The sequence below is a fragment of the Phenylobacterium sp. genome, assembly GCF_016124325.1.
GTDB lineage: Bacteria > Pseudomonadota > Alphaproteobacteria > Caulobacterales > Caulobacteraceae > Phenylobacterium.
Genome location: NZ_WGNY01000028.1, coordinates 1 through 57,230 on the forward strand (window position 1 = coordinate 1; position 57,230 = coordinate 57,230).

At 69.3% G+C, this 57,230-nt stretch carries 50 protein-coding genes (1 of these 50 running past the window's edge); 40 read left to right on the forward strand and 10 right to left on the reverse strand.

What is annotated here, in order from left to right:
- The coding region (locus GC203_RS15660; RefSeq protein WP_293451803.1) for an aldehyde dehydrogenase family protein at positions 1 to 322 on the forward strand (322 nt) is incomplete at its 5' end.
- 414 nt (positions 323 to 736) lie between these two features.
- Here GC203_RS15660 and GC203_RS15665 read toward each other — a convergent pair.
- Genes GC203_RS15665 through GC203_RS15680 form a run of 4 tightly spaced genes read right to left on the reverse strand, consistent with a single transcriptional unit; the run spans position 737 to position 4,841 of the window.
- Positions 737 to 1,825 carry a C45 family peptidase gene (locus GC203_RS15665; protein WP_293456774.1) on the reverse strand — a complete coding sequence of 363 codons (1,089 nt, stop codon included), beginning with the start codon at positions 1,823 to 1,825 and terminating at the stop codon, positions 737 to 739.
- Positions 1,826 to 1,842: 17 nt separating this feature from the next.
- Positions 1,843 to 3,147: an aminotransferase class III-fold pyridoxal phosphate-dependent enzyme gene (locus GC203_RS15670; protein WP_293456360.1), complete on the reverse strand. Its 1,305-nt coding sequence runs from the start codon at positions 3,145 to 3,147 to the stop codon at positions 1,843 to 1,845.
- Positions 3,144 to 4,190, reverse strand: a complete 1,047-nt coding sequence (locus GC203_RS15675; protein ID WP_293456363.1) for a phosphotransferase — start codon at positions 4,188 to 4,190, stop codon at positions 3,144 to 3,146. The genes GC203_RS15670 and GC203_RS15675 overlap by 4 nt, the downstream gene beginning before the upstream one ends.
- Before the next feature lie 15 nt (positions 4,191 to 4,205).
- Entirely contained in the window at positions 4,206 to 4,841 is a 636-nt protein-coding gene (locus GC203_RS15680) for a TetR/AcrR family transcriptional regulator (RefSeq protein ID WP_293456366.1), read from the reverse strand.
- A gap of 160 nt (positions 4,842 to 5,001) precedes the next feature.
- On the opposite strand from GC203_RS15680, the gene GC203_RS15685 reads away from it, so the two are divergent.
- From GC203_RS15685 to GC203_RS15745, 13 genes are all read left to right on the forward strand, one after another.
- On the forward strand, positions 5,002 to 5,580 hold the full coding sequence (locus GC203_RS15685; protein ID WP_293456777.1) for a sigma-70 family RNA polymerase sigma factor: 579 nt from the start codon (positions 5,002 to 5,004) through the stop codon (positions 5,578 to 5,580).
- 20 nt (positions 5,581 to 5,600) lie between these two features.
- Positions 5,601 to 7,235 (forward strand): fatty acid--CoA ligase, encoded by a 1,635-nt coding sequence (locus GC203_RS15690; protein ID WP_293456369.1) that lies wholly within the window; start codon positions 5,601 to 5,603, stop codon positions 7,233 to 7,235.
- A 1-nt stretch (position 7,236) separates the two neighbouring features.
- A complete protein-coding gene (locus GC203_RS15695) occupies positions 7,237 to 7,680 on the forward strand; it encodes a nuclear transport factor 2 family protein (RefSeq protein ID WP_293456372.1) in 444 nt (147 codons plus the stop codon).
- A gap of 96 nt (positions 7,681 to 7,776) precedes the next feature.
- Entirely contained in the window at positions 7,777 to 8,676 is a 900-nt protein-coding gene (locus GC203_RS15700) for a phytanoyl-CoA dioxygenase family protein (protein WP_293456375.1), read from the forward strand.
- Positions 8,677 to 8,683: 7 nt separating this feature from the next.
- Entirely contained in the window at positions 8,684 to 9,106 is a 423-nt protein-coding gene (locus tag GC203_RS15705) for a hypothetical protein (RefSeq protein ID WP_293456378.1), read from the forward strand.
- Positions 9,107 to 9,123: 17 nt separating this feature from the next.
- Complete coding sequence (locus GC203_RS15710; RefSeq protein WP_293456381.1) at positions 9,124 to 10,008, forward strand: enoyl-CoA hydratase; 885 nt, start codon at positions 9,124 to 9,126, stop codon at positions 10,006 to 10,008.
- A 193-nt stretch (positions 10,009 to 10,201) separates the two neighbouring features.
- Complete coding sequence (locus GC203_RS15715) at positions 10,202 to 12,406, forward strand: TonB-dependent receptor (RefSeq protein ID WP_293456382.1); 2,205 nt, start codon at positions 10,202 to 10,204, stop codon at positions 12,404 to 12,406.
- Between the two features lie 56 nt (positions 12,407 to 12,462).
- On the forward strand, positions 12,463 to 13,605 hold the full coding sequence (locus GC203_RS15720) for an acyl-CoA dehydrogenase family protein (protein WP_293456385.1): 1,143 nt from the start codon (positions 12,463 to 12,465) through the stop codon (positions 13,603 to 13,605).
- Complete coding sequence (locus GC203_RS15725; protein ID WP_293456386.1) at positions 13,602 to 14,765, forward strand: acyl-CoA dehydrogenase family protein; 1,164 nt, start codon at positions 13,602 to 13,604, stop codon at positions 14,763 to 14,765. The genes GC203_RS15720 and GC203_RS15725 overlap by 4 nt, the downstream gene beginning before the upstream one ends.
- A gap of 2 nt (positions 14,766 to 14,767) precedes the next feature.
- On the forward strand, positions 14,768 to 15,574 hold the full coding sequence (locus tag GC203_RS15730; RefSeq protein WP_293456388.1) for an enoyl-CoA hydratase-related protein: 807 nt from the start codon (positions 14,768 to 14,770) through the stop codon (positions 15,572 to 15,574).
- Positions 15,575 to 15,590: 16 nt separating this feature from the next.
- On the forward strand, positions 15,591 to 16,985 hold the full coding sequence (locus tag GC203_RS15735) for an MFS transporter (RefSeq protein WP_293456391.1): 1,395 nt from the start codon (positions 15,591 to 15,593) through the stop codon (positions 16,983 to 16,985).
- Entirely contained in the window at positions 16,982 to 18,403 is a 1,422-nt protein-coding gene (locus GC203_RS15740) for an amidase (protein ID WP_293456393.1), read from the forward strand. The genes GC203_RS15735 and GC203_RS15740 overlap by 4 nt, the downstream gene beginning before the upstream one ends.
- On the forward strand, positions 18,400 to 19,593 hold the full coding sequence (locus tag GC203_RS15745; protein WP_293456395.1) for a lipid-transfer protein: 1,194 nt from the start codon (positions 18,400 to 18,402) through the stop codon (positions 19,591 to 19,593). Before GC203_RS15740 ends, GC203_RS15745 begins: the two co-directional genes overlap by 4 nt.
- On the opposite strand, the gene GC203_RS15750 is transcribed toward GC203_RS15745, so the two are convergent.
- A complete protein-coding gene (locus GC203_RS15750) occupies positions 19,563 to 20,651 on the reverse strand; it encodes an AraC family transcriptional regulator (RefSeq protein ID WP_293456397.1) in 1,089 nt (362 codons plus the stop codon). The genes GC203_RS15745 and GC203_RS15750 overlap by 31 nt on opposite strands.
- Positions 20,652 to 20,867: 216 nt before the next feature.
- Between GC203_RS15750 and GC203_RS15755 the strand changes: the two genes are divergently transcribed.
- The 9 genes from GC203_RS15755 to GC203_RS15795 all read left to right on the forward strand — a co-directional run bounded on the left by GC203_RS15755 (position 20,868) and on the right by GC203_RS15795 (position 35,026).
- The gene (locus tag GC203_RS15755; protein WP_293456399.1) at positions 20,868 to 21,914 is read left to right on the forward strand and encodes an AraC family transcriptional regulator; all 1,047 of its coding nucleotides are present in this window, start codon (positions 20,868 to 20,870) and stop codon (positions 21,912 to 21,914) included.
- A 142-nt stretch (positions 21,915 to 22,056) separates the two neighbouring features.
- Positions 22,057 to 24,324, forward strand: coding sequence for a TonB-dependent receptor (locus GC203_RS15760; RefSeq protein ID WP_293456401.1), 2,268 nt, complete (start codon positions 22,057 to 22,059; stop codon positions 24,322 to 24,324).
- Between the two features lie 121 nt (positions 24,325 to 24,445).
- The gene (locus GC203_RS15765; protein WP_293456404.1) at positions 24,446 to 26,506 is read left to right on the forward strand and encodes an acetoacetate--CoA ligase; all 2,061 of its coding nucleotides are present in this window, start codon (positions 24,446 to 24,448) and stop codon (positions 26,504 to 26,506) included.
- Entirely contained in the window at positions 26,503 to 27,813 is a 1,311-nt protein-coding gene (locus GC203_RS15770; protein WP_293456406.1) for an MFS transporter, read from the forward strand. Before GC203_RS15765 ends, GC203_RS15770 begins: the two co-directional genes overlap by 4 nt.
- 10 nt (positions 27,814 to 27,823) lie before the next feature.
- Positions 27,824 to 29,458, forward strand: coding sequence for a tannase/feruloyl esterase family alpha/beta hydrolase (locus tag GC203_RS15775; protein ID WP_293456409.1), 1,635 nt, complete (start codon positions 27,824 to 27,826; stop codon positions 29,456 to 29,458).
- A gap of 301 nt (positions 29,459 to 29,759) precedes the next feature.
- The gene (locus GC203_RS15780; RefSeq protein ID WP_293456411.1) at positions 29,760 to 31,100 is read left to right on the forward strand and encodes an MFS transporter; all 1,341 of its coding nucleotides are present in this window, start codon (positions 29,760 to 29,762) and stop codon (positions 31,098 to 31,100) included.
- A 67-nt stretch (positions 31,101 to 31,167) separates the two neighbouring features.
- Entirely contained in the window at positions 31,168 to 32,406 is a 1,239-nt protein-coding gene (locus GC203_RS15785) for a DUF3089 domain-containing protein (protein WP_293456414.1), read from the forward strand.
- A gap of 20 nt (positions 32,407 to 32,426) precedes the next feature.
- Positions 32,427 to 34,001: a hypothetical protein gene (locus GC203_RS15790; RefSeq protein WP_293456416.1), complete on the forward strand. Its 1,575-nt coding sequence runs from the start codon at positions 32,427 to 32,429 to the stop codon at positions 33,999 to 34,001.
- A 131-nt stretch (positions 34,002 to 34,132) separates the two neighbouring features.
- Positions 34,133 to 35,026, forward strand: a complete 894-nt coding sequence (locus tag GC203_RS15795; RefSeq protein WP_293456780.1) for an SDR family NAD(P)-dependent oxidoreductase — start codon at positions 34,133 to 34,135, stop codon at positions 35,024 to 35,026.
- 63 nt (positions 35,027 to 35,089) lie between these two features.
- Here the strand turns inward: GC203_RS15795 and GC203_RS15800 are convergent, their stop codons facing one another.
- Positions 35,090 to 38,137 carry a TonB-dependent receptor gene (locus GC203_RS15800; RefSeq protein WP_293456417.1) on the reverse strand — a complete coding sequence of 1,016 codons (3,048 nt, stop codon included), beginning with the start codon at positions 38,135 to 38,137 and terminating at the stop codon, positions 35,090 to 35,092.
- A 382-nt stretch (positions 38,138 to 38,519) separates the two neighbouring features.
- Between GC203_RS15800 and GC203_RS15805 the strand changes: the two genes are divergently transcribed.
- From GC203_RS15805 to GC203_RS15825, 5 genes are all read left to right on the forward strand, one after another.
- Positions 38,520 to 40,118 carry a long-chain-fatty-acid--CoA ligase gene (locus GC203_RS15805; RefSeq protein ID WP_293456419.1) on the forward strand — a complete coding sequence of 533 codons (1,599 nt, stop codon included), beginning with the start codon at positions 38,520 to 38,522 and terminating at the stop codon, positions 40,116 to 40,118.
- Positions 40,119 to 40,165: 47 nt separating this feature from the next.
- Positions 40,166 to 40,873 carry a TetR/AcrR family transcriptional regulator gene (locus GC203_RS15810; RefSeq protein WP_293456422.1) on the forward strand — a complete coding sequence of 236 codons (708 nt, stop codon included), beginning with the start codon at positions 40,166 to 40,168 and terminating at the stop codon, positions 40,871 to 40,873.
- A gap of 206 nt (positions 40,874 to 41,079) precedes the next feature.
- Positions 41,080 to 41,487 (forward strand): GntR family transcriptional regulator, encoded by a 408-nt coding sequence (locus tag GC203_RS15815; RefSeq protein ID WP_293456424.1) that lies wholly within the window; start codon positions 41,080 to 41,082, stop codon positions 41,485 to 41,487.
- On the forward strand, positions 41,484 to 42,425 hold the full coding sequence (locus GC203_RS15820) for a slipin family protein (RefSeq protein ID WP_293456426.1): 942 nt from the start codon (positions 41,484 to 41,486) through the stop codon (positions 42,423 to 42,425). Before GC203_RS15815 ends, GC203_RS15820 begins: the two co-directional genes overlap by 4 nt.
- Before the next feature lie 10 nt (positions 42,426 to 42,435).
- Positions 42,436 to 43,833 carry an alpha/beta fold hydrolase gene (locus GC203_RS15825; protein ID WP_293456427.1) on the forward strand — a complete coding sequence of 466 codons (1,398 nt, stop codon included), beginning with the start codon at positions 42,436 to 42,438 and terminating at the stop codon, positions 43,831 to 43,833.
- On the opposite strand, the gene GC203_RS15830 is transcribed toward GC203_RS15825, so the two are convergent.
- Positions 43,830 to 44,480, reverse strand: a complete 651-nt coding sequence (locus GC203_RS15830; RefSeq protein ID WP_293456429.1) for a J domain-containing protein — start codon at positions 44,478 to 44,480, stop codon at positions 43,830 to 43,832. The genes GC203_RS15825 and GC203_RS15830 overlap by 4 nt on opposite strands.
- Positions 44,481 to 44,532: 52 nt before the next feature.
- On the opposite strand from GC203_RS15830, the gene GC203_RS15835 reads away from it, so the two are divergent.
- The 4 genes from GC203_RS15835 (at position 44,533) to GC203_RS15850 (ending at position 48,675) form a co-directional block, all read left to right on the forward strand.
- Entirely contained in the window at positions 44,533 to 44,805 is a 273-nt protein-coding gene (locus tag GC203_RS15835) for a BolA family protein (RefSeq protein ID WP_293456431.1), read from the forward strand.
- Positions 44,806 to 44,963: 158 nt separating this feature from the next.
- Entirely contained in the window at positions 44,964 to 45,470 is a 507-nt protein-coding gene (locus tag GC203_RS15840) for a 2Fe-2S iron-sulfur cluster-binding protein (protein ID WP_293456434.1), read from the forward strand.
- Entirely contained in the window at positions 45,467 to 46,414 is a 948-nt protein-coding gene (locus GC203_RS15845) for a xanthine dehydrogenase family protein subunit M (protein ID WP_293456436.1), read from the forward strand. Before GC203_RS15840 ends, GC203_RS15845 begins: the two co-directional genes overlap by 4 nt.
- Positions 46,411 to 48,675: a xanthine dehydrogenase family protein molybdopterin-binding subunit gene (locus GC203_RS15850; RefSeq protein ID WP_293456437.1), complete on the forward strand. Its 2,265-nt coding sequence runs from the start codon at positions 46,411 to 46,413 to the stop codon at positions 48,673 to 48,675. Before GC203_RS15845 ends, GC203_RS15850 begins: the two co-directional genes overlap by 4 nt.
- A 219-nt stretch (positions 48,676 to 48,894) precedes the next feature.
- Here GC203_RS15850 and GC203_RS15855 read toward each other — a convergent pair whose 3' ends face one another.
- On the reverse strand, positions 48,895 to 49,269 hold the full coding sequence (locus GC203_RS15855) for a response regulator (protein ID WP_293456438.1): 375 nt from the start codon (positions 49,267 to 49,269) through the stop codon (positions 48,895 to 48,897).
- Between the two features lie 267 nt (positions 49,270 to 49,536).
- Between GC203_RS15855 and GC203_RS15860 the strand changes: the two genes are divergently transcribed.
- Together GC203_RS15860 and GC203_RS15865 are read left to right on the forward strand one after the other, a co-directional pair.
- The gene (locus GC203_RS15860; protein WP_293456439.1) at positions 49,537 to 49,746 is read left to right on the forward strand and encodes a hypothetical protein; all 210 of its coding nucleotides are present in this window, start codon (positions 49,537 to 49,539) and stop codon (positions 49,744 to 49,746) included.
- Between the two features lie 159 nt (positions 49,747 to 49,905).
- Positions 49,906 to 50,223 carry a UrcA family protein gene (locus GC203_RS15865; RefSeq protein WP_293456442.1) on the forward strand — a complete coding sequence of 106 codons (318 nt, stop codon included), beginning with the start codon at positions 49,906 to 49,908 and terminating at the stop codon, positions 50,221 to 50,223.
- A gap of 79 nt (positions 50,224 to 50,302) precedes the next feature.
- On the opposite strand, the gene GC203_RS15870 is transcribed toward GC203_RS15865, so the two are convergent.
- A complete protein-coding gene (locus GC203_RS15870; RefSeq protein WP_293456445.1) occupies positions 50,303 to 51,001 on the reverse strand; it encodes a pirin family protein in 699 nt (232 codons plus the stop codon).
- A gap of 205 nt (positions 51,002 to 51,206) precedes the next feature.
- Here GC203_RS15870 and GC203_RS15875 point away from each other — a divergent pair, with 205 nt between their 5' ends.
- The 4 genes from GC203_RS15875 to GC203_RS15890 all read left to right on the forward strand — a co-directional run bounded on the left by GC203_RS15875 (position 51,207) and on the right by GC203_RS15890 (position 54,264).
- Positions 51,207 to 51,809: a beta/gamma crystallin-related protein gene (locus GC203_RS15875; protein ID WP_293456448.1), complete on the forward strand. Its 603-nt coding sequence runs from the start codon at positions 51,207 to 51,209 to the stop codon at positions 51,807 to 51,809.
- A gap of 53 nt (positions 51,810 to 51,862) precedes the next feature.
- Complete coding sequence (locus tag GC203_RS15880; RefSeq protein ID WP_293456451.1) at positions 51,863 to 52,672, forward strand: peptidylprolyl isomerase; 810 nt, start codon at positions 51,863 to 51,865, stop codon at positions 52,670 to 52,672.
- Positions 52,673 to 52,757: 85 nt separating this feature from the next.
- Complete coding sequence (locus tag GC203_RS15885) at positions 52,758 to 52,934, forward strand: hypothetical protein (RefSeq protein ID WP_293456454.1); 177 nt, start codon at positions 52,758 to 52,760, stop codon at positions 52,932 to 52,934.
- Positions 52,935 to 53,001: 67 nt separating this feature from the next.
- Positions 53,002 to 54,264, forward strand: a complete 1,263-nt coding sequence (locus GC203_RS15890; protein WP_293456457.1) for a cation:dicarboxylase symporter family transporter — start codon at positions 53,002 to 53,004, stop codon at positions 54,262 to 54,264.
- On the opposite strand, the gene GC203_RS15895 is transcribed toward GC203_RS15890, so the two are convergent.
- The gene (locus GC203_RS15895) at positions 54,249 to 54,776 is read right to left on the reverse strand and encodes a PEPxxWA-CTERM sorting domain-containing protein (RefSeq protein WP_293456460.1); all 528 of its coding nucleotides are present in this window, start codon (positions 54,774 to 54,776) and stop codon (positions 54,249 to 54,251) included. The two genes, GC203_RS15890 and GC203_RS15895, sit on opposite strands and share 16 nt — an antisense overlap.
- A gap of 227 nt (positions 54,777 to 55,003) precedes the next feature.
- On the opposite strand from GC203_RS15895, the gene GC203_RS15900 reads away from it, so the two are divergent.
- Together GC203_RS15900 and GC203_RS15905 are read left to right on the forward strand one after the other, a co-directional pair.
- The gene (locus GC203_RS15900; protein WP_293456463.1) at positions 55,004 to 56,611 is read left to right on the forward strand and encodes a winged helix-turn-helix domain-containing protein; all 1,608 of its coding nucleotides are present in this window, start codon (positions 55,004 to 55,006) and stop codon (positions 56,609 to 56,611) included.
- A 47-nt stretch (positions 56,612 to 56,658) separates the two neighbouring features.
- Positions 56,659 to 57,230, forward strand: the 5' portion of a protein-coding gene (locus GC203_RS15905) for an acyl-CoA thioesterase domain-containing protein (protein ID WP_293456465.1). 205 nt of this gene lie beyond the right edge of the window; 572 of the gene's 777 nt are visible here — the first part of the coding sequence; its start codon is at positions 56,659 to 56,661; the stop codon falls past the right edge of the window.

Sequence of the window (57,230 nt, forward strand, 5' to 3'; positions counted from 1 at the left end):
CCGCTCGGAGAGCTTCGAGGAGGCCGTCGCCCTGCCGTCCGCCCACCAGTACGGCAACGGCGTGGCGATCTTCACCCGCAACGGCCGCGCGGCCAGGGAGTTCGCCCAGCAGGTCAACGTCGGCATGGTGGGCATCAACGTGCCGATCCCCGTGCCGGTGGCCTACCACTCCTTCGGCGGCTGGAAGCGCTCGGCTTTCGGCGACGCCAACCAGCACGGCATGGAGGGCGTCCGCTTCTGGACCAAGGTCAAGACCGTCACCGCCCGCTGGCCCGAGGGCGCCGTCGAGGACTCCGCTTTCGTCATCCCGACGATGAAGTGATCGCCATGCCGAAGGCCTATGGTCTGATCACGGAGCGGTTGCTTCAGCTGCGCGTGGGCTGCTCCTGCGTTGTGAATACTCAGCGCCGCATCGACTACACGACGGCTCGGAAGCATGCGCCGGAACGTGAATGGGTGGCAGAGGCTCGAGAGGGCGGCTGGGTGGTGACGCGGACGCGATAGAGGCCAACATGTCGGCGAGTGGCGCCATCGCCGTTCAAGGTGACTGTCGGCTTCGACCGCGACGCTGAATGTCGCCTGCCGACCCCAAGGCGACGTTCGGAACGTCCGCCAGTTGGCGCCGGGTCCAGCGGCCTCCGCCACAGCCGTAGCCGTCATCGTCGCCATCCGGGAGCAGGAATAGCGTCGATGGCGCGATGCTGCTTGAGGGGCGCATCAAGGGCTGTCGGGACCCTCAGGTCAGGGTCATTTCGACGCGCTGGTAGCCTCCACGGCTCGGCGGACCCGCGCTGACCCAAGATTCGATGCCCGACCGGAGGGGCCGCAGCAGGGAGATCATGGACCCGGTCGTGAAATTGATGAGCCCGTCGGCGCGCCGCTCACGGCAGACCGGGTGGCGCGGGTCATCGAACGCCGCAAACGCCGCCTGCAGGTCGGCCAGGTTCGGGCGGCCCGAGGCGAGACGGCGCGTCAGCGAGGCCAGGCGCGCCGCCGAATTCTCCCGAGCGGATTCGCTCTCGGGGACGCCCTGCTCGTCGGTGAGCGGGTGGTTCGTGTGCAACACGCGATCCGCTTGCGGCGGGTGAAATTCCGTGACGCCGGCCGCGGAGGCCTCGAACGACCGGACCGCGCCGGCCTCGGCGATCAGGTAGTGCTGGTTCGTGGCGTGCGGGAGGAGCTGCACGAGCTGCACGGCCTCGGCGAGGCTGCTCGCCTGCAACAGACGGCGGACCATGAACGCGACCGGCACGCCGACCGCCGCCGACGGCAGCTGCGGCAAGGAATTGACGCAAACAGCGACCCCAACGGCGTTGACGCCCATCAGTCCGATCATTCCGGCCGTCGAGAAGACCAGCGCCCCGGGACGGCCCTGGTCGGGCGCAATGCGCAGCAGCACCTGGTGTCCGTCGGTGTAGCCGCCCAGGTCCATGTTCTGCCCGATCCAGGTCGAACCGTCCGGGTTCACCACCGCAGCGCTGCTGCACTTCTGGAGCTGGTTGGCCAGGCTCCGCCTGCGCGCGCGATAGGCCCACTCCTCGTCCAGCAGCTGGAGGGCGAACATCAGCGGTCTCGGCTGGTCCGCGCCATCCGCGATCCCGTCCGCCTCCGCCACGAGGTCGGGCATGTGCTCGCGGACCGCACCATGGAAGTCGGTGTCGCGCAGCATGTCGGCGACATAGGTCCGCGCGTCGCCCAGGCCCGCTCCTTCGAGGCTGGACAGCCAAGCGTCCACATGGCCGGCGATACGGGCCGCCAGGGCGCGGCCGAGGGCCAGGCCGCGATCATGCGCGGATCCGGCGATGTCGATTGCGTCGATGATCATCACCGTCGTCCCTGTCGTCAGACCCCGTCGAGGGCCGATTCCAGGGCCTCCATCAGCAGGTTGACATGCTCCGACGCGAACACGAGCGGCGGACGTATCTTCAGCACGTTGCCGGCGGGTCCGGTGGCGCTGATCAGCACGCCCGAGTCGCGAAGGCGGTTGACCAGAGCAACCGCGGCGCCAGCCGCGGGCGCGCCATCCGAACTGACCACGTCGACGCCAACGAAGAGCCCGGCGCCGCGGACTTCGCCCAGCTGTGGCCGCCGCTCGGCCAGCGCCCGGATCCGGTCGCGCAACAGGCGGCCCATGGTTTCGCTGTTGGAGGCCAGCCGCTCGCGCCGGATCACGTCCCAGACGGCCTGCGCCGCTGCGACCGCCACCGGACTTCCGCCGAACGTATTGAAATATCGAACCTTCTTTCCGAAGGCTTCCAAGTGTTCGGGACGAGCCACGACGCCCGCGACGGGATAGCCGTTGCCCATCGGCTTGCCCATCGTCACGAGGTCCGGGGCGACGCCGTGTCGCGCGAAACCCCAGATGGATTCGCCGGTGCGTCCGAATCCGGCCTGCACCTCATCGGCGATGAACAGGCCGCCCGCCGCCCGCACCTGCGCGATCGCCGCGGCCAGGAAACCGGCCGGTTCGGCCAGCACCCCGTCGCTGGAGAAGATCGTGTCCACCAGGAGCGCGGCGGGTCGAACGCCCCTTCGCTTCATGTCGGCCAGGGCGGCCTCGACTCCGGCGGCGAAGGCTGGGCCGATCTCGCCCTGCGCCGAAGCGCCGGCCGGCGCCGGCACGGCCCAGACATTCGGGCCGAGCGGATTGTCAGGTCCAAGCGACGGCGAGGCCGCGGCGATCGCGGCGGTCACGCCATGATAGGCCGTCGCGGTGACGATCAGCCCGACGCCTCCGGTGGCGGCCTGGGCGATACGCAGAGCCAGGTCGTTGGCCTCACTGCCCGTGCAGGTGAACATCAGGCAGCCCAACTCCCGCGGAAAGCTCTGCAGCAGCGCCTCGGCGTAGGCGACCGGCGCCTCGTGCAGGTAGCGGGTGTGGGTGTTGAGCAGGGCGGACTGGGCGGAGATCGCCTCGACGACCTCGCGGCGGCAATGCCCGACCGAGGCCACGTTGTTGTAGGCGTCCAGATAGCGGCGGCCGTCGCGGTCCCAGAGCCAGACGCCTTCGCCGCGGACGATGTGCAAGGGGGTCTCGTAGAACAGCCTGTAGGCCGGGCCCAGCACCTTCTCGCGCCGGGCCAGCAACGTCCGGTCGTCCGCCGAAAGCCCCGCCTGGCCGCCCGCGAATGCATTGATCATGGTCATGAGCCGGGGTCCTCGAGCGCCGCCCACAGCCGCTCGGCGATCATGTCGTCGGCGAGAGGGAGAAGTCGCCGCAGGCCAAGCACAGCGGCGGGAAGGTTGCGCAGGATGTATGTGCGGTTGTCCGGATGCCTGCGAGCCCGCCAGGTGCTGATCGTGGCGCTCATCGCGAGACGGCCCAGGATCAGAGGGCCCATCACCTCGATCTCCTGCTCGGTCAGCGGAAGGACACGATGATAGCCGCGCATGAGATGCGCCACCCGGCACAGCGGGTCGTCGCTCAGATCGACGTGGTAGGCCGCGGCCACCGCCAGGTCGTCGACCAGGGGCGCGCGCACCGCGTCGCCCAGATCCAGCACGCCTGTAATCGACGGTGTTCCGTTCTCGGCCACCAGCACGTTGTGCGGGTTCAGGTCGTTGTGGATGAACTGCGCGCGCAGACCCGGCAGCCGCGGCGCAGCCTTCTCGGCGAACGCCGCGAGGCCGGCGATCGCCAACCGCTGCACGTCTGGATCATCGATTTCGGAGGTCAGCGGCCGTAACCGGCCGGCATGCTGCACGTCCCACAGCAGGTCGTGGTTCTCGGCCGGGTGACGGAAGTCGCGCAGCGCGAGGTCCACCCGCGCAAGCGCGCCGCCGAGCGCCGTCAGCAGGTCCGGCGAGACCGCGGCCCTGTAGAGCGGCGCGCCCTGCAGATAGCTGAAGAGGCGCACCACGGAACGCCGCCCGTCGGCTCCGGTCCATGAATGCTGCGGCTCCCCGTTGCGCGCGGGCTGCAGCCGCGGCGTCGGCAGATCCGGGTCGACCGCGTGCATATGCAGGAGCGCCCGCGTCTGCAGATCGGTGACCGCCGGGGGTTCCGCCGAGTTGCTGATCTTCAGCAGATAGTCGACGCCGTCGCTCGTCCGCAGCCTGAAGTTCTGGTCGCGTTCGCCCGCCAGGCGCTGGACGCGACCCAGCAGCCCGAAGCCTTCCTCGGCGAGACGTTCGGCCTCGCGGGGCGCGAGCCGCACATCGATCTGTTCGAGGACGTCGTCCTGCGCCATGCCTCGCCCTTGAAGCTACTGCGGCGCGGACAGCAGGGCGCGGTCCACGAACGCCACCAGCCGCACGCTCAGCGTGTCGACGTTGATCTCGCCCTCGCGATGGAACCAGTGCGGGATCCAGTTCATCGCCCCGAAGATGAACATCGAGGTCAGCATGATGTCGTCGCAGACGATGGTCCCGTCGCGGGCGCCCTCCTCGAGGATGCCGCGCAGCATGCCGTCGATCTGCCGGCGGCCGCCCACCACCTCGGCGCGGTTCTCGGGACCCAGCGCATTGGCGCCCGTCATCACCAGGCAAGTCCCGAAATCGTCGACCACCATCCGGACATAGCGCCTCAGGAACTCATGGAGCCGCTCGCGCGCCGTGCCTTCGCCCGGCGGCGGCATCGGCGTCTCGCCGTCGGTGATGGCCTCGATGCCCAGCCGGTGGCACTCGAAGAGGATCTCGTCCTTGCTCCTGAAGTAGTAGTAGAGCGTCGGCTTGGAGATGTTCAGAGCTTCGGCGATGTCGGTGAGCGTCGTCTCGTGGAACCCGCGCTGGGTGTAGATGCGCGCGGCTGTCCGAAGAACCACCTGACGCTTCAGTTCGTACTGTTCGCCGCGGTCCTGGATGCCCTCGCCCCACGGCCGCTTCGGCGTCGCCTTCGCCATCCCCGCTCCCAAATCCGCAGCGCCTCCGGGCGCCATCGCCAGATAATACCCATTGACAGCCGTTCGACTAGAGGGATGACATATCGACCCTGAGGTTGGTTGTTCGACCCGTGGGTCGAATCGCGATAGTCGCAGCGCGAGGGAGGCGCTCTTGGGGACGGTGGCGGGTGACTTCGGGCGGGGCGCGGCGAGCGGGTCGCAGCGGCTTCTCGCCGAGCTTTATCGAAACGAGATCGACGGGTTGCGTGGCTATCTAACCCGGCTTCTCAAGACGCCCGCGGACGCGGAGGATGTCGCGCAGGAGGCTTTCATGCGCCTGTGCCGGCGGCACGACCTGGCGGCCTACGAGCACCCTCGCGCTGTGCTCTTCAAGACCGCCTACCGGCTCGCCCTCAACCGCCTGCGGAGCCGCCGTTCGAACGCCATAGACCGCGCCCATCCCCTCTTCGCCGAGACGCCGCTGCCGGCCGCGGACGCGCCGTCGGCCGAGGAGGTCCTGATCTCCCGCGAGCAGGAGCGCGCCTATGCGGACGCGCTCGCCAGCCTCCCGCCACGCTGCCGGGAGGTGATCGAACTGCGCACCGTGCAGGAGCTGTCCTACAAGCAGATGTCCGATAGCCTCGGGATATCGGTGAGCACGCTCGAGAAGCACCTGGTGCGGGGCAAGCGTGTCTGCGCCGAAGCCTTGGCCGGGTGGGCGTCGGGCCGCAGCTTCACGCCCGACGCCGTCGCGGCCTGACCGATCGTGGAGGAACGGCGATGACAGATGCGCTGCAGGCGGCCAAGACCCCGCCGATCGCCTGGTTTCCGGAGATCCGCACCCTGGGCGATGCGCCGCGCTTCCATGGCCGCACGCGGGGCCGGGCGCCGGCGTTCTACTTCGAAGGCGAGAGCCTCACCTACGCCGAGTTCGACCGGCGCACGGCGAGGGTGGCCAACGGCCTGCTGGCCGAAGGCGTGCGCCACGGTTCGCGCATCGCCTATCTGGGCAAGAATTCCACCGGCTACTTCGAGCTGCTGTTCGGGGCGGCGCGGATCGGCGTCGTGCTGACGCCGGTCAACTGGCGGCTGGCCGAGCCCGAGGTCGTCTACATCACACGCGACGCCGACGCCGAACTGCTGTTCGCGGACGGGTCCTGCATGGCGCTGGCGGCGCAGGCCGCGGCCCAGGCGCCCGCGATCCGCAAGGTCATCGCCATGGAAGACGATGCGCCCGGATGTGAAGGTTTCGCCGCGTGGCGTGACCGCCAGGACGACGGCGACCAGCAGGCGCAGGTCGCTCCCGACGACGTAGCGATCCAGCTCTATACCTCCGGGACGACCGGCCGGCCCAAGGGCGTCCAGCTCTCCCACCGCGCGTTCTTCGCGTTCAACGCCTATGCCGGCGACAACCCCGGAGCATTCGGGGACGACATGGATTGGAACAGGTGGAACGCCGAGGACGTGAGCCTCGTGGCGATGCCGGTGTTCCACATCAGCGGTTCCGGCTGGGGCGTCGTGGGCGTCTACGCAGGCGCCTTCACGGTCGTGCTGCGCGAGTTCGACAATTCGGCGGTGATCGAGGCCATTCGCAGCTTCCGCGTCTCCAAGACCGTGCTGGTGCCGACCACGATCCAGATGATGCTGGATCATCCGGGCGTGAGCCGCGCGGACTTCGCGTCGATGACCGACTTCCTCTACGGGGCCTCGCCGATCCCGCTGGACCTGCTGCAGCGGGCCGTGGAGGCCTTCGGCTGCGGCTTCATCCAGCTCTACGGCATGACCGAGACCTGTGGCGCCGTCACGTATCTTCCGGCGGCGGACCACAGGGCCGGGAACCCGCGTATGCGCTCGGCCGGAAAGCCGATCCCGGGCGCCGAGATTCGGATCCTGGATCCCGAGAGCGACGCGGAGCGTCCGACCGGCGAGGTGGGTGAGATCTGCATCCGCGCGCCCACGACCATGCGCGGCTACTGGAAGCAGTCAGAGGAGACCGCGCGGGTCATCCGCGACGGAGGCTGGGTGCGCAGCGGCGACGCCGGCTACCTGGACGCCGACGGCTACCTCTTCATCCGCGATCGCGTGAAGGACATGATCGTGTCCGGCGGCGAGAACGTCTATCCGGCGGAGGTGGAGAACGCCATCTATGGCCATCCCGCCGTGGCCGAGGTCGCGGTGATCGGGGTGCCCGATCCGAAATGGGGCGAGGCGGTGAAGGCCGTCGTGGCGCTCAAGCCCGGGCAGACCGCCGACCCGGGCGGAATCATCGGCTGGGCGCGCGAGCGGATCGCCGGCTACAAGGTCCCGAAGAGCGTCGACTTCGTCGCGGCGCTGCCGCGCAACGCCTCGGGGAAGGTGCTGAAGCGTGACCTGCGCGAGCCCTATTGGGCCGGCCACGAGCGCCGGGTGAACTGAGATGACCGAGCTGGAGCGCATGCTGATCGAGCACGCCTGCCAGAAGCTGCAGATGCTCTATGCCGTTCACGCTGACCGCAGCGAGGTCGAGGCTTTCACCCAGCTGTTCGCACCGGACGGCTCGGTCGAAGTGCCCGAAGCGCCCGCTTTCGTGGGCCATGAGGCGATCCGGGCTTCGATGCAGGCCCTGGCCGACCAGGGCGTCACCATGCGCCACGTGATGACCAATCCGGTGGTGCATGCGATCGACGCCGATCGCGCCGCCGGTTCCTGCTACCTCACGGTCTACAACAGCGCCGCCGAGCCCGACGCGGCCGGCGTCCGCCCTGTCGCGCCGCCCGCCACGGTGGGAGAATATGCCGACACGTTCCGGCGGACGCCCGACGGCTGGCGGTTCCAGTCACGCGTGCTGACCCGCGTCTTCCGGCCGCGTCCGGCGCCGTGATCGCCGCCGCCGCCGGCCCGCGCTGGCGGATCGGGCGCGTCGGCGTGTCCTTACGATGAGAGAGGCGCGGGCGCGCCTCCGGGAGGTGGAGCTGCGATGGAAATCCGGGACTGGAAGTCGATGGCCGGCATGGCCGAGACCTATCGCCAGGCGCGCGAACTCGGGATCGAGACCAACATCGCCGAGCTGGAGACGTTCGGCTTTACGGTGATCGAGCCCGAAAAGACCGGGGCGGCGCCCGACTTTGCCGAGCGGTTGTTCGAGAAGGTCATGCAGATCGCCCGCGAAGAGGATGACCAGGCGGTCGAGCTGAACAAGCACGCCGACGCCGAGAAGCCGGCCTTCGGACGCCAGCTCTTCCACCTGCTCGAGCGTGACCCGGTGTTCGTCGAGGCGGTCATGAACCCCGCCGTCCAGACGATGGGCCGCTATCTGATGGGCCTGAGCTACCGCCTGTTCAGCATGGTGGCCTTCGTCAAGGAGGGCTCGGCGCGCTCCACCCCCATGCACTGCGACTCGGTCGGGGTGCCGACGCCGCTGCCGGCCTACGGCTCGGTCTGCAACGTCAGCTGGATTCTGACCGACTACACCGAGGAGAACGGGACCTTGGGCATGGTGCCCGGCAGCCACCGCTACTGCCGCCATCCCACCGAATACGAACAGCCGCGCTTCATCGGCGGGCCGATGGACGACGCGATGGTGACGCCCGTCAACGCCCGCCCCGGCTCGTTGGCCGTGTTCACCGGCAACACTTGGCACTGCACCTATCCGAAGACCTCCGCGGGCGTGCGGGCCCACATCGCCACCGCGTTCTGCCGCAACTATGTGAACCCGGCCGAGGCCTACGAAGACATCGCCGACGAAATCATCGCGCCCTACGGTCCCGAGCTCGCGCGCCTCGTCGGGAAGAACGCCTGGCAGGGCTACCGGGCCGAGGGCCCCAAGCTCGAGAACATGGCGCTGGTGCGGCCCGCCTATCAGACGCAATACGGTTGAGGATCCGATGGCCAAGGTCGAATTCGCCAGTCCCGAGTGGCTGGCCGCGCTGAAGTCGATGCTCGACCGGTACGCCGCCGCGGCGGGACCGGGAGTCACGCTCAGCATCTGCGAGGTGTTTACGGGCGTTCCGTCGCACCTGGACGCGAAGGGCGACGGACGCATCGCCTGGCACTGCCGCATCGAGAATGGCCGTTTGACGACCTTCGCGGAGGGCGAGATCGACGCCGCCGACATCAAGACCGTCGCCGACTACGACTTCATCCTGCCCTTCGCGCGGATGAAGCTCGAACCGGGCGGCAACGACGAGTACCAGCGCCAGCAGGCCGAAGGCGCGCGCCTCGGAAAGGTCGCGCACTCCGGCGACCGTTCGAAGGTTCCCCCGGCCTTCTACGGCATGCACAATGAACTCGCCGAGATGACCGCCTGAGGCGGCAGGAGGAGCCCGTGACCTGGGACTACATGATCTATGAGAAGCCCGAGCCGGGCATCGCTCGCATCGTGATGAACCGGCCCGAGGCCGCCAACGCGCAGGACAGCCAGTTCCTCTACGAGCTCAACGCCGCCTTCGACCGCGCCGCGCGCGAGGACGATGTGAAGGTGATCATCCTGGCCGCGAACGGGAAGCACTTCTCGTCGGGCCACGACGTGCGCGAGACCGACCATCACGACAACCAGGAGCGCTACGCGCCCGTCACGCCCTTCCAGCAGCACCGTCGCGCGGGCGCCGAGGGGCGCATGGCCCGCGAGGAGGAGCTCTACACCGGCTTCTCGGAGCGGTGGCGCAACATCCCCAAGATCACGATCGCCGCAGTGCAGGGCAAGTGCGTCTCGGGCGGCCTGCTCCTCTGCTGGCCCTGTGACCTGATCGTCGCCAGCGACGATGCGCAGTTCCAGGAGGTCACGGTCGCCATGGGCGTGGCCGGCGTCGAGTGGTTCGCCCACCCGTGGGAGATGGGCCCGCGCAAGGCCAAGGAAATGCTGCTGACCGGCGAGCCGATCGGCGCCGAGGAGGCCCGCCAGCTTGGGATGGTCAACCGGGTCGTGCCGCGCGCCGACCTGGCGGAGGCCACGCTGGCGCTTGCCCGCAAGGTCGCCAGCCAGCCGACGATGGCGACCAAGATGGTCAAGCAGGCGGTCAATGCGGCCGAGGACGCGCAGGGCCGCCACTCGGCCTTCCAGGTGGCCTTCGCCCTCCACCACCTCGCGCACAGTCACTGGATGGAAGTCTACGGCCTGCCCGTCGATCCCAGCGGCATCCACGGCAATATCAAGAAGAGTTACGCCGAGGGCGAGGAACCCTTCCGCGCGCCCAAGCCCGCCCGCGCCTGACCGACGACATGACCTCAAGGCTGACGGCCGCCGGTGTCGGCGGCCGTTTCGCATTCCGCATGGCGGGTTCCGCGGCGGGCCGTGTCCTTCGAAGTGGATGAGCCGCAAAGGCCATACCGAAGAGGGGGCGACGGAAATGTCGGAACGGAACTCTTGTCCTGCATCCGCCAACGGCTTGGCGCGGGGCGCGTTGATGGCGGGCGGGGCGCTGGCGGCCATGCTGGCGGCGGCCCCGGCGCTGGCGCAGACGGCCGCGGGCGCGGACGACACCACGGTCGAGACCGTCGTCGTCACGGCCCAGAAGCGGGTCGAGGAAAATCTCAAGGTGCCGGTCGCCGTCACCGCGGTCGGCGCGGCCGAGATTCAGAACATCAGCGGAAGCTTCATGACGGACATCGCCGTCAAGGCGCCGAATGTGTCGATGACCCCCGGGACCAACTCGCCGGCGATCTCGATCCGCGGGGTCAGCTCGCAGAGCAACATCAACGCCGGCTTCCCGCCCGCCGTCGGCGTCTATGTCGACGAGGTCTATCAAGGCCGGGATCCGACCTTCAACACGATCCTCAATGACGTCGTCCGGGTGGAGGTGCTGCGCGGACCGCAAGGCACGCTCTATGGAAAGAACACCATCGGCGGCGCGATCAACATCGTTACGACCGAGCCTTCCAACACCTTCACCGCGTTCGGCGACGCCACCTACGGCAACTACGACTTCCTGCAGGGCCGCGCGACGGTGGGCGGGGCGATCGTCCCCGACCTGCTGATGGCCCGCCTCTCGGTGGTCCACCGCGAGCGCGGCGGCTATCTGAAGAACACCTTCACCGGCAAGACCCTGAACGACATCAACTCCGACGGCGCCCGGCTGGTGCTGGCGTCGAAGGTGTCCGACAGCCTGCGGCTGCGCTTCGGGGCGGACTATTTCACCGAAAGCGGCACCAGCGCCATCGAGACGGGACCCGTCATCTTCCCACCGCCGGTCCCCGCGGCGCTGGCGGCGATTCCGCCGCAGGATCCGGGCGACAACGTCGTGCAGCTCAACTCGCCCGAGGGGGCGCACCGCGAGCTCTGGGGCTACATGGGCCGCCTCGACTACAGCTTCCCCGGCGCGGATTTCACCTCGATCACCGCGTGGCGCGGCTACGTCTCCAAGTTCACCGACGATTCCGACGGCTTGCCGATCGACGCCTTCGACGTCGGCCGCGACGAGAAGGGCGACAACTTCAGCCAGGAATTCCGCCTCGCTTCGACGGGCGACGGCCCGTTCAGCTGGCTGGTCGGGGCCTACTACTACGACGAAAACACCAAGAACATCCGCCACATCCACCTGGGCGCACAGGTGCCCCTGCTGCTGGTCGGCGGGCTGATTCCGGGCTTCAACGGCGAGCGGGCCGAGACCTATTCCACGATCGACGCCAAGAGCTACGCCGCCTTCGCTTCGGGGACCTGGCAGATCGCCGACAAGGTGCGGCTGGCCGCCGGCCTGCGCTGGACCCACGAGAAGAAGGATTTCTTCTACAGCCAGCTCTACACCCAGACCTTCGCCAACCTGCCCTCGGGCGTCCTGGTGTCGAACTTCGCCGTGAAAATCCCGGCCGTCCGCGAGACCTACAAGGACAGCCGCTGGACCGGCGACATCAGCCTCTCGTACGACTTCACCGACGAGCAGACCGCTTATGTGAAGTACAGCCGCGGCTTCAAGGCGGGCGGCTTCCAGACCGACGTCATCTCGCCGCCGTTCAACCCGACGGATCCGCTGGGCTTCGCGCCGGAGACGGTCAACAACTACGAGGCCGGCTACAAGTCGTACTTCTTCGACCGCCGCCTGAGCCTGAACGTCGCCGCCTTCTATCTGAAGTGGAATGACAAGCAGGAGCAGATCTTCACCGGCCTGTCGTTCCTGATCCGCAACGCGGCCACCGCGTCCAGCCGCGGCCTCGAGGTCGAACTGACCGCCCGTCCGATGCCGGGGCTGCTGATCGACGCGAACGGAGCCTATCTCAAGGCGAAGTACGACAGCTTCCCGACCAACCCGTCGCTGGCGGGCGAGGACTTCCAGTACACGCCGAATTACACGGGCAGCCTGGGCGCCCAGTACACGGCGCCGATCGGCGGCGGGATGGAGTTCTACATCCGCGGCGACCTGAACCACCGCAGCAGCAGCTACTTCCTGCCGAGCGCCGGGACCCGCCTGACCATCGAGGCGGTCACCACGCTCAACGGCCGCCTTGGCGTGCAGTCGAAGGAGGGCGGTTGGGGCGCCTATCTCTGGGGCAAGAACCTCAACAACGACAAGGTGCTGGGGGCAGGTTCGAGTTTCCCGTTCCCGAAGGCGGTGATCACCACTCGGGTCGCGGGCTTCGGGCGCACCTACGGCATTGAGTTGCGCAAGTCGTTCTGAGCGCAAAATCTCGGACCGGGCCGCCGCCGGCGGCCCGGACAGGAAGCAAGTCCCGTATGGTCGAGTCCCCCCACTACACGCCCGAGCACGAAATCTTCCGGACCAACGTGCGGCGGTTCATCGAGAAGGAGTGCCTGCCCCACCGGGCAGCCTGGCAGAAGGCCTGCAAGTCGCCGCGCGAGATGTGGAGCCGGGCGGGCGAAGCCGGAATTCTCTGCCCCAAAGTTTCGCCGGAGTTCGGCGGCGGCGGCGGCGACCTGTGGCACGGCTTCATCATCATCGAAGAGCAGACGCGGGCCTGCTTCAACGAGCTGGCGTTCTATCTGCACTCCGACATCATCGCGCCCTACATCGAGCTCTACGGCACCGACGCGCAAAGAGCTCGTTTCCTGCCGAAGATGGCGACAGGCGAGATCGTCGCGGCTATCGCCATGACCGAGCCCGGCGCCGGGTCGGACCTGCAGGCGATCCGCACCCGCGCCCGCCGCGACGGCGATCATTACGTCCTCGACGGCGCCAAGACCTTCATCAGCAACGCCCAGAACGCCGAGCTGATCGTTGTCGCCGCCAAGACCGACGCCGAGGCCGGCGCGCGGGGCGTCAGCCTGCTTCTGGTCGAGACGCCAGGAGCCGAGGGCTTCACGCTGGGCCGCAACCTCAAGAAGGTCGGCAACAAGGTGCAGGACACCTCCGAACTCTTCTTCGAGGGCGTTCGCGTTCCCGCCGAGAACCTGCTGGGCGGCGTCGAGGGCCGGGGCTTCTACCAGCTGATGCAGCGGCTGCCGGAAGAACGGCTGATCATGGCGATGTCAGCGGTGGTCCAGATGGAGTGCGCCGTGGACGAGACCGTGGCCTACGCGCGCGAGAGAGAGACGTTCGGCCGCCGGCTCGTCGACCATCAGGCGGTCCGTCACAAGCTGGCCGAGTGCAGAACGGCGGCGACGGTCGCGCGGGCTTATCTCGAGCGCTGCATCGATCTCTTCATCGAAAATCGCTTCGACGCGCAGGCGGGCGCCATGGCGAAGTGGTGGACGACCGAAAGGTGCTGCGAGGTCATCGACGAATGCCTGCAGCTCCACGGCGGCTATGGCTACATGCGCGAGACGCCGATCGCACGCCGCTGGGCCGACGCCAGGCTGGGGCGGATCGCCGGCGGCACGAACGAGATCATGAAGGATCTCATCGGACGGGCGTTATGACACGTCAGCAACCGCCCGCGGCGTTCGGCGTCTGGCCCGCCTCGCTCCCCTACCGGGACGACCACGAAATGCTGCGGGAAACGGCGCGGCGGTTCTTCACCGGCGAGTGCGCGCCGCACCGCGAGGCCTGGGAAGAGGCCGGAATGGTCCCGCGCGACATCTGGCGGCGCGCGGGCGAACTGGGCCTGCTGTGCCCGCGGATCGATCCCGAGTACGGCGGCTCGGGCGGCGACCTGCTGCATGCCGTCGTGCTCACCGAAGAGCAGGTCAGGGCCGGCGTCGTCGCGCCGGTGATCTCGCTGCACAACGACGTCGTGGCGCCCTATCTCGCCGCCTACGGGACCGAGGCGCAGAAGGCCCGCGTGCTGCCCAGGATGGCGACCGGCGAGTGGATCGGGGCCATCGCCATGACCGAGCCTTCGGCTGGCAGCGACCTGCGCGCGATGAAGACCCGCGCCCGCCGAGAGGGCGACAGCTACGTCGTATCGGGCCAGAAGACCTTCATCAGCCACGGCGCCACGGCGGACATCGTCGTTCTCGCGGCCCAGGCGGACGCCGGCATCAGCCTGTTTCTCGTCGAGGTCGACGGCCTCGAAGGTTTCGCTCGCGGCGCACCGCTCGACAAGATGGGCCAGCTCTCGGCCGACACCGCCGAGCTGTTCTTCGACGAGGTGCGTCTGCCGGCCACGGCTCTGCTCGGCGGCGAGGAAGGCCGCGGCTTTATCCAACTCGGCGAACGCCTCGTCGAAGAGCGGCTGATGACGGGCGTGGTCGCCCAGGCCTTCATGGAGAGCGCCATCGACCACACCATCGCCTACACGCGCGAGCGCAAAGCGTTCGGCCAGCGGGTGATCGACTTCCAGAACAGCCGCTTCCGGCTGGCGGAGGCGCGGACCGAAGCCGTGGTCTGTCGCACGTTCCTCGAGCGCTGCATCCGCAAGTTCATGGACGGCCGTCTCGACGCGACCGAGGCCGCGATGCTGAAGTGGTGGTCCACCGAACAGCAGAACCGCATCATCGACGCCTGCGTGCAACTGCACGGCGGCTACGGCTACATGCTGGAATACCCGATCTCGCGGATGTGGCTCGATAGCCGGGTCGCCAAGATCTACGGCGGCGCGAACGAGATCATGAAAGACATCATCGGCAGGGCGCTATGACCATGACCACCGAGGCCGTCGCCGCGGAAGCGCCCATCCTGTTGCGCCGGGACGGCGGGGTCGCCGTCCTGACCCTCAACCGGCCGCAGGCCGCCAATTCCATAGATGCGCCCCTGGCCCGCGCGTTCCGGGACGCGATGGCCGGGCTGGCCGGCGACAAGTCCGTGCGCGCGCTGTTGCTGCAGGGCGTGGGCAGGATGTTCTGCGCCGGCGGCGACCTGGCCAGCTTCGCGCGCGAGGGGGGCGGGGCGGCGCGCTATGTCGAGGCCCTGATCGCCGACCTGCATGCCGGACTGGAGCAGCTGTTCGACTTTCACGCCCCGGTGGTCGCCGCCGTCCACGGCGCCGCAGCCGGCGCGGGCCTGGGCTTGGCGCTCGCCGCCGACATCGTCGTGGCCGGCGAGGGCGCGCGGTTCGTGATGGCCTATACGCGCTCCGGCCTCACGCCCGACGGCGGAACGAGCTGGGCCCTGCCTCGCGTGGTCGGCCTGCGGCGGGCCCTGGAACTCACCTTCCTCAATCCGACGCTGAGCGCCGCCGAGGCGCTGCGGGAGGGCCTGATCACCGAAGTCGTCGACGACAAGGCCGTCGCGGGCCGCGCCGCGAACCTGGCCCAGGAACTGGCCGCGGGCCCTACCGGGGCCTACGCCGCCGCGCGGCGGCTGATGCGCGAGTCCATCCGCCCCGAATACGCCGCCCATCTCCGACGCGAGGCGGAGGGCATCGTCGCGGCGTTCTCCAGCCCGGACGGCCTGGAAGGGGTGCGCGCCTTCCAGGAACGGCGTCCGCCGGTGTTCCATGGCGCCTAGGGCCGAAACCCCAGGCATGTCCGTGTGGCGGCTGGCCGCCTATGCGCTGCCCGCCGTCCCCATGTCGTTCCTGTTCGTGCCGCTCACGGCGCTGTTGCCGGCGTTCTACGCCCAGGAACTGGGGCTCAGCCTGACAACGGTCGGCGGCTTCCTGCTGTTTTCGCGCCTGTTCGACATGGTGATCGATCCCTTCCTCGGCCGGCTGTCGGACGGCACGCGGTCGCGGTTCGGCCGTCGCAAGCCGTGGATCGCAGCCGGCGCGCCGATCTGCATGCTGGGCGCGATCCTCGTGTTCATGCCGCCCGAACACGTCGGCGGCTGGTGGCTGCTGGCCGCGACGGCGGTGATCTATTTCGGCGCTTCGATGCTCGGCCTGGCGCACGCCGCCTGGGGCGCGGAGATCGTGGAGAGCTACCACGGCCGATCCAAGGTCGCCGGCTTTCGCGAGAGCGCCAATGTCATAGGCATCGTGATCGCCTCGGCCGTCCCTGGCGTCACCGCCCTGATGGGCCATGGGATCGATCGGTTCACCATGGCGGTCATGGGCTGGACAGTCGTGCTCCTGACCCCGCTCACCGCCGGCGTCGCCCTCCGTTTCGTGCCGGAGCCCGCGGTGCGGCATGAGCCGCCGTCCCCCTGGCTCGCCACGCTCAAGACCCTGATGGCCAACCGGCCGTTCCGCCTGCTCTGCGCCGGCTACGTGGTGCTCAGCATCGGTGCGGGGGTCACCAATTCCACGTTGATCTTCTTCATCTCGCACTACCTGAAGCAGCCCGAGGTGATCGGCCCCACGCTGCTCGCCTCGTTCGGGTCCGTGCTGTTGGGGGTGCCGCTCTGGGTGCAGGTCAGCCGCCGGATCGGCAAGCATCGGGCGGCGGGGATTTCGCTGCTGATCGCCATTTCGCTGAGCGGCCTGCTCGCCACCCAACTCCAGCCGGGCGACGGCTGGTGGTTCGTGGCGCTGATGGCCTTGCTTGGCGCGACCAGCGCCGCGTTCCTCACCCTGCCGCTCGGCATCGTGGGCGACGTCATCGACTACGACACCCTGAAGACCGGCGAGATGCGCGGCGGCCTGTTCTTCGGCGTCTGGGGCTTTTTTCAACAGGTCTCGCCGGCCATCGCCATCGGCGTCACCCTGCCCGCCCTCGAACTCCTGGGATTCCACGCCAAGGGCGCCAACACGCCGGAGGCCCTGGCCGCGCTGAAGTATGTCTACTGCCTGGCGCCCATCCCGTTCTTCGTGGCCGGGGCCTGGATGTTCCTGGCCTTCCCGCTCGACGCTCGGCGTCATGCGATCGTGCGCCGGCGCCTGGCGGGGCGCGCCGCACGCCGCGCCGATCCGGCCGCCGAGACCCGGCCTCTTTCCAAATCCCTGGCCGTTCAGGCCGAAGTCGCTCCGGAGGCGCCGTGAACTTCGAAGATTTCCGAAACCACGACGCCGTCGGCCTGGCCGAGCTGGTCGCTCGCCGGGAGGTGAGCCCCGACGAGTTGCTGGACGCCACCTTGGCGCGCATGGACGCCGTCAACGGCCGCCTCAACGCCGTGATCGCCACCTACGAGGCCGATGCGCGCGCCGCCATCAAGGCCGGGCTGCCGGATGGCCCCCTGAAGGGCGTGCCCTATCCGATCAAGGACATCTCGGTGCACATGGCGGGCAAGCCCACCGGGGCCGGGTCGCGCATCTTCAAGGACCTTCCGGCGGAGGCCGACAGCGCCATCGTGCGGGCGTACCGCGAAGCTGGCCTCGTGCTCTTCGGCAAGACGAACACGCCGGAGTTCGGCATCGCCACCGTCACCGAGCCTGTGGCCAACGGCCCGACGCTCAATCCCTGGAATGAAGGCGTGACGCCGGGCGGCTCATCGGGCGGGGCGGCGGCGGCCGTCGCGGCCGGCATCGTGCCTGCGGCTCACGGCAGCGATGGCGGCGGCTCGATCCGCACGCCGGCCTCGTGCTGCGGGCTCTTCGGTCTGAAGCCGTCGCGCGGGCGGGTGTCGCTGGCGCCCAGCGGCGAGGGCTGGGGCGGGCTCTCGGTCCAGCATGCGCTCACGCGCTCGGTGCGGGACAGCGCGACCCTCCTCGACATTGTCTGCCGGCCGCAGCCGGGCGACCCCTACTGGCTGGAGCCGCCAGCCCGGCCGTTTGCCGCGGAGGTGCGCCGCGATCCGGGCCGCCTGAGGATCGGCTTCACCACCGCCGCCCTGATCTGGGGCGAGCTCTTCCCCGAGAACGTCCAGGCCGTACGCGACGCGGCGAAACTCTGCGAAGGTCTGGGCCACGACGTCGAGGAGGCGAAGCCCGACGTCGATTTCCAGCAGATGGCGCTGCACGCCAACACGGCGGTCTGTTCCGCCACCGCGGCGAACCTGGAGAACGAAGCCGCGCGGCGCGGCGCGCCCATTCGCCAGGACGAGGTCGAGACGCTCACCTGGCAGCTCTACCAGGCGGGATTGGACTATACCGGCGTCCAGGTCGCCCAGGCGATCCAGCACCTGCACGCGCTGAGCCGGCGGCTCGCCGCATTCTTCGAGCGCTACGACGTTCTGCTGCTGGCGACCAACGGCAAGCCGCCCCAGCCCAAAGGCAGCATCGACATGAACGCCGCCGACCTCACTGACTACGCCGAGCGGCTCTACACCTTCATTCCGAACACACAGCCCTTCAACGTGGGGGGACAGCCGGCGATGAGCGTCCCGCTCGCCTGGACGGACGACGGCCTGCCTATCGGGGTCCAGTTCGTGGCGCGCGGGGGCGGCGAGGCCACGCTGCTTCGCCTCGCCGGTCAGATCGAGCGCGCGCAGCCCTGGTTCCACAAGGTTCCCGCGCTGTGAGCGCCGCGGTCGTGGTCGGCGCAGGCATGACGGCCTTCACCACGCCCAAGCGGGCGAGGCCCTACACCGAGGCGGCGGCCGAGGCCGTGCGACAGGCGCTGCAGGATGCGGGCCTCGACTACGACGCCGTGCAGCAGGTGTACGCCGGCTACGTCTACGGCGACTCCACGAGCGGGCAGCGCGCCGCCTACGAGGTGGGCCTGACCGGCGTTCCCGTGATCAACGTCAACAACAACTGCGCGACAGGTTCGACAGCCCTGTTCCTGGCGCGACAGGCAGTGGAGGGGGGCGCGGCCGACTGCGTGCTGGCGCTCGGATTCGAGCAGATGCCGCCCGGCGCCATCAGCGAGGCCTTCGCCGACAGGCCGAGCCCGCTTCAGCCCTTCCTTGAGGTGGCCGACCGCCGCCACGGCCCCAGCGGCGCCCCGCTCGCCCTGCGGCTCTTTGGTGGCGCAGGACGCGACTACGCCGAAACGTACGGGGTCGGGCCGGAGATGTTCGCACAGATCGCGGTAAAGGCCCGGGCCCATGCGGCGCAAAACCCTGCCGCCGTCTTCCGCGACGCGGTCACCACCGAGGAGGTGATGGCGAGCCCGATGATGTTCGAGCCCGTGCTCACGCGCTTGCAGTGCTGCCCGCCCACCTGCGGGGCGGCGGCGGCCATCGTCGTTTCGGAGGCCTTTGCGCGGCGTCGGGGCCTGAACGCCGGCGTACGCATCCGCGCCCAGGCCATGACCACGGACTGCGTCTCCAGCTTCGATGGAGATATGACCGCCGCCGTCGGCGCCGATCTCACGCGCCGGGCCGCCGAGGCCGTGTTTGGGTCGAGCGGCGTGGAGCCCGCCGATGTGCCGGTCGTCGAGCTGCATGACTGCTTCACGGTCAACGAAGTGCTGTCCTACGAGGCGTTGGGCCTCGCGCCGCCCGGCGGCGCGGCGCGCATGATCGCCGACGGCGACAACACCTACGGCGGTCGTCATGTGGTCAATCCTTCAGGCGGGCTGCTGTCCAAGGGCCACCCGCTTGGCGCGACCGGCCTCGCACAATGCTTCGAGCTGGTGCGCCAGCTGCGTGGCCAGGTCGGCGCGCGGCAGGTCGACGGCGCACAGCTGGCGCTGCAGCACAATCTGGGCCTGGGCGGCGCCTGCGTCGTGACGCTCTACGAGTCCGCCGCCTCACGACGCACCTGACGGAAGGTCCGTCCGGTCCAGCGTTTGACGGCGCGGCGGAAGTTGGCGGTGTCGCTGAACCCCACCTCCGCAGCGATGTCGTCCGCCGTCATGCCGCTCGTCTGCAGGTAGCGGAGCGAGAGCGTCCGGCGAACGTCGTCGGCGATGTCGGCGTAGCGGACATTTTCGTTCGCCAGCCGGCGTCGCAACGTCCGTTCACTCGATCCGAGTTCCTGCGCGATGTCCTCCATGGTGCGTGACGCGCGCGGCTCTCGCATCAGGCGCTGGTAGATTTCGCCGACCAGGCTCGGTGCGGGGCCCGTGCGCCCCATGAGCTCGTCACAGGTCTCCTCGAGCTGCGCATAGGTCAGGCGGTTGCCGAACTGCAGCGGCGCGTCCAGCAGGGAGAGCGGGTAGTGGAGTTCGTGCGCGGGCTGGTCGAACAGGCAGACGCATCCCAGGCGGCTCGCATCGCGGGGTGATCGGCTGGCGCCCGGCAGCGCGAATAGCGCGCGAAGCGGCGTCATACGGGTCCCGGAGACGTCGCGCATGTGGGTGGCGGTCTGCATCATCTGCTGTCGGACGAGGAAGGCGCGCGCGGCGGGACTCATGGCGTCGCGATGGATCTCCACGAAACGCCAGATCAGGGCATCTGCGTCGCGACGCCACTCGAGGCGAAGCATCGGTGTCGCGAGCAGGTGGTACCGCACGGCGAAATCGAGGAAGTCCCGCATGGTAGGCGAACACATCAGGGCATAGCCGTACTCCCCGTAGGCCGTCAGGTGCAGCTTGGCCCCGGCGTCGAACGCGATATCCGGATCCGGCGACGCCGCGAGGATGTTTTCGCAGGCGGCGATGTAGTCGCTGATCGATGTGCGCGTGTGCGGATCGCGGACCCGCGCCACGTCCAGTCCGGCGCCCGCGAGGACCGTGTCCGACGAAACGCCGTGGTCCGCGGCCGCGTCCAGCAGAACCGCAAGCTTGTAGGGCGCGAAGATCTTCTGGTGCAGGAACGGAGACCCGGGCGGCCGCGTACGGCTTGGCGCCGCTTCCCGGTCAATCGACTTGGTGATCGTCAACGGCGCCTCGCGTTCACCGCTTGTCCGGCAAAGACATAAAGCTGTCCGGGGCGGATACTCAACTGGCCGGAAGGCGCTGCTAGGCTCCCCCGACGTGCGACGGTTGTCGCCCCGATGGAGGAGTGCCCGGGCAAGATGCGCCGAGGCGAAGCCGCAACCCTTCATTTTCCGAGGGAGGACCGTGGGCCGGTCCTCTCGCGGCTCGACGGCGTTGCGGTGCGACAGTTGCTTCAAGGCGCGGCCCTGCGCGGTTACGATGCGCGCGAGATCCTTCGTCGCGCCGCCATAGATCCAGCGGTCTACGGCAACCCCGGCGCCGGGATCGACGGCCGCTCCCTGGTCCGGCTGGTCCGCAGAATCCAGCTGGAGCTGGATGACGTCTATCTCGGGTTCTTCGCGCAGGGCTGCCGGCTGGCGCTCGAAACGGAACGCCTGCTCTCCTTTCTTCACTGCACGACGTTCGGAGAGGCGCTCCGGGTCAGCATCCGGTTCACCGATGCGATGCTGGCGGACGTCGGGCCGGGGATCACCGAAACCCGCGGGTCCGGCCTGCAGCACATCTGCAAGTACAACACCGTCCCGGGCGTCGAACGCGACATCCTGGTCTGGATCCGCTTCGTCTGGATCTACCACTTCTTCAGTTGGCTGATCGGCCGGCCCCTGGTCCTGCGCGGCCTGTCGATCCGGGGTCCCAGGCCAGTGCAGCACAACGGCTTCGACAGGTTCGCGCTCTTCGGCTGCCCGGTGCGGTTCGACGCGCCGTTCGACGCGCTCTCCTACGGCTGGCAGGATCTCACCGCGCGCCTGGCGCACGGCTCGATCCGGGAATACGACGAGTACTACGCCAGCGAGCCCGACTGGTTCGCGGTACCCGACCGCGGCCCCAGCTGGCGGGCGCGGACGGAGCAGGTGCTCATCGAGTTCCAGCGGTCCGGGCTGTGGTCCGCGCCGATCGAAGCGGCCGCCGCGCGGCTGCAGACGCGCCCGCGGCGCCTGCGGCAAGACCTGGCGCTCGAGGGCGAAAGCTTCCAGGACGTCCGAACCCGTCTGCGTGGCGAGTGGGCGGCGGCCTATCTGCTCGCCAGCGACATGCCGATCACCGAGATCGGTTTCGCCCTCGGGTTCAGCGAGCCCGGAAGCTTCACCCGCCACTTCTGCGCCTGGGCGGGCATGACGCCTTCGGCCTATCGCGCGCGCCATGTCGCCGACGCCGCGAAGGTGGCGGCGGCGACGGCCATGCTGTCGGAACGCAAGGGCTTCTGACCGGCCCCCCGGGGACCCTGTCACTTTCATCAAATGCGCCGGTCAGACCGGTCATTGAGCAAAGCCGGCCTGCTTCCATGATCCAGCGCCCGGAGCGCGAGACTCCGAGGGTCAGAAGACTCGAGTTGAGGGGGAAACGACCATGAAGCGCAATGACCGCCGCGCGCGGCTGCTGATCGGGGCGACGGCGCTGGCCGGCGGCTGCCTCGTGACCACGGCGAGTTGGGCGCAGAGCCCGTCCCGGGCGGGCGCCCGAAACCCCGCGTCCCAGAACCAGGTCGAAGAGGTGGTGGTGACCGCCGAAAAGCGCGCCGAGGGCCTGCAGAACGTCTCGAATGCGATCACCGCCGTGTCGGGCGCGACCCTCGAGCGTGCGTCCGTTCGCGAGGTCGGCGACCTCACTCAGCTGGCGCCCAGTCTTCAGTTCGGCACCCGCTCGACCAATGTGTTCATCGCGCTCCGCGGCATCGGACAGGCCGGGCAGGACATCGGAAGCCAGTCGGGCGTCACCGTTTCGCTCGACGGCGTCCCGCTCCTCAACCACTTCATGATGAACCCCACGTTCCTGGACGTGGAGCGGGTCGAGGTCCTCCGAGGTCCCCAGGGCACGATTTCCGGCCGCAACGCCACCGGCGGCGCCATCAATGTCTACAGCACCGCACCGACCGGCAGGACCGAAGGCGGCGTCAGCCTCACGGCCGGGAACTACTCGCGCCTGGGCGTGAAGGGGTACCTCAACGGTCCGCTTTCCGAAGACCTTTCGGCCCGCCTCTCGTTCCAGCGTGAGGAAGCCGAAGGCTGGCTGAAGAACGGCTTCACCGGCAAGCGCAACGACGACACCGATATCACCCAGGTGCGCGGCCAGCTTCTGTACACGCCGACGGCGGCGCTGAGCCTCCGCGCCCTGGTCGACTACACACACGACCGCAGCGATCCGTCGTTCGCCCAGATCATCCGGCGCGCCGATCCGGCCCGGCCGACGGTGACCGAGGTCCCCGGCTACGCCTACCCGCAGAACAGCCTCGAGAACCTCACCGTCTACCGCAACGAACCGAACCATCGCGATGCGAAGGACTTCCGCGCCACGCTCATCGCCAGGTGGGACCTGAGCTCCGACGTCTCGCTGACGTCTACAAGCGGCTTCATCCAGCACGACATCGATCTGACGGACGTGGACGTGGACGCCACGCCGGTCGCCTCCACGCGCTTCGATCTCATCGGCCTCTATGCCGAGCAGGAGACGCAGGAACTGACGCTTACGGCCAATCTGGGCGATCGGGCCGATCTTGTGGCCGGGCTCTTCTACATGCACGGCGACTCCAGCGAGCCGCTCTACCTGAGCCTCGCCGCGTTCAAGAACTACCTCGTCTACCTGCCTGAAGAGACGCTCGACTCCTATGCGGGCTACGCCCAGGTCCGCTACAACCTGACGGACAAGCTGCGCGCCACGCTCGGCGGGCGCTACACCACCGACGTCAAGTCCTACGAGGAGAAGTCGTCGGTCGCGGGAACGGCGCTGTTCCACGCGGACAAGGGCACCTTCAGGGCGTTCACGCCCCGCTTCGTGCTCGACTACACCCCGACCGATGAGAGCCTGATCTACGCCAGCGTGTCTCGCGGCTTCAAGTCCGGCGGTTTCAACACCTTGGGCGATGTCACCCTGCCGGTGAACCGCTTCGATCCCGAGTACGTGTGGAACTACGAAGTCGGTCTCAAGGCGATGATGTTCGATCGCAGGCTGCGGATGAGCCTCACGGGCTTCTACGCCGACTACACGAACCTCCAGCAGACGATCTTCCGGCTGAACGAGGCGACCCAGGTGCGCTTCCCGCGGGTCGAGAACTCTTCAAGCGCGAAGATCAAGGGCGTGGAGCTCGAAGGGGAGGCGACCCCCGTGACCGGGCTTCGGCTGACCGGCGCGGTCACCTACCTCGACGCCCAGTTCGGCTTCTTCTGCAACAACAACCCGCTCTACCCGAACGTGCCGACGGCCCGCTCCTGCGCCGGCGTCATGCGCAACGGGGAAGCGTTGCCGCCGGGGGCGATCCAGCTGGAAGGCAACGCCCTGACCCAGGCGCCGCACTGGCAGTTCAACACCTCGGCGCAGTACGCCTTCCCGATCTCCAGCCGCCTCATCCTCACGACGCGGGTGGACTACAAGTGGCAGAGCCGCACCTATTTCGACATCTACAACAACCCGCAGAACTCCCAGTCGGCCTATGGGCTCCTGAATGCGTCGGTGGACGTGGGGACGCCGGACGGGGCGTGGTCGCTGACGGGGTGGGTGCGCAATGCGGCCGACAAGCGCTACGTCAGCCAAGGCTCGGCCGGATCCGGCGCAACCCCGGCGATCACCGGATCCCTCGGGATGCCCCGGATGTACGGCCTGACGCTCAACCATCACTTCTGAGCCGGCCGGGCGCCGCGACGCGACGCTCGGCTATGGTCCGACACGCGGACCGATCCTCCTGCCGTCACCAGACCAGAAGGCGATCCACGATGCCTGTCCGCATTCCCCAGGGGCGGTGCGCATGAGCCGCCCGCAGGCGCGCGCGCCGCTCACGAGGCTCCAGGCGTACAGGGCGTGGCTGCGCCGGGAGGCAGGCCTGGACTTCGCCGACTATGCCGAACTCTGGTCTTGGTCGACGACGGACCTGGCGGCCTTCTGGGACAGCATCTGGGCCTACTTCGAGCTCGAGTCTCCCACCCCGCACCGCCAGGTCCTCGACGGCGAGATGCCGGAGGCCGTCTGGTTCGAGGGGGCCCAGGTCAACTACGCGCTCCAGGTGTTGCGGCACGCCGAGCGGGCCGACGCCGCGGGCCAGCCGGCGATCGTCGCCGAGAACGAAGACGGCGCGGTCCAGGACCTGAGCTGGCGCGAACTCCGGCGCAGAACGGCCTCGCTCGCCCTCGAACTGCGGGCGGCGGGAGTCGGGCGCGGCGATCGGGTGGCGGCGTACCTGCCCAATATTCCGGACGCGGCGATCGGGTTGCTGGCCTGCGCCAGCATCGGCGCGATCTGGACTCTCTGCTCGCCGGACATGGGCACGCCGGCGGTGCTCGATCGCTTCCGGCAAGTTGAGCCCAAGGCGCTGCTCGCGATCGACGGCGTGCGCTACGGCGGCAAGGGTCACGACCGGTCGCGCACCGTCGAGGACATCCGCCGCGGACTTCCGAGCCTGGCCGCGTCGTTCGTCCTGCGGTCCGGCTGGGGCGCGCGGGACGTGGCTGACGCGATCGATCTCGGGGCGGCGCAGAGCCGGGATGATCCGGACGTCTCCGATTTCGAGCCGGAATGGCTGCCGTTCGGGCATCCGCTGTGGATCCTCTACTCCAGCGGGACGACCGGCCTGCCGAAGGCGATCGTCCATGGTCACGGGGGCGTCATCCTCGCGAGCTGCGCCGGAGCTCTCCACATGGACCTCGGCCCCAGCTATTCGCCGGACACCCTGGGCGAGCGGTTCCATTGGTACAGCGCGACCGGATGGGTGATGTGGAACGTCCAGGTGGGCGGACTGCTGACCGGCACGACCATCTGCCTGTTCGACGGGTCGCCGAGAGGCGGTCTCGCCCAGCCGGACTGGGGGGTCCTGTGGGCCTTCGCGGCGCGGCGGCGCATCACCTGGTTCGGGGCCGGCGCGGCGTTCTACGTGAGCTGCCGCAAAGCTGGGCTGGAGCTCGCCGGCGCAGGGGACCTGAGCGCCGTTCGTGCGCTCGGCAGCACCGGATCACCCTTGCCGGCCGAGGTCCAGGCCTGGGGATCGGACCAGTTCCGCGGCCTGGGAACGCCGGACATCTGGTGGTGCAATCTGTCGGGGGGCACAGATATCGCCGCGGCTTTCCTCTCCGGAAATCGCGACCTGCCCGCCACGCCGGGCCGGATTCAGTGCCGCCACCTGGGCGCGGCGGTGCAGGCCTGGGACGAGGCGGGACATCCGCTGACGGGCGCCGTGGGCGAACTGGTCTGCACCCGACCGTTTCCAAGCATGCCGCTCTTCCTGTGGGGCGACGCGGACGGCGCCCGCTATCGCGCGACCTACTTCGAGACCTGGCCGAGCGTCTGGCGCCATGGCGACTGGCTGACCATCCAGGCCGACGGCGGCTGCATCATCTCCGGCCGCAGCGACGCCACGATCAACCGCCACGGGCTGCGCATGGGGACGGCGGAGATCTACGCCGCCGTCGAGGATCTGCCGGACATTGTCGATTCCCTGGTGATCGACGTCGGGGACGGCGAGGGCGACAGCAAGCTCATCATGTTCGTCGCGCCGAAGGCCGGACGGACGCTGGATGACACACTCGTCCAGGCGATTGGCGGGGCGATCCGCGACGCCCTTTCGCCCCGCTTCGTGCCTGACGTCGTGCTGGCGGCGCCCGCGATCCCGCGCACGCTTTCGGGCAAGAAGCAGGAGCTGCCCATCAAGCGGCTGTTCCAGGGATGGCCGGCGGCGAAGGTTCTCGATCCCAACCTGATGCAACACCCCGAGGCGATCGACTGGTACGTCGAGGCGGCGGTCGCGTGGCGTCGGGGCGGCGAAATCTCCGCGCCCGGTTCGCGTCCCGGCCGCCAGGTTGCGGGGCGCAGACCATGAGCGCCGCACAAAACCAGCGCGCCCCGTCCCTCTTCCGGGTCGCGCTCACCGCCGGCGCCGGAGCCACCATCGAGTGGTATGACTTCTTCGCGTACGGCACGGCTGCGGCGCTGGTGTTCCCGAGAATCTTCTTCCCCGCCGACCTGCCTCCGCTCGTCGCGCAGCTCGCGGCGTTCAGCACCTTTGCGGTCGGGTTCATCGCGCGACCGCTCGGGGGCATGGTGTTCGGCCATTTCGGCGACCTGCTGGGACGCAAGCGTGCGCTGCTCACAGCCTTGCTGACGATGGGCCTCGCCACCTCGGCGATCGGCGTGCTGCCCACCTATGCGGCCGTCGGCGTGCTGAGTCCGTTGATGCTGGTCCTGCTGCGGTTTGCGCAGGGGATCGCCGTGGGCGGGCAGTGGGGCGGGGCGGCCTTGATGGCCATCGAGAGCGCGCCGTCCGGCAAGGCGGGCTTCTTCGGCAGCTTCGCGCAGATCGGCGTGCCGCTGGGCGTGGTGCTCGCCAACCTGGTGTTCTACGTCGTGGTCGCCGCCCTTCCACGTGCGAGCTTCGAGGCGTGGGGGTGGCGCATTCCGTTCCTCCTGAGCGTGGGCCTCGTGTTCATCGGCGTCTACATCCAGAGACGCCTGGACGAGTCGGTCGAATTCGCGCGCGCCGCCGAGGCGCGGAGCGACGCCCCAGCGGCCAGGAAGGCCTCTCCAGTTCTGCAGGTGCTGGCCGTCCACCCGAAGAGGGTCGCGCTCGCCGGCGGCGCGTTCATCGCCTCGAATGCCTGCTTCTATGTCGCAATCACCTACGCCGTCTCCTACGGGGACACCGTCCTTCATCTGCCGAGGAGCCTGTTGCTGGGGTCGGTGGTCGCGGCGAGCGTCGTGATGGTCCCGAGCCTGCTGGCCTTCGGATCGCTCTCGGACCATTGGGGGCGCAAGACCCTCTTCATAGCGGGAGCGGCGCTTACCGGCCTCTGGTCGCTGGCGTTCTTTCCGCTGATCCAAACGCTGTCGGCTCCGGCGATCCTGATCGCGCTGACCGCGCAGCTCGCGTGCCTCTCGGTCATGTACGGCCCGCAGGCCGCCCTGTTCGCCGAGCTCTTCCCCGTCGAGATCCGCTATTCGGGCGCGTCGCTCGGATACCAGCTGGGCGCCGTCATCGGGGGCGGCTTCGCGCCGATCGTGGCGACGGCGCTCTATGCGCGATATGCCTCGACCTGGCCGATCGCGGGCTTCCTGGTCCTCGTCTGCTGCGTATCGCTCCTGTGCACCTACTTCCTGACTCGAGACGCGCCTGCGTCGGAGACCCCGTGAGGCCACGCCGATGAAAATCTCCGCCGCCCTGCGCCCGATCGCGACGATGATCGCGGTGTCGTCGTCCATGATGTTGTTCGCGGGCCATCCCGCCCAGGCGGCGCCTGCGCGGACCGTCGCGTGTGAAGCCCTCACGCGGCTGAAGCTCGCGAATACGACGGTGACGGGCGCGACGGTGATCGACGACAGCGGTCGCGCCGTGTTCGCGCCCTCGGGCGCGGCGGCCCTTCCCGCGTTCTGCCGCGTTACGGCGCAGGTGCGCGCGGCGCCGGATTCCGACATCGGCGTCGAGGTCTGGCTGCCGCTGAAGGGTTGGTCCGGCGTTTTCCACGGCAACGGAAACGGCGGCTTTGCCGGCGTCCTGACGTCCGGATACCCCGGCATGGCCGCCGGCCTTCGCCGCGGTTATGCGACGGCGACGACGGATATGGGCGCGGCGCCGGCGACCCCGCTCGACGGCGATGCGCTGATCGGCCATCCCCGCAAATGGAAGGATTGGGGCCGTCTCTCCACGCATGAGATGACCGTCGCCGGCAAGGCGATCGCCCAAGCCTTCTATGGCCGCGGGGCGAGCCGCGCCTATTACACGGGCTGTTCGACGGGAGGACAGCAGGGCCTGATCGAGGCGCTCTACTATCCCGGAGACTACGACGGCATTCTTGTCGGCGCGCCGGTCATCAACCGGACCTGGGGCCATGCAGCCGTGCTTTGGGATTTCGCGGCCGCCCATCGCACGCCAGCGAGCCTGCTCTCCGACGAGAAGTTGCGCGTGTTGAACGCAGCAGCCATCGCATCCTGCGTGCGCCAGGGCCGCGCTCTGCCCGGCGACCCCTTCGTCTCCGACCCTTTCGGATGCGCCTTCGATCCGCAGGAGATCGCGTGCCCCGACGCCGCCGCCCCGGCGTGCCTCACGCCTGAGGAGGTCGCCACGGCCCGCGCGTTCTACGCAGGGCCGACCTCACGCGACGGGCGCCCGGCGTTTTTCGGTTGGCTGCCCGGCAGCGAGGCCCCGAGCCGGTTCGGCTGGTCCTTCCTGGAGAGCGCATCGAACGGGGAGCCCCAGTTCGGAAGCCTGTTCAAGTGGGTGTTCGGCGCCGACTGGACCTGGCGAAGCTTCGACCTGGACCGGGACATGCCGATCGTCGACGCCGCGCTCGGGCCGGACGTCAACGACGCCGCACGCGGCAGCTTGCAGGCGTTCGCGGCGCGCGGCGGAAAGCTCATCGTCTATCACGGCCTGGCCGACACGCTCGTGCCCCCGGGGCAGACGGTCGCCTTCTTCGAGCGGCAGGCGCAGGCCATGGGCGGCCCGGCGCGACTGGGGCAGGGGGCGCGGCTGTTCCTGGCGCCCGGCATGACCCACTGCGCCGGCGGCGCTGGCCCGGATAGCTTCAACTCGGCCATCGGGGGCGCGGCGCCCCCCGCCGGTTCGGGCCCCGGTGAGGATCTCTTCCAGGCCCTGACCCGCTGGACCGACGGTGGGCCGGCGCCCGAGCGCGTGGTCGCCACCAAGTTCATCGAGGGAACGCGGGAAGTCGCGCTTCAGCGCCCGATCTGCGCGTTCCCGCGCAAGGCGGTCTATCGCGGCCGCGGGCCTCGACAGTCCGCCGCCAGCTTCGCCTGTGTCCGCTCGGGGACGCCATAAGGCGTCCCGCGATCCGGGCCCGGCCGGCGCAAAGAGCCCTGCGCCCGCGAAACCTCCCTCGGTCGCCGGGGCGTGTTGTTGTTCACTATAGCGAGAATTAATTGACACGCCGCGGCGCCGCGGCGATCGTCGCGCCCGAGAAACCAGCAGTAGGGATGGAGGCCGCGACCGAGCGCCGGACCACGGCGTCGCCGCAGCTCCGACGTGCAGGAAACCGGCGCCGCTTCGCGGCCACCGACGTCCTCGTCCCGCTGATCGAACCAGGCGCGCGACGCAGCGAGGCTGCGGGAGGGAGACAGGCGTGAGTGAGGTCGAACACCGCGGGCGCGCCGAGCCGGCGGGCGCCGCCGGGATCTTCAAGGTCGCGCTGACCGCGTCGGCGGGCGCGACCATCGAGTGGTACGACTTCTTCATCTACGGCACGGCCGCGGCGCTCGTCTTTCCGACCCTGTTCTTCCCGGCCGACATCCCGCCGCTTGCGGCGCAGATGGCGGCGTTCAGCACCTTCGCCGTCGGCTTCATCGCGCGGCCGGTGGGCGGGGTGGTGTTCGGCCACCTGGGAGACTTGTTCGGGCGCAAGCGGGCGCTGGTGGCGGCGCTGGTGCTGATGGGGCTCTCGACGGCGGCGATCGGGCTCCTGCCGTCGTACGCCCTGGCCGGGGCCGCCGCACCGCTGTTGCTGGTCGTCCTGCGCTTCGCCCAGGGGCTCGCCGTCGGCGGTCAATGGGGCGGGGCGGCGCTGCTGGCGATCGAGAGCGCGCCGCCGTCACGGCGCGGCTTCTACGGCAGCTTCGTGCAGATCGGCGTGCCGCTGGGCGTGGTTCTCGCCAATGTCGTGTTCATGATCGTGAACGCCGCCATCGCGCCCGACGCCTTCCTGGCCTGGGGCTGGCGGATTCCCTTCCTGGTCAGCCTCGCGCTGGTGGCGATCGGGATCTACGTCCAGTTCAACCTGGAGGAATCGTCCGATTTCCACGCGACGCAGACGCAGGCCCCGTCCGCGGCGGCGCCGCGGCGGCGTTCGCCCATCATCTCCGTCCTCCGGAGCCACCCCGCGGAGATCTTCCTGGCCGGCGGGGCCTTCGTCGCTAACAACACCTGCTTCTACGTCGCCATCACCTACGCCGTGGCCTACGGGACCTCGACGCTCCACCTGTCCCGCAACCTGATGCTGGGCAGCGTGATGATCGGCAGTGTGATCATGACGCCGGTTCTGATCGGTTGCGGCTGGATCTCCGACCACTGGGGGCGCCGGCCGCCGTTCATCGCCGGGGCGGCCCTGACCGGCCTCTGGGCCTTCGCGTTCTTCCCGCTGCTGGAGAGCGGGGCGCCGTGGGCCGTCGTGACGGCCGTCACGGTGGAGCTTGCGCTGATCAGCCTGATGTACGGGCCGCAGGCGGCGTTGTTCGCCGAGCTGTTCCCCGTGGACGTCCGCTATTCGGGCGCTTCGCTGGGCTACCAACTCGGCTCGGTGGTGGGCGGGGGATTCGCACCGATCATCGCGACCGCCCTGTTCGCCCGCTTCGCCTCGAGCAGCGCCATCTCGGTCTACCTGTTCCTCATGTGCGCGATTTCTCTGGCCTGCACGGTGGTGCTGAGCCTGCGGGCGAGGGCGGCGCGGCGCGCCGGGGCGGCGGCCTGATGATCCGGGAAGCTTGAAGACGGCGGCCGCGGACCGGCGGCGGCGACGTGGGGAGGAGACGATGACGTTGGCGACGAACTTGTGGGCGATGGCCCGCGCGGTGGGCCGCGCGGCCCGGACAGCCGCCCCCGCCGTGGCCGCGACGGCGCTTGCGGTCGTCGCGCCGACGGGGGCTCTGGCGCAGGATCCGGCGGCCAGCGGCGCCGCGCCGGACTATGGGGCGGCGGGCCTATGGCTGTGCCGGCCGGACCTCGAGGACAATCGGTGCAAGGTCGACCTCGACGCGACCGTGATCGCGCCCAGCGGACGGATGACGATCGAGCGCTACCGGCCGGCTGAGGACCCGAAGATCGACTGCTTCTTCGTCTATCCGACGGTGTCGATGGATCCGGGCTGGCAGTCGGACTTCTCGCCCGACAAGATGGAGTGGGACGACGTGCGGCTGCAGTTCGCCCGCTTCGGCCAGGTCTGCCGGCAATTCGCTCCGCTCTACCGCCAGTTCACCCTGACCGCCCTGCGCGCCCCCAGCGGGGCCGGGCCGAAGCCCGTCGGCGAACGGCCGCCGCCCGGCGTCGGCGGCCTCGCCGATGTCGTCGCGGCGTGGAAATGGTATCTCGCCCACGAGAACCAGGGCCGCGGCGTCGTCCTGATCGGCCACAGCCAAGGCGGCGCGATGATCGCGCGCCTGATCGCACAGGAGATCGAAGGCAAGCCGGCCCAGAAGCAGCTGGTCTCGGCCCTGATCCTCGGGGCCCCGGTCATGGTCCCGCCCGGTCGCGACGAGGGCGGCACCTTCAAGTCGATCCCGCTCTGCCGCCGGGACGACCAGACCGGCTGCATCGTCAGCTATTCGACCTTCCGCGACCGGCTTCCGCCGCCGGCGGATTCGCGCTTCGGCCGCGCCCGCGACGGAATGCGCGTGGCCTGCACCAACCCCGCCAGCCTTTCCGGGGGGACGGGGGTGGCCCACTCCTACTTTCTGACCAAGGGCTTCCTGAACGGCTCGGGCGGCGACGCCCAGCCCGACTGGACCTATCCGGCCCGTCCGATCTCGACGCCGTTCGTGAAGACCCCGGGCCTGATTTCCACCACCTGCGTGTCGTCGGGCGACTTCGACTACCTGTCGCTGCACGTCAATGCGGACCCCAAGGACCCGCGGACCGACGAACTGGGCGGCCAGATCATTCGCGCCACCGGGGTCGATCCGTCCTGGGGGCTGCATCTGATCGACGTGGACCAGGCCATGGGGGACCTGCTTCGCATCGTCGCCGCGCAAGCCGCGGCCTATTCGGCGAAGGCCGGCTGAGGGACGAGGGGGAGGTCGCGATGACCGTCACGCGCAAGGCAGTGCTGGCCGGCCTGGGCGCCGCGATCGTGGGCGGCCGCGCCGTCGGCGCCGCCAGGCCGGCCGGCCTGACGCGGATCGTCGACCCGTGGGTCGTCTCGGAGGCCGAAGCCGTCGCCTGGCACAAGGCCAAGGTCGAGAAGGGGCCCGCGCTCACCGGCAACGTCTCCTGGCGCAATTTCCTGGACCTCCTGGAAGCCAAGCTGAAGGACTGCGGCTGCGTCGACGTCCATCGCTCGCCCTGGATGTTCAAGCGTCTCGAGACCAGCGTCTGGCCCGACGACTCCAAGTGGAGTCTGACGATCGGGGGCCGCCGCATTCCGCTGGCCAACTTCGGCGCCAACTGCGGGCTGACCGGGCCGGAGGGCGTGACGGCCGAGCTGGTGCTGTGGGACCCCGCGGCGACACCCGACGTGGCCGGCAAGGTCGTGGTCTTCCGCCCCGTCGTGCGGCCCGACGTTCGCGCCGCATTCAGCGCCAGCGACTACGAGGCGATGACGCCCTTCGACAGCTGGCCAGTCGAGGGCGTGCCCGTGCCGCAGGCGCAGGACGCAACCCATTCGATCGCGGCGCCGGTCTGGGACGAGATGACCCAGTCTTCGGCGTTCGTGCGTGACATCCAGGCGAGCAAGCCGGCGGGCGTGATCTTCGCCATGAACCTGAACCGGGCGGCGACAGCGGGGCTCTACACCTTTCCGGTCCCGGAGCATTACGGCTTCCCGTCGGTCTACGTCGACCGCACCACGGGCGACGGGGTGATCGGTGAGATCGGAGATGGCCGGCAGGCGACGTTGCGGGTCGAGGGCCGCCACGTCGACAGCGAGGCCTATCAACTCGTGGCGTGTCTGCCCGGACGCGCCTACGGAACGGCGGCGGACGAACAGATCCAGCTTCGGACCCACACGGACGGACCCTCGATCAGCCAGGATGACGGCGCCTTCGGTCTCCTGGGCGTCGTGAAATACCTGTCGCATGTTCCGCAGGCGGAGCGGCCGCGCACCTTGCTGATCGAACTCGACTGCCGCCACTTCATGCCGGGCGCGGAACGCGCCTGGGCCGCGCAGGACTACTTCGAAAAGCGTCCCCACGCCCGCGACAAGGTGGTCGCGATGATCGCCATGGAGCACCTGGGGCAGATCGACTACGTGGCCGATGGTGAGGACATCCGCCCCAGCGGTCGATCCCTGCCGACCTGGATCTACGCCACCGGCAACCCGGCGGTCATCGATGAGGCGGTCAAGGCGGCCAGGGACAACCAGGTCCGCTCGGCGATCGTCCGCTCGCCAGGTCGCCCCGGCGTGCACGGCCGGTCGCAGGGTCCGTGGTACGGCATGGGCAGCGGGGCGCAGCGCTTGGGCATTCCCGGATACGGCGTGCAGGGCGATCTCGGCGCCTACTGGGCGCACTCGGCGGGAATCGAGCGGTTCGACGCCCGTTCCTTCCGCCGGCAGGTGGCGGCCTTCGCCCAGCTCACCGGATTCCTGATGACCTCGGATCTCTCGCGGTTGCAGGCGCCGAAGATCGACACGGCGCCGGGCGCGGCCCTGCGGCGCTGAAGGGACCGGCGGTCGCGTCCGGCCCGCGCTCCGCGAAGGTCGCCGCGATCTCCTCCGCGGCAGCGAAATCCCCGGCTGCAGTTATTCACTATTGTGCTAGTGAATATATGAGTCAGCCAGGGGAGTGGACGATAATGCTGGACGGTCGGATCGCGATCATCACGGGTGCGGGCGCAGGCTTGGGGCGCGCGCATGCCCGCTATCTCGCAGGGCAGGGCGCGAAGGTGGTGGTCAACGACCTCAGCCAGGCTACAGCGGAGGCCGTGGCGGACGAGATCGTCGCCGAGGGCGGGCAGGCGATGGGCGTCGCAGCCTCGGTCACCGACGAGGCGGCCGTGGCGGCGATGGTCGAGCACGTTCTGGGCGTCTGGGGCCGCGTCGATATCCTGGTGAACAACGCCGGCATCCTGCGGGACAAGACCTTCGCCAAGATGTCGATGGACGACTTCCGCCTGGTGGTCGACGTGCACCTGATGGGCGCCGCGATCTGCTGCAAGGCGGTCTGGGAGCCGATGCGCGAGCAACGCCATGGCCGGATCGTGATGACCACGTCCTCGTCGGGCCTCTACGGCAACTTCGGCCAGGCGAACTACGGCGCGGCGAAGATGGCCCTTGTGGGGTTGATGCAGACGCTGGCCATCGAGGGGGAAAAGTACGGCGTTCGCGTCAACTGCCTGGCCCCCACGGCGGCCACCCAGATGACCGAAGGCGTGCTGTCGGCCGAGAGCCTTGAGCAGCTCGACCCGGCCCTGGTCAGTCCCGGCCTGCTGGCGCTTGTGCAGGACGATGCGCCGAGCCGGGTGATCCTCTGCGCCGGCGCGGGGCATTTCGCGCGGGCCAGCGTCACGCTGTCGGAGGGCTGCTTCGTCGGAGCCGGCCCCCATGCCGGCGAGGCCGTGATCCGGCGCCTCGACGAGGTGTGCGACCGCCGCGGCGAGATCGTCCCCGACTACGGCTTCATGCAGGCCGAGCGTGAACTCGCGAACGCGGGGCTGCAGCTCCCGGTCATGGCCGTCACGCGCTGACGTCGGGACCGGGAGCTGAAAAGGGACAGGCGGCCGAGGCCGCCTGCCCAGGCTTCGGAGGAATTAGAAGGTCTTGCGGACGCCCACCTCGAAGGTGCGGCCGAGCGGGTTGGCCAGCCGCGGGTCGTAGCTGAACTCTTCCTGGGCCGGCGGCGGGTCGCGATCGAACAGATTGCCGACCGTCGCGGTCAGGGCCACGTCGTTGTCGAACTGGTAGCGATAGGTGAGATCGACGGTGATCCACTCCTGGCCGTTTTCGCCGTACTGCACGCCCGCCCGTTCGTCCTTGACCGCCGAGACATAGTTCACGCCCAGCCGTACATTCTGCCGGCCGAGCGCATAGTTGGCGCTGAAGTTGGCGCGCAGCTTCGGCGCGGCGGCCGCCACGGTGGCGAAGTTCAGGAACCCTAGCCGGTCGTCGCCGGTGGAGACCACGACCCCGTCGAGTTCGGTCGGTCCGGTGCGCAGCGCGGTGACGCGCGTGGCCGTGAGGCCCAGCGTCAGGTCCCCGGGCCCAATCGGCAGGCTGTAGGTCGCCTGCACGTCGATGCCATTCGTCGTTTGGCCCGGGCCGTTGCCGACCAGGGTGGTGATGGTCGAGAAGGCCCCCACCGCGCTCATGCCCACCGTACAGCCGTTGTTGAACGTCACCCGCTTGATGAGGGGCTGGACCGTGGGATCGCAGGTGGTGGTCGTGCCGCCTGCGCCGTTGAACACCAGGTTGGCGATCTGGTTCGGGTCGGCGATCTGACCGATCTCGTCCTCGGTGCGGATATCGAAATAGTCGACGATCAGGCGGAAGCGATGGTCGGGAGCCACGCCTTGGCTGTCCCAGATCAGGCCCACGTTCCAGGTCTTGGCCGTCTCCGGTTTCAGGCTGGAATCTGTGATGAATTGGGCGCCCAGCCAGTTGCTGCCGGCGATGGCGTAGTTGCGCGCCGTATTCACCACCTGTCCCGGGATCGTGCCGATCGGCGGCGCCTGGTAGTTGGTGCCGTACGACCCGCGCAGCGACAGCGGCCCCCACACCTGCCACTTGCCGGCGATCTTGTAGACGGTGGTCTTCAGGCCGCCCGAGAATTCCTCATGGCGCGCGGCCAGCTGGAGGTTGACGTTGTCGAGCACCGGGATCTGCAGCTCGCCGAAGAATGAGTACTGCTGCTGGTCGGAGTAGTCCGGCGGGTTGGTGGCGAAGAGCACGAACGGGCCCTGAGCGTCGGGGGTGCAGCCGCGGAACCGCGGATCGTTGGTGGGGTAGGGGTTGGCTTCCAGGTTTGGCGAGCCGGGACCATTGGCGCTGGTGAAGCCGTGGGGCCACGGGCAGGGCGTCTGGCCGTTGTAGAGGGGGTCGTCGACCCGTTCGCGAACCTCGAGGGCGCGCGCTTGGGCGCCGACGGCCCAGCTCACCTTGCCGCCCGGCAGCTCGATCCCCGACGCGCCGTTGAACACGAGGTCGAAGGTGAGATTGTTGTTGGTGACTTCCTGCGCCCGCGGGTCGAACAGCCAGCGGGTCAGCTCTTCGGAGTTCTCCGCGCCCTGGACGTAGTTGGGATTGGAAAGCCCGAGCATCGGCTGGCGAGCGAATGAACTTGAGAAGGGATTCCAGTAGCTGCAGCCATTCTTGCCTGCGGCCGCGGGGTTTTGGGTGCCGAAGCGGGCAGGATCGAGATCGACCGCGTGGCAGTTCGGTCCGCCGAAGCCGTTCAAGGCCTCCTGCAGCCGGTAGCCGATGGTGTCCGGGTGCGTGTTGAAGGCGACGGATTGGTTATAGGTCAGCGCCATGTCGTACCGAACGTCCTTGGCGAAGCCGGCCCAGTCGCCCAATCGGCCCTTCAGGCCCGCGGAGATCCGCCAGACCTGGGTGTCGATCTTGTCCGGCACGCCGAAGCCGTCGCCCTCGCCCAGGTACATGTTCCCGCCGTGGGCGAGCAGGCGGTAGGTGATCGGCGTGAAGCCCGACGCGCCGGTGACCCCGTTCTTGGCTGCGAACGACGCGGCGTAGGGGTTCGTGATCGGCACGTAGAACTGGTAGGTCGCGCCGGTGGCGAGCGCCGGGCCCTGGATGATCGGCTGCGCTGGCGAGCCGAAGATCTTCGGCGTTTCCACCTCAGCAAACGAAGCGTCGGCGTGGAAGTCCATGTCGTCGGTGACCGACGCGTTGATCTGTGCGTAGACCCTATAGATGTCGTTGTCTTCGACCAGGCTGTAGTAGTTGATGTAGTTGTAGGCGCAGGTGAAGGCGTTGTCGTAACGGCCGCCGACGGCCGCGCAGGTCGCGGGCGTGAAGTCGGAGACGATACCGGTCACGGGCGTGCCGAACTCGCCGTTCGCAGTCGCGCTGGGGACCGCCGGCAGGGGGCCGCGTCCGATCCAGCCCGCGAGATTCGTCAACGTCGACCAGGGCGCCGGATTGTAGCCCGGCTTGGTGGGGTCCAGGGCGTCCTTGGTGAAGTCGCGATCCAGAGCGCGCAACCGCGAGCGGTGCTCGTATTCGGCCGCCAGCATGAAGTTCACGCGGCCGCTGCCGACGCCGGCCAGCACGCCAAGGGAATAGTCGCCCTTGGAGCCGTCGATATACTTGTACTGGGCGTTCGCCTCCAGCCCAACGAAATGGTCGCGGGTGATGAAGTTGACCACGCCCCCGGTGGCGTCGGCGCCGTAGGTCACCGCCGCCCCGTCCTTCAGGATCTCCGTCCGCGCCAGGGCGATCGACGGAATGTTCGAGGTATTCTGGCTCATCCGCCGGCCGTTCAGCAGGATGAGGGTCTTGTCCGCGCCGATGCCGCGCAGGTTGTAGGTCACCGTACCGGGGGCCACGCCGCCGAAGTAGTAGGACTCCCCGGTGGTCGGCCCGGCGATCGTCAAGGTTTTGGCGAATTCCAGGGCCGTCGGCGAACCCTGCTTTTCCAGCTCCTTGGCCGAGTAGACCTCCACCGGCAACGCGGCGTCGACGGGCGTGCCCTGGATCAGTGACCCGGTGACCACGACCTCTTCGATTGCGGCGGGCTCGGCGGAAGCCGGCTTGGTGACTTGCCCCCAGGCCGGCAGGGCCGCACCCGCGAGACAGACGACGATGACGGCGCGCGAAGCGCCATGAAGCGCAGTCCTCATATGTCCTCCCCCTTCGAGCAAGCCATCTCAGTGCTCACTCTCGTTAGAGTGAAGGTTGCTGAACGAACCGGCTTCGTCAAACGCTAATTCACGAAAGAATTAATGACTGGCCGAGCCTCGGCGAGTCCTCCTCGCATCGCGCCGTGCGGCATTCCGCAGGATATTCATTCACGAGTTAGTCAGTGTTGACAGGCGAAGCTTTCGTGGCCAGCTTCCACCGCTCGCCGCGGGGCGATGGCGCAAAAGGGGGAGGGATCGTTGAAACGTCGCGCCTCCGCGTCGGCCGCGTACCATACGGCCGGCGTGCGCTCCGAGCGCCCTGGCCGCCACTGAGCGAGCGGTCGGCGATGAGCCCCGTCCCGCCAATTTCGACAAGGCGTGCATGCAGTCCTACGCCCTCACCATAGACAAGCTGCTCGATCACGCGGCGAAGTGGTCCGGCGACCGTGAGGTCGTGTCGGCCGACGCTGGAGAGGCGACCGGCCGCGTCGGCTACGCCGAATTGCGTGCGCGCAGCAACCGCATGTCGGGGGCGTTGCAGACGCTGGGCATGGGGCCGGGCGACCGGATCGGCACCCTGGCCTGGAACACACAGCATCACCTGGAACTCTACTACGCCGCCATGGGCGCCGGCATGGTCTGTCACACGTTGAATCCGCGCCTCACCGCCGAGCAAATCGCGGCGATGGTCAACGAGGCGGAAGACCGGGTGCTGGGCGTAGCGGCCAGTCTGGCCGGCCTCGCCGCCCAAGTGGCGCCGCTCTGCCCGACTCTGCAGCATATCGTGCTCTTGGACCAGGCCGCGCCGCCGCCCGCTTCAGCAGGCAAGACGATGTGGACCTACGAGGCGCTGCTGGACGCCCACGGCGCGCCCGCGGTCTGGGGCGGGTTCGACGAAGAGACCCCCGCAGGGCTCTGCTACACCTCCGGCACCACCGGCCGGCCCAAGGGTGTGCTGTATACCCATCGCTCCAACTACCTGCACACGCTGCGCGCCCTGCAGGCGGACGCCTTCGCCCTCACGGGCGGCGATTGCGTTCTGGTCGCCGTGCCGATGTTCCACGCCAACGGATGGGGCTTGCCGTTCGCAGCGCCCGCGGTGGGGGCGAAGCTCGTGCTGCCCGGCCGCCATGCCGACGGGGCCAGCCTGGCGCGGCTGATGCGCGACGAGCGCGTGACGTTGGCGGCGGGCGTCCAGACCGTCTGGCTGGGCGTGCTTGACCACCTCGACGCGACCGGCGGCGAGCTGCCCGACCTCAAGCGCGTGACGATCGGCGGCTCGAGCTGTCCCGACGCGCTCATCCGGCGGATGGAACAACGGTTGGGCGCGACGGTGCAGACCAGCTGGGGCATGACGGAGCTGTCGCCGTTGGGCGCGGTGTCGTCGCCGGACGCGCTGCCGGAACCGACGCGCAGTTCGGGCCGGGTGCCGTTGGGCTTGGACCTCAAGCTCACCGACGCCGACGGCGCGACCCTGCCGGAACAGCGCGGAACGGTCGGTCACCTGAAGGTGAAAGGCGCCAGCGTCGTCGACCGCTACTTCAAGGCCGAGGCCGACGCGTTGGACGCCGAGGGATATTTCGACACCGGCGACCTCGCCAGCCTGGACGACCGCGGCGAGCTCACGATCCGGGGACGCTCGAAGGATCTCATCAAGTCGGGCGGCGAGTGGATCAATCCGGCGGAGATGGAGGAGATTCTGGGCCAGGACCCGGCCGTGGCTCAGGTGGCGGTCATCGGTCGCGCCGACGCGAAGTGGGGGGAGCGGCCGGTGCTGGTCGTCGAGTTTCAGTCGGGTCGGGCGGCGGATCCGCAGGCGCTCCTGCGACGCCTGCGCGGCAAGGTGCCGGACTGGTGGCTGCCCGCGCAGTATGTGGCCCTGGAGGCGATGCCCCTGGCCGCGACCGGCAAGATCGACAAGCTGCGCCTGCGCGCCGACTACGCCGAGGGCAAAATCCGGGCAGACGATCTGACGCCCTGACGCTTCAGGCTGGGCCGTTCTCCGATGTCGATGCTAGATGTCGGTCGATGGCCAAGAGTTCCACTGCAACACCCGCGCGGCGCAGCAAGGCCGAGAGGCGCTCCGAAACGATCGAGCAGATCCTCGACGCAGCTGAATACCTGTTCTCTCGACACGGCCTGCACGGCGTCACCCTGCGGCACGTCGCCCAGCGTGTGGGCGTTCACACCACGCTGCTGCACTACTACTTCGACGACAAGCAGAGCCTGTTCGAGGCGGTGTTCGCCCGGCGCGCAGGCGTCACTAGCGGACGTCGGATGGCGGCGCTGGAGCGCTACGAAGCCGAGTCCGGCGCGCAGCCTACGGTCGAAAGCGCGCTGCGCGCCTTCCTCGATACAGACTTGGATCTCTATTTCGAGGGTGGCGAGCAGTGGATGAACTACGCCGCTTTCTGCGCGCGGGTCAGCAACACGCCGGAGGGCGCCCAGCTGATGGACGTACACTTCGACCCGGTTGTGCTGAAGCTGGTCTCGATCCTGAAGCGGGCTCTTCCGGATTACGCCGACGAGGACATCTTCTGGGGCTATCACTTCGTGACCGGCGCCTTGATGAACACGCTCGCGCGCACCGGGCGGATCGACCGCCTGTCGGGCGGCGCGTGTCACTCCGATGATTTCCCCGCCGTGAAGGCGCGGATCGCCAAGTTCATGGCGGCGGGTTTTCTGTCACTGGGTCCCGGGAGTCAGGACGGCGACCAGAGCAAGGACTTGCGCTGAACGGAAGCCTGGAAGGTCCGCTGGCGGGTTTCCCAATGCGCGGCGATTGAGAAACCTTCCCATCTATTGAGCAGGTCGGCCCACCGAGGGAGAGGGGCTCCGTCCGCGGCAGTTCCTGAGATTCCGCGGCGACAAATCCAAAGGACAGGCCCACCGGATTCCGATTTCCGTTGACCGGCGATCGGCTTCGCATATTGTATGAATGTATGCATACACAGGAGCAGGTGATCGGCGGGATCCGGATCGAGGACACAGGCGTCCCGATCTATGTCCAGCTCCGCGAGCAGATCTTGCGGGCGATGGGCGCGGGCGTGCTGAAGCCTGGGGACCAGATGCCGACCATGCGCCAGGTGGCGGTCGCCCTTCGGGTCGACCTCAACACCGTGCGCCGGGCCTATGACGAGCTGGAACGGCTGGGCACGCTTCGCCTCGAGCGAGGGCGCGGCAGCTTCGTCGCCCGCCCGCCGGCCCCGGCCTCGCCCAAGGTCCAGGACGCGGCGGCCGACAAGCTGGCCCGCCAGACCCTGGCCCAGGCGGCCGCCCTCGGCGTCGCCCCGGCCTTGCTGATCGAGAAGCTCGCGGCGTTCGCCGCCGAGAAGGAGACCAAGAGATGAGTGTCACCAGCAACGCCGTTCGCGCGCTCATTTCGGAGACCGCCGTGCGGCCTCCGGGGCGCGTCAACGCCCCGGCTGCGCTGCTCGCGGCCCTGACCATCGCGGGCGGCGCCTGGGCCCTGGCGCTCGGGATCAAGGACGGCTCGGCGGCGGAAGCCTGGTTCGGGGCGATCGTGATCCTCGTGGGCGTCCTGATCCCCATGGCCCTGAAGATGGCCAACCAGTGGGAGCGCGCGGTGGTGCTGCGCCTGGGGCGCCTGGAGCGGGTGGCCGGCCCTGGCCTCTTCTTCATCATCCCGGTGATCGACGATGTCGCCTACTGGATCGACCAGCGCATCCAGACGACCGAGTTCAACGCCCAGCAGGCGCTGTCGAAGGACACGGTGCCGGTGAACATCGACGCGGTGGTGTTCTGGCAGGTGCACGACGCCGAGCGCGCGGCCTTGGAGATCCACGACTACCGCCGGGCGATCTCGCAGGTTTCGGAGACCTCGTTGCGCGAGATGGTGGGTTCGTCGCTGCTGTCCAACCTGCTGGCGGAGCGGAAGAAGGGCGACGCCCAGCTGCGCGACGTGATCGGCCGCAAGACCGCCGACTGGGGCATCTCGGTGATCTCGGTGGAGATCCGCGACATCGGCGTGCCGGCGGGGCTCCAGGACGCCATGAGCCGGCAGGCCCAGGCCGAGCGCGAGCGGCTGGCCCGCGTGGCGCTGGGACAGGCCGAACAGGAGGTGGCCATCAAGTTCGTGGAGGCCGCGGAGATCTACGGCCGCTCGCCGGCCGCGCTGCAGCTGCGCGCCATGAACATCATCTACGAGACGACCAAGGAGGGCGGCGCCACCATCCTGCTGCCCACCGCCATGGTCGACGCGATGAACCCGGGCGGCGTCCTGGGCCTCGTCCAGGCCGCGCAGGGCGGCCAGGCGCCGCAGGCCTGAGGGGGCGGAGATGCGAAACGCGATCAGTCGCTGGATCGTCGGGCTGGCGTTCGCGGCGGCGGCCATGGCGCTGCTGCTCGCCCAGGCGGCGCGGGCGCAGGAGGCGGCGGGCGCGTGGCATGGCGCGCTGAAGGCGGGTGGCGTCGAGCTGCGGCTCGACGTGATCATCACGCCTGACGCGAACGGCGGCCTTTCGGGCCGGATGATCAGCCTCGACCAGGGGGCCGTCTCGATCCCGCTCGCGGACGTTCGTGCCGGCGATGGCCAGCTCAGTTTCGCGGCGCCGAGCGTCCGCGGGCGCTTCGAGGGCCGCTGGGATGCGGAGCGGCAGGCCTGGGCGGGGACCTGGGTCCAGGGCGCGCCCCTGCCGCTGACCCTGGCGCGGGGCCTGTCCGCGGCGATCAACCGCCCGCAGGTCCCGCAGAAGCCCTATCCGTATCGCGAGGCGGACGTGGCGTTCGACAGCGCGCCCGGCGTGAAGCTGGCCTGCACGCTGACCGAGCCGGATGGGAAGGGCCCCTTTCCAGCCGCCTACCTGATCACCGGGTCGGGCGCGCAGGATCGGGACGAGACCCTGCTGGGGCACAAGCCGTTCCTGGTGCTGGCGGATCACCTGACCCGTCACGGGATCGCGGTGCTGCGCTGCGACGACCGCGGCTTCGCCAGGTCGACGGGGGACTTCGCCGCCGCCGTCAGCGCCGACTTCGCCGTCGACGCCGAGGCGGCGGTCGGCTTCCTGCGCGCGCGGCCCGAGATCGACGCGGGCAAGGTGGGCCTGATCGGACACAGCGAGGGGGGGCTGATCGCCCCGATGGTCGCGGCGGGGGATCCGAAGGTCGCCTTCGTGGTGCTGCTGGCCGGCCCGGGCGTGCCGTCGCGCGAGCTGATGGCGGCCCAGCGCGAGGCGGTCGGCAAGGCGAGCGGCGCCCCGGCCGAAGCGCTGGCCCGGCACGAGGCGCTGATGGGCGAGATCGACGGCATACTGGCCGACACCGCCGACTGGGAAGCCTCCAAGATCGAGGTGGTCAAGCTACTCGGCCGGGCAGCTGCGGCGTCCGGAGAGCCGGCGGATGCGGTGGTGATGCGCAGCCAGCTGCTGTTCACCCCCTGGTACCGCGACTTCATCCGCTACGATCCGCGGCCGGCGCTGGAGAAGCTGCGGATGCCGGTGCTGGCCCTGGGCGGGTCGAGCGACGTGCAGGTGGTGGCGAGCCAGAACCTGCCGGCGATCCGCGACGCCCTGAAGGACGACGCCGAGGCGACGGTGGAGGAACTGCCGGGCCTCAACCACCTGTTCCAGACCTCGGCCACGGGAAGTCCGATGGACTACGGCAAGATCGAGGAGACCTTCGCGCCCTCGGCCCTGAAGGTCATCTCGGACTGGATCGTCGCGCACACGCGCGGCTAGACCATCCCGACCTTGCGCAGCGTCTGATAGGCGCGGATCACCCGCTGCAAGCGGTGCTCGCCCGAACGGTCGCCGTTGTTGGCGTCGGGGTGCAGGCGGCGCACCAGCTCGGTGTAGCGGGCGCGGATCTTCGGCCCGTCGGCGTCGTCGTCGAGGTCGAGATCGGCCAGGGCGTTGCGCTCGATCTTGCCCAGCCGGCGCGTCTCGGCCTCGGGCTTCTGCTGCGCGCCGCCGCCGCCGAACATGTTGAAGGGGTCGCGATAGCCCTGGCCCGTTCCGAACTTGGCGGTGAAGGCGGCGGCCTCGCGGCTCATGCGCCCGGCCTTCATCTGCCAGGTGGGCCGCCCGCCGGTCATCAGTTCCTCGTCCTGGCGGCGGCGGATCTCGGATTCGGAGAGGCCGGCGAAGAAGTTCCAGTTGCGATTGTATTCGGCCGCGTGCGGCTGACAGAACCAATAGTGCTCGTGCAGCATGTCGCGGCCCTTGGGCGCGCGCGCGGTCGCCGCGCGCAGGCACCCGGGGTGATCGCACTGGCGTTCGCCGGGCTTCAGCGCATGCACGTCGGCCTCGCGCTCGGCCTCGCCTTCGACGGGCGGCCGCACGCGGATATCGACGAACTTGGGCTTGTATTGAAACGCGCCGGACATGAGCCAAGTATGGGGGGAGGAAGTTTCCGAACAAGAATTGAAGATATCGCCGATGGGCGCCATATTTGATGCCATTCGAGACAAGCTTGAGACGGCCTTCGAGCCCACGCGGCTGGAGATCGTCGACGATTCCGCCCGTCACGCCGGCCATGCCGGAGCGCGGGACGGCGGGGAGAGCCATTTCAACGTGACGATAGAGTCTCCGGCGTTCGCGGGGACGCCCCGGGTCGCCCGCCAACGCATGGTCTACCGCGCATTGGCCGAGGAACTGGCCGGCCCGGTCCATGCGCTCTCGGTGAAGGCGCTGGCGCCCGGCGAGGGCTAGGATTTTTCGTCCGCTCGTCCCGGCGAAGGCCGGGACCCAGATCGGATGACGCAGGGCCGGATGGAAATAGCGTGGCGCGGATCGAACCCCGCATCTGGATCTTTCCATCTGGATCCCGGCCTTCGCCGGGATGAGCGGTTTAAGGGAGGGACAAAGGCGTGCGGACGACGATCACCGTCAACGGCGAGGCGCGGGCGCTCGATATCGACCCGCGCACCACGCTGCTCGACGCCCTGCGCGAGCACCTGAAGCTCACGGGCGCCAAGAAGGGCTGCGACCACGGCCAGTGCGGCGCCTGCACGGTGCTGGTGAACGGAACGCGGATCAACGCGTGCCTGTCGTTGGCGGTCATGCACGACGGCGACGAGGTGACCACCATCGAGGGCCTCGGGACGCCGGAGAAGCTGCATCCGATGCAGCAGGCGTTCCTGAGCGAGGACGCCTACCAGTGCGGCTACTGCACGCCGGGCCAGATCTGTTCGGCGGTGGGGATGCTGGCCGAGGTCGAGGCCGGCCTGCCCAGCCACGCGACGGCCGATGTCGCCCAGCCGGCGGCGGTGGACGGGGCGGAGATCCGTGAGCGCATGAGCGGGAACATCTGCCGCTGCTCGGCCTATCCGCAGATCGTCGCGGCCATCGAGGCCGTCGCCGGAGGCAAGGCATGAAGCCCTTCACCTACGAGCGCGCCGCCGATGCGCGGGCGGCGGTGAAGGCCGCCGCCGAGACGCCCGGCGCGCGGTTCATCGCCGGGGGCACCAACCTGCTCGACCTGATGAAGCTGGAGATCGAGGCGCCGCAGCATCTCATCGACGTCAGCCGCCTGCCGATGGCGGCGATCGAGGCCGAGGGCGAGGGCCTGCGCATCGGCGCCATGGCCACCAACAGCCAGGTCGCGGGCCACGCCGAGGTGCGTCGCCGCTATCCGGTGCTGACCCAGGCCATCGTCTCGGGGGCCTCGGGGCAGCTGCGCAACAGGGCCACGACCGGCGGCAACCTGATGCAGCGCACCCGCTGCCCGTACTTCTACGACGCCTCCAAGCCCTGCAATAAGCGCGAGCCGGGCGCCGGCTGCGCGGCCCTGGAGGGCGTCAGCCGCGAGACGGCGATCCTGGGCGCCAGCCACGCCTGCGTGGCGGTCCATCCCTCGGACATGGCGGTGGCGCTGGTGGCGCTGGACGCCGAGGTCGAGACCCTGACGCCGTCGGGCGAGGCCCGCCGCTTCCCGCTGATGGAGCTGCACCGCCTGCCCGGCGAGACGCCGCACCTGGAGACACACCTGATCCCCGGCGAGCTGATCACCGCGGTGGTCCTGCCGCCGCCGCCCGAGGGCGGACAGCGCTACCGCAAGGCGCGCGACCGGGCCTCTTACGCTACCGCCCACGCCAGCATCGCAGTAGCCGGCGGCAAGGTCGCCCTGGGCGGGGTTGCCCACAAGCCGTGGCGCGCCGTCACAGCCGAAGCCGCCCTGGCCGCCGGGGCCTCGCCCGACGAGGCGATGACCGCCGAACTGGCCGAGGCGCAGGCCATTGGCGAGAACGCCTTCAAGCTGCCGCTCACCGCCCGCCTCGGCGCGGCGACGATCCGCGAAGCCCGGGGAGAGACGCCATGAGTTCCGTCAACGACTGGGCCGGCCCCAATCCGGTCAAGGACAACCGCTCGGGCCTGATCGGCAAGGGCGTCGATCGCTACGAGGGCCCGCTCAAGGTCACCGGGACGGCGCCCTACGCCTACGAGGTCCAGCCGCCGTCGCCGCCGGCCTATGGCGTGATGGTGGGCGCGACCGTCGCGACGGGCCGCATCACGGGCGTCGACATCGCCGAGGCCGAGGCGGCGCCGGGCGTGCTGCTGGTTTGGACGCACCGCAACGTCCCGGCCCAGCCGGCGAAGGGCACGCGCAAGCATCCGCGCAGCACGGCCGGCTCGAAGCCCGCCCTGGAGAGCGACCGCGTCGCCTATTTCGGCCAGCCGGTGGCGCTGGTGGTGGCCGACACCCTGGAGAACGCCACGGCGGCCGCGCGCCTGGTGCGCCTGACCTACGACGCGGCTTCGCCCGACGTGGATTTCGCCGCCCGCAAGGCCGGCGCGGGTCAGCCGCCGGGCGAGGAGGACGTCGAGATCGGGAACTTCGGCGAGGGTTTCGCCGCCTCGGCCGTCCAGCTCGACGAGACGTGGACCACGCCGATCCAGAACCACTGCCAGATGGAGCCCTGCGCTTCATTGGCCTGGTGGGAAGGCGACCGCTGCATCGCCCACACCTCGATCCAGATGGTGAAGCCCGCCCAGCACGGCCTGGCGGAAACCCTGGGGATCGATCGCGACGACGTGCGCCTGATGACCCGCTACATCGGCGGCGGCTTCGGCGGGAAGGGCCAGACCTACGACGACCTGACGCTGGCGGCGCTGGCCGCCCGCGCGCTGGGCCGGCCGGTGAAGGTGGCCTTCACGCGCCAGCAGATGATGCACGGGACGATCCATCGACCGGCCACGGTGCAGCGTGTGCGGCTGGGCGCCGACAGGGACGGCCGGCTGAACGCGTTCTCCCTGATGACCTGGACGCACTGCCACCGCGACGGGGCGTTCACCGAGCACGCCTCGAACTTCGCCCGCACGCTCTACGCCGCGCCCAACCGCCTGACGGGGCACCGGCTGGTGAAGCTGGACCTGCCGGGCGCGGGGCCGATGCGCGCGCCGGGCGAGGCCTCGGGCACGCTCAGCCTGGAGTGCGCCATGGACGAGCTGGCCGAAAGGCTGGGCCTCGATCCCGTCGAACTGCGCATCCGCAACGAGCCGCCGGTCGATCCCGAGAACGGCCGCCCGTTCTCGCAGCGCCAGCTCGTGCGCTGCCTGAAGGAGGGCGCCCAGCTCTTCGGCTGGGACCGGCGCCTGCCCACGCCGGGCCAGGTGCGCGACGGCCGCTGGCTGGTCGGCTACGGCATGGCCGCCGCGATCCGCGGCAACTTCCTGCTGCCGGCCAAGTGCAGCTTCTCGGTCGACGACGACGGCGTCATCACCGTGCGCCAGGGCATGACGGACATCGGCACCGGCACCTACACGGTGCTGGCCCAGATCGCGGCCGAGACCCTGGGCGTGCCGCTGGGCCAGGTACGGGTCGAGATCGGAGATTCCGAGCTGCCGCCGGCGCCCGGGTCGGGCGGGCAGTTCGGCGCGGCGACCGCCGGCTCGGCGGCGCTGATGGCCGGCATGAACCTGCGCAAGGCCATCGCCGAGCTGGCGACGGGCGATGCGGAATCACCCCTGCACGGGGGCGATCCCGCCAAGATCGTCTTCCAGGACGGCGTGGTGGGGATCGAGAACCGTTCGGAGACGCTGGCCGGGCTCATCCGCCGCGCCGCGCCGGGCGGCCTGACGGTCGAGGGCGAGATCCGCCCCGCGTCCGACATGCGCGAATGGAGCCAGCAGACCTATGGCGCCCATTTCTGCGAGGTGGGCGTGGATCCTGTGACGGGCGAGGTGAGGGTGCGACGCATGCTGGGCGTCTTCGCGGCCGGCCGCATCATCAACGCCAAGACCGCCCGCAGCCAGCTCACCGGCGGGATGATCTGGGGGGCGGCCTCGGCCCTGACCGAGGGCAATCCGGTTGACCCCCGCTACGGCTCGCTGCTGGGCCAGGATCTGGCGCAGTACCTGGTGCCCGTGCAGGCCGACATCGGCGAGGTCGAGGCCATCATGCTGGACGAGGTGGACGACAAGGCCAATCCCATGGGGATCAAGGGCGTGGGCGAGCTGGGCAACTCCGGCTCGGGCGCGGCGGTGGCCAACGCCATTTACAACGCCTGCGGCGTGCGGGTGCGCGAGTATCCGATCACGCCCGACAAGCTGCTCGCCGGCCTGATCGCCCGGGGGCTGTGACGGCTCCGCGCCGGCTTTGATGCCGGATGCGCATAACAGTTCTGCGGAAACGGTCGTGGCGGATGCGACCGCCTGATCCTATCTAAGCCTCGCCCGGCGATGACGCCGGTTCGAGGAGAAAAGACCGTGAAGATCCTGCTCAGTGTGGCGGCTCTGGTCGGTTCGCTGAGCCTGGTGTTCAGCGACTGGTCGGCGCAAGCCTTCCCCTATCTCTAGGCGCTAGCTCCTGGGGCGCAGCTGCCCCAGCACGCGCGCCAAATCGCCCTCCCGGAACGGCTTCTGGAGAACCGGGGAGCCACGATCGACATCCCGCAATCCGGCATCGCCGTATCCGGTGGCGAAGGCGAAGGGCGCACCCCTCTGCCGAAGGAGATCGGCCACCGGGAAGATCGGCTGTCCGCCGAGGTTCACGTCCAGGACAGCGCAGTCGAGCTCGGCCTTGTTGGCTAGGTCGATCGCCTCTTCCAGGCGCGAGGCGGGTCCGATGATCGTGCAGCCGAGGTCGCTCAGCATGTCCTCGATCAGCATCGAGACCATCATTTCGTCTTCCACGACGAGGACACGCAGGCCCTCCAGCTTGGGCTCGCTGCTCATCAATAGGGCTCCAGCGCAGTTGTCGTTTAGGGGGTTCGGCAATCACGCTCCCCAAGGTCTAGAGCGAGCCGCGCGAAAGTGGAAACCGGATTTGCAACTCGCTGGTCCGCGCCCACGCCCCGACCGCGGTCTGTCGGGGCCCCGACAGAACGTCCCAAGCGTGACAGTGGTTCCCTGCGCGCACGCGCCGCACCGGGTGCGACAGGAAGCCTTCGGGTTTCGGAAACCATTGTTTGGAAGACTCGTGCGCGGTTGAGGAACAACGCCATGTTCGACTTCACGGTGCGGGCCCGGAGCGGCCATTGGGTTCTGCAGGACGCCGAGTGCGGCGACCTGGGCGCCTATGAGACGCGCGATGAAGCGCTGGCCGCGGCGGGCGACTGGGTCCGCCTGATCGATGCGCCCTGGCCGGTCCTGGTCTGTGACGCCGACGGCGAATGGGACCAGACGGTCGTTGAGCCCACACGACTCCACTGACGCGGGACATTACGCGGCGTTTAAGTATTAAACGTCTGTAATTATCTTAAATCTGCGTCATTACTCCGTATTCACGGGAGTTCCGACGAGCCTCGAAGTATTCGTTTCCCTGCCGGCGGACATCACCGCCGGAGCACAACCGCTTCGAGGGAAACCGCCATGATCAACGATATCGCCTCCCGCATCTCCGGCGCCGCCATGCTCGCCCTGGCCGCCCTGCCCATCGGCGCTCTGGCCACCGCGGCCCACGCCGAAACCCGCGTCGCCGTGGCCGACATCAACCTCCTGACCCCCGAGGGGGTGGCCACGTTCAACCAGCGCGCCGACGAGGCCGGCCGCAAGTACTGCATCACCGAGCGCAGCCTCGACCGCCACGCGGCCTGCGTCGCCGGTGTGAAGGCCGAACTGACCGAGAAGCTCGACGCGCTGCGCACCGCCCAGCTCGAGCAAGCTTCCCAGACCTTCGCCGCCCGCTAGCTCTCCCTTCGAAGAGCGGACGTGCGAACGGGCCCGCGGCCGCCCCAGCCGCGGGCCTAATCGCATCAGGACGGCAGGCTCAGGCCGCGTCCACCAGCACGACTTCGGCGTCTTCCAGCGCCGTAACCTTCAGGACCTCTTCGTCCTTCACCGCCACGCCGTCCCGGGCGTCCAGCCGGACCCCGTTGACCTCCACGGCGCCGCTCGCCGGCACCAGATAGGCGCGCCGGTCCTTGCCCAACCGGTACTCGGCGCTCTCGCCGGCCTTGAGCGTGGCGCCGGCCACCCGCGCGTCGGTGCGGATCTCCAGCGCGTCGTCGTCGCCCGCCACGCCGCTGGCCAGGGTGACGAACTTTCCGGCCCGGTCGCCCTTGGGGAAGGGCCTCGCCCCCCAGCGGGGCGCGCCGCCGCGCGAGGTGGGCTCGATCCAGATCTGGAAGATCCGGGTCGTTTCAGGCTCCAGATTGTATTCCGCGTGGCGGATGCCGGTTCCGGCGCTCATCACCTGCACGTCGCCGGCGGCGGTGCGGCCCATGTTGCCCAGGTTGTCCTGGTGGGTGATCGCGCCCTGCCGGACGTAGGTGATGATCTCCATGTCGGCGTGCGGATGCGGCGGGAAGCCGGAGTCCGGAGCGATCTCGTCGTCGTTCCACACCCGGATCGGGCCCCAGCCCATGCGGGCCGGATCGTGATAGCCCGCGAACGAGAAGTGGTGGCGGGCCTTCAGCCAGCCGTGGTCGGCGCCGCCGAGGCGCGAGAAGGGTCTGCGTTCGATCATCGGTCATCTCCCGGGGCGCGAACTGACGCGCCGCTTTCGAGATCCAAGATAGTCTCGCTTCGGCGGCGATAAACCGGGCGTCTCGCATAAGATTATCGCTCAACGGGAATCAATCCTCTCGCTGACCCGAACCTGTGATGGAGCTTCACCGCGGGTTCATGCAGCGCCGGCTCTTCTCGCCCTGCAACCGGCTGAGGAGGCGGACATGACGACCAAGACCCCGTGGATCGTGGCGGCGGCCCTGGCGCTCGCGGTGGCGGGCCAGGCCCAGGCCCAGCCGCGCGGCGCGCCGACCGCGACGCTCTACGAGTTCCGCAACTTCCAGGGCCGGTCCATCACTATCACCCAGCCGACCGCCGACCTCGGCGACTGGCGGTTCAACGACCGCGCCCAGAGCGCGCGCTTCCAGGGCCGTTGGCGTATCTGCGAGCACGACGACTACAAGGGCCGCTGCCAGGAGGTGAGCGGCGACGTGGCCGACCTCACCACCTACGGCCTGATGGGCCAGATCTCGTCGATCGAACCCGCCCTGCGCGGTCCCGGCGGCCCGGGCGGCTACTACCCCGATCGCCGACCGGATGGGCGCGGCGTGGAGGGGACCCGCACGGTGTTCTTCCCGCGGCCGACGATCGGCGGGCTCGACGTGGCGGCGGGCGACCGCGGCGCCGACGTCTATTGCCGCCGCCAGGGCCTGGGCTCGGCCATCTGGTACGACTCGAGCGAGCGGGCCCGCCAGGCCGTGGGACCCGACGGCGAGCTCACCGGCCGGTCCACCGTGCTGCGCGACCTGCTCTGCCGTAGGTATTGACGGCCGCGCGCCGCCTTGGCCCTGTCTGCGGGAACGGGCGGGCGGAGGCGCGGATGCTTCGGACGACAGGTTTGGCGGCGGCGGCGATCCTGTTGGCGGCCGCCGCGCCCGCCTCCGGCGGCTGGCGGGCGCTGGACCCTGAGAACACCCTGGTGATCGACACCACCAAGGGCCGCATCGTCGTGGAGCTGCGGCCGGACTTCGCGCCGAAGGGCGTGGAGCGGATCAAGCTGCTGGCGCGGGAGGGCGTCTACGACGGCCTGCTGTTCCATCGCGTGATCGACGGCTTCGTCGACCAGACGGGCAACCCCGACAATCACGACGGCGGGGCCTCGACCCACCCCGACCTGCCGCCCGAGTTCACCTTCCGCATCCCGCCGGAGACCGCGGCCATCGTCGTCGAACGCAGCGACGCGCGCGAGGGCTTCGTGGGCGCGACGCCGTTCCAGGCGGTCTCGGCCGCGGAGCAGGCTCGGGCCTCGGATGGCCGTTTGCGCGGCTGGGGCGCCTATTGCGCAGGCGTCATGGGTATGGGCCGCCAGGCCGATCCGGGCAGCGCCAACAGCGAGATCTTCTTCATGCGGGAGCCGGCGCGCCGGCTCGACCACGACTACACGGTGACCGGCCGGGTCGTGGTGGGGCTGGAGGTTGCGCGCGCGGTGGCGATCGGGGAGCCGCCCGTCGCGGCCGACCGCATGATCCGCGTCAGGGTCGCCGCCGACCTGCCCGAGGCCGAGCGCCCGGTCGTCGAGGTCGAGGATGAGAAGAGCGCAGGTTTCCGATCGAAGGTCGCGGCGCAGAAACAGGCAAAAGGCCCGGCCTTCTCGATCTGCGACGTGGAACTACGTTCTCGTATAAGGTGAGCGTGCCTGCGACGATACGCGCAATTGTTGCATCGTCGAACCCCCGCTAACCAGCCAAAGTCGGGAAGACGGGGCCCCTAACTCCATGCGTTACGAAGTCGTCGAAGAGCTTGGCGAGTGGATCGTCCGCAACGAAGGCGGCGAGCTGGCGCGCTACGAAGACCAGGATCACGCGTTGCAGGACGTCGCCGATCGCCTGCGGGACGCCGATACGGCGGAACCCGCGTCGCTCTCGGTCCGCTACAGCCGCAAGGCGGGCTGACCAAAGCGCTTGCTCCGCGGCTTGGCCGCGGGCCAGATCGCTCCGTGCAGCCACGGAGCGAGCGAAGTTGAATTTCCTGAAATCCCTGAGCGTACAGGTGCTGATCGCGCTCGCGCTCAGCCTGGCCGTGGGCGCGTTCGCCGCGGCGTACGGCGGGGAGGGCGTGCGCCGGATCATCGAAGGCGTCGAGGCGTTGGGCGGGCTGTGGCTCAATGCGCTGCGCATGACCGTGGTGCCGCTGATCTTCGCGGTGCTCGTCACCGGCATCGCCCAGGTCTCCGACGCGGCCGCCACGGGGCGGCTGGCGATGCGCGCGGTGGGCCTGTTCCTCGTGCTGCTGCTGGTGTCCGCGGTCACCGCCGTGCTGCTGGTCAACGGCGTGCTGGCGCTCTGGCCGGTCAGCGAGGCCGCGTCCACGGCCCTGCGCGCGGGCGCCCAGGCTCCGCCGGCGGGCGCGGCCACGGCTCCCGACTTCGCCGAGTGGGTCAAGACGCTCGCGCCCGCCAATCCGATCAAGGCGGCGGCGGACGACGCCGTGCTGCCCGTCGTGGTGTTCGCGGTCTTCGTGGGCTTTGCGCTCACCCGCCTGCCCGACGGCCGGGGACGGACCCTGATCGAGGTGTTCCAGGCGCTGGGCGACGCCATGATCATTATCGTGCGCTGGGTCCTGATGGTGGCGCCGGCGGGCGTCTTCGCGCTCGGCCTGGGCGTCGGCCTGCGCGCGGGCGCCGCCGCCGCGGGCGTGCTGGGCCACTACATCGCCGTCGCCTGCTCGGCCGGGATTGCGATCACCGTGATCGCCTATGTGCTGGCGGTGACCGTCGGGCGCGTGCCGCTTGGCCGCTGGGCCAGGGCCTCGTCGCCGGTCCTGGCGACCGCCTTCGCCACCCAGTCGTCCCTGGCCTGCCTGCCGGCGATGATCGAGCGCTCGCAGGACGAGCTGGGCGTGCCGGCCCGCATCGCCGACCTCGTGCTGCCGCTGGCCGTGGCGGTCTTCCGCTTCACCAGCCCGGCGGTGAACCTCGCCGTCTGCATCTTCGTGGCGAAGGTCTACGGGATCGAGCCCACGCTGCTGCAATACGCCGGTGGGGTAGCGGTGGCGCTTGCGGTCAGCGTGGGCTCTGTGGGCCTGCCGGGGCAGGTCTCCTTCATCGTCAGCGTCGCCCCGATCTGCTTTGCGCTGGGCCTGCCGATCGACCTTCTGCCGATCCTGCTGGCCGTCGAGGTGGCGCCGGACATCTTCCGCACCCTGGGCAACGTGGCCGGCGACATGGCTGTGACCGCGATCCTGGCGCGCGACGAGGGCGAGGACGCTCAGGCGGCGGCCTGACGCGCGCCCCGCCGCCGCGCCCGCAGGCAGGCGCCAGCCGCCCCGAAGCCCAGGAGCATCAGGGCCCAGGCGGCGGGTTCCGGAACGCCGCCGGTCACCTCGGTGATCCTCAGAATGGTGTCGCCGGCGTTGTTGGGGACGTAGGGCCTGAGCAGGAAGGCGCCGGTCTTGATCGTCGGGCTTGTCGTGCTTCCAAAGTACAGGTGGAGCCCGTAAGCCGCGAAGAGCGCGCTGCCACCTGGCGCATTGTCCAATTCCAGCGCCCTGCTGTCGGTGAAGAAGGTCACGTTCGCCGACGGGCCTTCGGCGTCCTGGAACGTTCCCGGCACGCCGATCAGAGTGAAGGTGCTCCAGGTGGAGACGTCCGGCGTCGGATTGGAATCGATCAGGAAGGTGGCGGAATATCCGCCCGTGAGCGTGAACAGGAGCTGGGCCGCCTGCGCCTGAGCGCCGAAGGCCAGCGCGCCGGCGAAGGCCGCAGCCCCGACCGATCTGGATAACCACCCCATCATCTGTCCTACCCCCTGAACGCGGCCCGATCGCACCCCGCGACCGTCCGCGACGTCGGAGAGACGATCCCACAGGCGCGCACGCCGAATCCCGGAGGACTCCCGATGGAATCCTGATGGCTCTCCCAAGTGGTTGATTGACCTGGCATTGACCAGCTCTGACGTGACCTTGGGACCGGGCTCATGCCACCCCATTGATTACATTCGCCGTTCTGTCGAAGATCGGGTCGGTGGATGAGCGACGTGAAGAGATTTCGCCGGGCCGACGCCAAATCGCCGGCTTTCGGGTCGGCGCCTTCGAGGCGGAGCCGCAGCGCAACGAACTGAGGCTCGACGGCGAACGCCATCCCGTCGAGCCGCTGGTCATGGACGTGCTTTGCTACCTCGCCGACCGCGCCGGCGAGATCGCGACGCGCGACGAGCTGATCGACCACGTCTGGTTCTTCAATCCCGCCGCCGACGAGAGCCTTACCCGCGCCATCTCGCTGCTGCGCCGCGTCTTCGCCCGCGACGCCGCCGGCGGGCCCTATATCCAGACGGTCTGGACGCGAGGCTATGTGCTGGTCGCGGAGGTCCATCGCCAGGGTGCGGCGCCGGCGGTCCGGACCTTCGCGGGGACGCCCGAACTGGAGACCGGGTATTCGGTCGGGGTGCTCGGCTTCCACAGCAATTCACCAGCCCCCGATGACGCCTTCCTCGCCGACGGCATCACCCGCGACCTGACGATGCTGCTCTCGCGCGTACCGCGACTGCGGGTGGCGGCCTACAGCTCGGCCGCGCGGGTCGACGAGCGGACGATGGGCCTCGACGAGATTTCCGCCCGCCTCGGCGCGCGCTACCTGGTCTCGGGCTCGATCAGCCGTCAGGGCTCGGATTTCCAGGTGCGCGCGGCGCTGATGGACGCAATGGACGACGCCCAGGTCTGGGCCCAGCGGATCGACGCGCCGCTCGAAGAGTTCTTCGCCGTTCAGGACCGGCTCATCCTCGATATCTCCACCTCGATCATCAGTGCGTTGCAGGTGTCGCTGAGCGCGGCGATGCGGGGGCGGCGGCCCTTCCAGCTCGGCGCCTACGAACTGGTCCAGCGCGCGGAGGCCCTGCGGCTCAACTACAATCGCCAGACCGCCCTGGAGATCGTCAGCCTCCTGGACCAGGCCCTGGAGATCGATCCGGCCGACGCCGCCGTTCACGCCGCGCTGGCCGTCCAGCACACCCAGAACATCGTCAGCAACTTCGCCGGTTCGGCGGCCGAGACGTTCCCCCTGGCCAAGCGCCACGTCGAGACCGCGCTGGGCCTCGCGCCGCGCGACCCTGACGTACTGGCCGCCGCGGGCATCGCGGCCGCGATGATGGGCAATGCGCGGCTCGCGGTCCGTCATCTGGAGCAGGCCGCCGACCTCGATCCCAACAATCCACACACGCTCGCCGTCCTGGGGTGGCAGCAGTGCTGGGTGGAGGGGACGCCGACCGGCCGCGAGCTGATCGAGACCGCCGAGCGACGCGCGCCGCATCATCCCCGTTTCGCGCTTTGGGCCCATTACCGCGGACATTGCGAGATACGGCTGGGCGATCCCGAAGCGGCGATCGCCGCCTATCGCGACTGCGTCGAGCGCAACCCGAACTACAGCCTCAACCTGGTCACCCTGGCGGCTGCTCTCGCGTTCGTCGGCGAGGCCGCAGAGGCGCGCAGGGTCATCGCGACGGTTCGCGAGATCGCGCCGCGCTATCACTCGGACGACTACGAGCGGCTGGCGCGGCGCATGGTCTACTGGTTCGGGCCGGACCCGAGCCGCGACGCGATGATCGGCGCGCTGCGCAGCGCCTGGTCCGAGGCCTGATCACGGCCGCTCGCCAAGCTTGAGCGGTTCGGGCATGTTCCCGCGCCATGCCAAATGAACCCTTCTTTCGAAAAACGGACGGCCGTTTCCTGCCCACCCGCGCGGGCGTCGGCCCGTGGAACAAGGACTCGCTCCACGGCCGGCTGATCATCGGCCTGCTGGGCGCCGAGATCGAGCGCCAGTACCGTACGCCCGAGTACATGCCCGCGCGGCTGACGGTCGACATGTACCGCCTGCCCGACCTGTCGCCGATCGAGGTCGTGACCCGCGTGGTCAAGGACGGCTATCGCATCAAGGTGGTCGACGCCGAGTTCATCTCCGGCGGCCAGAGCGCCGGGCGGGCCACCTGCCAACTCCTGCGCCGCACCGAGAACCCGCCGGGCAATGTCTGGACGCCGCCCGCCTGGGACGCGCCCAAGCCAGCCGACATCCCCGAGCCCCAGGACCGCCGCGCCGGCATGGGCGGCATGTGGGCCATGCGCCCGATCTCCGGCGCCTTCGGCTCGCTGGGCGTGCGCAAGACCTGGATGGCCGAGGTGCGCGAACTGGTCGAGGGCGAGCCGTTCACGCCCTTCGCCCGCGTGGCCACCGCGGCCGACTTCGCCAGTCCCTTCGCCAA

Excerpts from the sequence above, each read along its gene's own strand:
- GC203_RS15705 (WP_293456378.1), top strand. The coding sequence starts at position 8,684 with ATGGCCAAGGTCGAATTCGCCAGTCCCGAGTGGCTGGCCGCGCTGAAG.
- GC203_RS15775 (WP_293456409.1), top strand. The coding sequence starts at position 27,824 with ATGAAAATCTCCGCCGCCCTGCGCCCGATCGCGACGATGATCGCGGTG.
- GC203_RS15880 (WP_293456451.1), top strand. The coding sequence starts at position 51,863 with ATGCTTCGGACGACAGGTTTGGCGGCGGCGGCGATCCTGTTGGCGGCC.
- GC203_RS15845 (WP_293456436.1), top strand. The coding sequence starts at position 45,467 with ATGAAGCCCTTCACCTACGAGCGCGCCGCCGATGCGCGGGCGGCGGTG.
- GC203_RS15770 (WP_293456406.1), top strand. The coding sequence starts at position 26,503 with ATGAGCGCCGCACAAAACCAGCGCGCCCCGTCCCTCTTCCGGGTCGCG.
- GC203_RS15805 (WP_293456419.1), top strand. The coding sequence starts at position 38,520 with ATGCAGTCCTACGCCCTCACCATAGACAAGCTGCTCGATCACGCGGCG.
- GC203_RS15680 (WP_293456366.1), bottom strand. The coding sequence starts at position 4,841 with ATGGCGAAGGCGACGCCGAAGCGGCCGTGGGGCGAGGGCATCCAGGAC.
- GC203_RS15815 (WP_293456424.1), top strand. The coding sequence starts at position 41,080 with ATGCATACACAGGAGCAGGTGATCGGCGGGATCCGGATCGAGGACACA.
- GC203_RS15695 (WP_293456372.1), top strand. The coding sequence starts at position 7,237 with ATGACCGAGCTGGAGCGCATGCTGATCGAGCACGCCTGCCAGAAGCTG.
- GC203_RS15855 (WP_293456438.1), bottom strand. The coding sequence starts at position 49,269 with ATGAGCAGCGAGCCCAAGCTGGAGGGCCTGCGTGTCCTCGTCGTGGAA.
- GC203_RS15885 (WP_293456454.1), top strand. The coding sequence starts at position 52,758 with ATGCGTTACGAAGTCGTCGAAGAGCTTGGCGAGTGGATCGTCCGCAAC.
- GC203_RS15895 (WP_293456460.1), bottom strand. The coding sequence starts at position 54,776 with ATGATGGGGTGGTTATCCAGATCGGTCGGGGCTGCGGCCTTCGCCGGC.
- GC203_RS15830 (WP_293456429.1), bottom strand. The coding sequence starts at position 44,480 with ATGTCCGGCGCGTTTCAATACAAGCCCAAGTTCGTCGATATCCGCGTG.
- GC203_RS15715 (WP_293456382.1), top strand. The coding sequence starts at position 10,202 with ATGGCGGGCGGGGCGCTGGCGGCCATGCTGGCGGCGGCCCCGGCGCTG.
- GC203_RS15850 (WP_293456437.1), top strand. The coding sequence starts at position 46,411 with ATGAGTTCCGTCAACGACTGGGCCGGCCCCAATCCGGTCAAGGACAAC.
- GC203_RS15735 (WP_293456391.1), top strand. The coding sequence starts at position 15,591 with ATGTCCGTGTGGCGGCTGGCCGCCTATGCGCTGCCCGCCGTCCCCATG.
- GC203_RS15690 (WP_293456369.1), top strand. The coding sequence starts at position 5,601 with ATGACAGATGCGCTGCAGGCGGCCAAGACCCCGCCGATCGCCTGGTTT.
- GC203_RS15725 (WP_293456386.1), top strand. The coding sequence starts at position 13,602 with ATGACACGTCAGCAACCGCCCGCGGCGTTCGGCGTCTGGCCCGCCTCG.
- GC203_RS15790 (WP_293456416.1), top strand. The coding sequence starts at position 32,427 with ATGACCGTCACGCGCAAGGCAGTGCTGGCCGGCCTGGGCGCCGCGATC.
- GC203_RS15810 (WP_293456422.1), top strand. The coding sequence starts at position 40,166 with ATGGCCAAGAGTTCCACTGCAACACCCGCGCGGCGCAGCAAGGCCGAG.
- GC203_RS15865 (WP_293456442.1), top strand. The coding sequence starts at position 49,906 with ATGATCAACGATATCGCCTCCCGCATCTCCGGCGCCGCCATGCTCGCC.
- GC203_RS15835 (WP_293456431.1), top strand. The coding sequence starts at position 44,533 with ATGGGCGCCATATTTGATGCCATTCGAGACAAGCTTGAGACGGCCTTC.
- GC203_RS15675 (WP_293456363.1), bottom strand. The coding sequence starts at position 4,190 with ATGGCGCAGGACGACGTCCTCGAACAGATCGATGTGCGGCTCGCGCCC.
- GC203_RS15670 (WP_293456360.1), bottom strand. The coding sequence starts at position 3,147 with ATGACCATGATCAATGCATTCGCGGGCGGCCAGGCGGGGCTTTCGGCG.
- GC203_RS15870 (WP_293456445.1), bottom strand. The coding sequence starts at position 51,001 with ATGATCGAACGCAGACCCTTCTCGCGCCTCGGCGGCGCCGACCACGGC.
- GC203_RS15875 (WP_293456448.1), top strand. The coding sequence starts at position 51,207 with ATGACGACCAAGACCCCGTGGATCGTGGCGGCGGCCCTGGCGCTCGCG.
- GC203_RS15800 (WP_293456417.1), bottom strand. The coding sequence starts at position 38,137 with ATGAGGACTGCGCTTCATGGCGCTTCGCGCGCCGTCATCGTCGTCTGT.
- GC203_RS15700 (WP_293456375.1), top strand. The coding sequence starts at position 7,777 with ATGGAAATCCGGGACTGGAAGTCGATGGCCGGCATGGCCGAGACCTAT.
- GC203_RS15765 (WP_293456404.1), top strand. The coding sequence starts at position 24,446 with ATGAGCCGCCCGCAGGCGCGCGCGCCGCTCACGAGGCTCCAGGCGTAC.
- GC203_RS15665 (WP_293456774.1), bottom strand. The coding sequence starts at position 1,825 with ATGATCATCGACGCAATCGACATCGCCGGATCCGCGCATGATCGCGGC.
- GC203_RS15720 (WP_293456385.1), top strand. The coding sequence starts at position 12,463 with ATGGTCGAGTCCCCCCACTACACGCCCGAGCACGAAATCTTCCGGACC.
- GC203_RS15730 (WP_293456388.1), top strand. The coding sequence starts at position 14,768 with ATGACCACCGAGGCCGTCGCCGCGGAAGCGCCCATCCTGTTGCGCCGG.
- GC203_RS15760 (WP_293456401.1), top strand. The coding sequence starts at position 22,057 with ATGAAGCGCAATGACCGCCGCGCGCGGCTGCTGATCGGGGCGACGGCG.
- GC203_RS15860 (WP_293456439.1), top strand. The coding sequence starts at position 49,537 with ATGTTCGACTTCACGGTGCGGGCCCGGAGCGGCCATTGGGTTCTGCAG.
- GC203_RS15825 (WP_293456427.1), top strand. The coding sequence starts at position 42,436 with ATGCGAAACGCGATCAGTCGCTGGATCGTCGGGCTGGCGTTCGCGGCG.
- GC203_RS15820 (WP_293456426.1), top strand. The coding sequence starts at position 41,484 with ATGAGTGTCACCAGCAACGCCGTTCGCGCGCTCATTTCGGAGACCGCC.